The sequence below is a fragment of the Pantoea sp. X-Soil-YNGN-775 genome, from assembly GCF_059730575.1.
Genome location: NZ_AP035945.1, coordinates 1258926 through 1316596, shown reverse-complemented (window position 1 = coordinate 1316596; position 57671 = coordinate 1258926). Strand labels below are relative to the sequence as shown.

The following is a 57671-nucleotide window of genomic DNA, read 5'->3' as shown; positions in this document are numbered from 1 at the left end:
AGGCCGCACTTTGGCCGCCAGCGGCGGATGCGCAGCGGTTAACGCGGCAAAATCGTATTCGCCCTGATGGCGATTGCGGGCGTGGAAAGGCGAGGAGCTGGCTGACTTTTTCATACGTTCTCTCAATTATTCAGGCGCGCGTACAATACGCTGTGAGCGACGGAAAATAAACCCGCACAATCCGCTTACCCGATTCGGCCGTCACAGACGATGCTGTCGGGCTAAGATGGAAAAATTCCCTACCGGAGAGGTTATGACGCATAAACGCTATTCCTATCAACCGCGTGCCGGCCACGGTCTGCCGCACGATCCCCTGAACGCCATCATCGGCCCGCGACCGATCGGCTGGATCAGTTCGATCAGCGCCAGCGGCCAGCGCAATCTGGCGCCCTACAGTTTTTTTAACTGTTTCAACTACCATCCGCCGATCATTGGTTTCGCCAGCAGCGGCTGGAAGGACAGCGTGCAGAACATTGCGGATACCAAAGAGTTTGTCTGGAACCTGGCGACCCGGCCACTGGCTGAAGCGATGAATGAGAGCTCGGCGTCGCTGTCAGCCGATCAGGATGAGTTTGCCTATGCCGGACTGACGCCGTTACCGGCATCGCAGGTTAAAGCCAGCCTGGTCGGCGAAAGCCCGGTTAACTTCGAATGCCGGCTGACCCAGCTGATCCAGTTACAGGATGCGCAGGGCAAGCCGATAGACAGCTGGCTGGTGCTGGGTGAGGCGGTGGCGATCCACATCAGTGAAAACCTGCTGGAAGCGGGCATTTATCAGACCGCCAAAGCCGAGCCGATTCTGCGCGCCGGCGGACCCAGCGCCTACTACGGCATCAGTGAAGCACAGCGCTTTGATTTAGTCCGTCCGGACGCGCGGCGCGGCTGATGATCACAGCGCATCGACCGGATGCGCTTTGATTTCACTCACTGCCCGGGCGATGTCAGGTGCCAGCCAGCGGTCCTGCTGCCAGCTTGCCACACTTTGCCGCAGTCGCCGCCAGGCGCGTAAGGTGCCGCTGGCTAATCGCGCCTCGCCGTGAAATTCCAGCGCCTGCGCGGCCAGCAGATATTCGATAGCGATGATGTGATCAACATTGCTCACCAGCTTCAGCAGTTTCAATGCCGAGCCGGTGCCAAGGCTCAGATGATCTTCCTGCAATCCGGAGGTGACGTAGTTGTCCAGCACCGCCGGTTGTGCCAGCTGCCGGTTTTCAGCACAGAGTGATGCGGCGACATACTGCGCAATCATCATGCCCGAATTCACGCCCGGCTGTGCCACCAGAAACGGCGGCAGGCCACTCACCAGCGGATTCACCAGCCGATCGAGCCGCCGTTCGGCAATACTGCCCAGCTCCGCCAGCGCAATCGCCAGTACGTCACAGGCCATTGCCACCGATTCACCGTGCGGATTGGCCTGCGAAATGACCCGCCACGCCTGCGGAGTGCCGAGCACCAGCGGATTGTCGGTGCAGGCATTCAGTTCAGTCGCCACCTGACGCTGCGCGTGATCGAACTGATCGCGACAGGCACCGTGGACCTGCGGCATCGCGCGCAGGCTGAGCGCGTCCTGGGTACGAATGCCCTGACTCTCATTTAACACCGCACTATCGATTAACAACCGGCGTAAACGTTCGCCGCTGCGCTGAATACCGCGACTGGCTTTCAGCGCCAGCACCTCAGGATCAAACGCCGCCAGCTGACCGCGTAACGCCTCGAAACTCATCGCCCCGGTGATATCCGCCCAGTCCAGCAGACGTTCTGCGTCGTCGAGCGCCAGACAGGCCAGACCGGTCATGCACGGCGTGCCGTTGACCAGGCTCAGCCCCTCTTTTGCGCCCGGCCGGAAAGGAGTCAGTCCATTGCGTTCCAGCGCCCGCTGCGCCGGCATCAGGTGCCCTTCCCACTCCACCTCCCCGATGCCAATCAGCGCCAGGCTGATGTGCGCCATATGGGTCAGATAGCCCACCGAACCCTGCGACGGCACCTGAGGCGTAATCTGTAAATTGAGCAGCGCCAGCAGCCGCTCCACCAGCGCCACCGACACGCCCGATTTGCCGTGACTGTAGTTGGCGATCGCGGCGCACAGAATGGCGCGGACTTCCGGTTTACCGAGCGCTGGCCCGACACCACAGGCGTGACTGAGTAAGGTGTTGCGCGACAGCTGGCTCAGTTCATCGTCCGACAACGTGATGTTGCACAGCGCCCCGAGGCCGGTATTGATGCCGTAGGCCACCTGACCTGCCGCCACGATATTGCCGACGATTTCCCGGCCCTGCGCAATCCGTTGCCAGGCACTGTCGCTCAGCGCTAACGTGGCACCCTGCCGCGCCACCTTAACCACATCCCGCCACTGTAACGGCGTATCGCCCCAGACAAGGGTCTGACTCATAGCACCGGCTCCACCTGATGATGACTGGAAATAAACTGTTTAAATCGCGCCGAGCCTTGTTCGCCGAACATTTCCTGCGGCGTGCCCTGACAATCGATAGTGCCCTGATGCATAAACACCACCCGGTTAGAAACGTTGCGTGCAAATCCCATCTCATGGGTTACTACCAGCATGGTGCGTCCCTCCTCCGCCAGGCTGCGCATCACTTTCAGGACTTCCCCGACCAGCTCCGGATCGAGCGCCGAGGTCGGCTCATCAAACAGCATCACCTCCGGATCCATGGCCAGCGCGCGGGCAATGGCGACCCGCTGCTGCTGCCCGCCGGAGAGCTGCGCCGGATAGAAATCCTTGCGGTTCAGCAAGCCGACGCGGTCCAGTAGCTTTTCGGCTTCAGCGATGCAGGCTTTTTTGTCACGCTTCAGCACGTAATGCGGCCCTTCAATCACATTTTGCAGCACCGTAAGATGCGACCAGAGATTAAAGCTCTGAAACACCATGCCGAGCCGTGAGCGCAGTCGCTCAATCTGGCGCGGATTCGCCGCCAGCTGATGACCGCGGGCATGACGTTTCATCTCAATGGTTTCGCCGCCGACGCTGACCACACCGGCATCGGGCGTCTCTAACAGGTTAATGCAGCGCAGCAGGGTACTTTTTCCCGAGCCGCTGGCACCCAGAATCGAGATCACGTCCCCCTGATGTGCCTGCAGCGAGATGCCTTTCAGCACCTCCATTGCGCCAAAGGATTTATGGATATCGCTGGCCGACAGCGTGATGGGTGGCAGGGTTGACATTTTATTCTCCTCCGGGGATCGGCTTAGCGACCGGTAACGGCTTTTTTGCCGGTTTATGCACCGGCGTCAGACGCCGTTCCAGCAGGGCATACAGTTGAACAATAATGAAATTGAGGATCAGGTAGATCGCAGCGGCGCAGAGAAACACCTCCATGGTGCGGTAGGTGCGCTGAATGATCTGCTGCGCCACGCCGGTGACGTCCCACACCGTGACCAGGCTGGCCAGCGCGGTCGATTTGACCAGCAGAATCGCCTCGGTCGAGTAGGCTGGCAGTGCGTAACGCAGCATCACCGGCGCGATAATCCGCCGCAGCAGCAGGCCGCGCGACATGCCACAGGCCATGCCCGCTTCCACCTGACCTGGCGGCACCGCCAGCAGTGCGCCACGCAGAATCTCGGCGGTGTAGGCGGCGGTACAGAGCGACAGCGCCAGCACCGCGCAGCTAAAAGGTTCCCGCAGGAATGGCCAGACGAAACTGTGGCGGATCACGCCAAACTGCCCGAGTCCGTAATAGATCAGAAACAGCTGAATCATCAGCGGCGAGCCGCGAAACACCAGGATGTAGCCGCGAGCAAACGCGCTCAGCAGCCGCCAGCGGCTCATCCGTAACGCCAGAATACCGACCGCCAGCACCCCGCCACACAGGAAGGCGCTGATAAACAGCCCTAGCGTCACCGGCAAGGCGGCGCTCAGCCGGAGAAAGGTGTCACTGAGAAAGGCAAAATCGATCATTATCGGGCTCCTTAATGCTGGGCAGCGGTGCGGCTTTGCCAGGCGCGGCCAAGGCGGGATTCGGCCCGCAGGAAGGCGCGGTTCGACAGCAGCGTCAGCGCCAGATAACAGGCGCCGCCGACCAGATAAAAGGTGAAGTAATCGCGGGTCGAACCGGCGGCGATCTGACTGGCGCGCATCAGCTCCACAATGCCGGTCACCGACACCAGCGCCGAATCTTTCAGGCTCATCTGCCAGACGTTTGACAGCCCCGGCAGCGCATAGCGCGCCACCTGCGGCAGCAGAATGCGCTGACGAATACGCCAGCGCGGCATGCCGATGGCAACCGCAGCTTCAATCTCCCCTTTCGCCAGCGCCAGACGGGCGGCACGGTAGACTTCTGCCTGATAAGATCCGGAGATCAGCCCGATAGCCAACGCGCCGATCAGAAACGGTGGCGCTTCGATAAACCCGTCAGCGCCGAACAGCTGCCCGACCTGGGTGATCAATCCCGAACCGCCGAAATAGAACAGATAGATCACCAGCAGTTCCGGGATGCCGCGAAAGATCACCGAATAGCCTTCTCCCATCCAGCGCACGGCCCGGTGCGGCGACAGCTTCGCCGCCGCCACGCCGGAACCGACCACCGCGCCGACCAGCAGTGCGGCAAAGGAGAGCAGCACCGTGGTCAGCGTAGCGCTCAGGATTAAGCGCCCCCAGCCGTCGGCACCAAAACTCAGCAGGCTTATCATGATTTACCTCACTCAGGGTGTAACGTCAGTTTTGAACCACTTCTCGCTCAGTTTTTTTACCGTGCCGTCGGCCAGTGCCGCCTTGATCGCCTGGTCGAGTCTGGCTTTCAGATCGTTATCCGCCATCCGCACGCCCATCGCTTCCCCCTCGCCCCAGATCGGACCGCCCAGCTGCGGGCCACTAAAGCTGAGGTTGTTGTTGTCGGGACGCGCCAGCATCGACTGCGCAAACGTCACGTCGTCGAACACCGCGTCGATACGGCCCGCCTGTAAATCGAGAATCGCATCGGCGGAGCTGGTGTACTCACGGACGTCCGCGACCTCTTTGAAATATTTATCGATGAACGGCGTGTATACCGTGCCGGAGGCGATACCGATGCTTTTCCCCTTCAGCGCTGCTTTCAACGAGGCAATGGCGGTTTCAATCTGTTGCGGGTCATCATGCAGCTTGACGATCTGCGTATCAGCAGGCAGCAAACTGCCCTTAACGCTGATAAAGGTGGCGGGTGTTGAGGCGTAAGGCACGGTGAAGTTCACCACTTTCTTGCGATCGGGGGTGATGACAATCGCGTCCATGATCACATCATATTTTCCGGCGTTGAGGCCGGCGATCATCCCGTCCCAGTTCTGCACCACCAGCCTGCACTGGATCGCCATACGCTGGCACAGGTCAGCCATCAGTTCCGGTTCAAAACCGCCCAGCTTGCCGCCTGGCAGCGTGAGGTTCCAGGGTTCGTAACTGCCTTCGGTAGCAATAGTGATCGATTTCCACTCTTTCGCCTGGGCAGTAACGCCACAGAGCAACAGGCTGGAAGCAAGGGTCGCGAGTGTTAAATGACGCAGGATCGGACGGTGTGTCATGCGGTTCTCCTGAAAAGTAGCGGCCTGGTGATTGCGCTGGCAAGATTTAACATAAATTTCACCAGATGATATGTCATGTATATACAAGTTAGCGTGGCGCAGTTCATTACCGTCTTTATTATTTTGTGAGCCAGACAGGAATTATTCCGCGCGATTGTCAGCCGTTGCACTTGTACATACAACTTAGCAAAGCTTATGCCAGCTCTGAATTCGCGGTGTGACGGTGTCCACGGCGGACGACACGTCAGTCTGTGCCCGCCGTGGCACCGGATTAGTGCGCGACTGCACCCACTCAGTGCAGTCGGCTATCAGGCGCTGGCCTGAGCCAGCATGCGCTGAATCAGCGCTTTGAGAAGTTTTTGCAGCTGAGTTGCCCGTGCCTGCTGCCAGGCGTAAGGCGGCGTTTCATCCATATAGTTAAGCTGTGCAAGTTCCAGCTGTACCGCCTCAATCTGCTGCTGCGGCTGGCCGTAGGCGCGGGTGATATAACCGCCTTTGAAGCGGCCATTGATGACCCAGCTGTAGTCACTCTGTGCGGCGCACACCGACTGAATCGCCCCGGTCAGCGCGGGACTGCAGCTGGCACCGTCGTTGGTCCCGATATTAAGATCGGGCAGTCGTCCCTCAAACAAACGTGGGATATGGCTGGCAATCGAGTGCGCATCAAACAGCAGCGCGTAACCGTGCTGCGCTTTAAGGCGCGCCAGTTCCTGCTGGATCTGCTGATGATAGGGATGCCAGATCTGGTCGATATAGCCCTGACGCTGGCTCGCATCCGGCGTTTTGCCTGGCGCAAAGGTGGGCGTCCCGTCAAACAGCGTCTCCGGGAACAGGCCGGTGGTGGCGGTGGTGTAGAGCGGCTGGTTATCCGGCGGCCGGTTGAGATCGATCACGTAACGGGAATAGTGACCGATCAGCACGCTGGCCCCGAGATCCCGCACGAAATCGTACAGCAGCGGAATGTGCCAGTCGGTGTCCGGCAGGCCGCGTGCGGCCTCACTCAGCCCGGCTTCAACCTCCGGCGTCAGCTGGGTACCGGCATGCGGGATGCTGACCAGCAGCGGCAGCCTGCCCGGGGTAAAATGAAAAGCCTTCATTGACGTTCTCCACGATAGATGACGGTACAGGGCAGCTCACCACCCAGCCAGTAAACCAGTTCCGCCGGACGAGCCAGCGGCCAGTGGACGAAGTTCGCCACTTTTCCCACTTCAAGCGAGCCGTGACTGCTGGCTAATCCCAGCGCCTGGGCACCGTATAACGTGACCCCGGCCAGCGCCTCTTCCGGCGTCATGCCAAACAGCGTACAGCCCATGTTCAGCATCAGACGCAACGACAGTGCCGGCGAAGTGCCCGGATTCGCGTCACTGGCCAGCGCCATCGGCACGCCGTAGCGTCGAAACAGCGCCACCGGCGGACGCTGGGTTTCACGCAGCAGATAGAACGCGCCAGGCAGCAATACTGCGACCGTGCCGTGCTGCGCCATCGCCTGCGCATCGGCTTCGGTAGCATATTCCAGATGATCGGCCGACAGGGCACCGAAGCTCGCCGCCAGCGTGGCGCCGCCCAGCGAAGAGAGCTGCTCGGCATGCAGTTTCACCGGCAGGTCCAGCGCTTTTGCCCGTTCAAACACCCGCGTCACCTGCTGCGGTGAAAACGCCAGATGCTCGCAAAACGCATCAACCGCATCTGCCAGCCCCTGCGTTTTGACCTGTGGTAACAGGCGATCGCAGATGATATCGATCCAGCCCTCGGGATCGTGCCTGAACTCCGGCGGAAACGCATGGGCAGCCAGACAGGTCGCCAGCACATCGGCGGCGACGCTGTCACCGAGCCGGCGAATCGCGTGCAGCATGCGCAGTTCACTCTCTTCATCAAGCCCGTAGCCGGACTTGATCTCCACGGTGGTGACCCCTTCCGCCAGCAGGCGATCGAGCCGCCAGCGCGCCGACGCCACCAGCTGATCTTCGGTGGCGCTTCGGGTAGCGCGCACGGTAGAGAGGATGCCGCCGCCCTGAGCCGCAATTTCCGCATAGCTGACGCCATTCAGGCGCTGTTCGAACTCCTGGCTGCGATCGCCGCCAAACACCAGATGCGTATGACAATCCACCAGTCCCGGCGTAATAATGCCGCCGGGCAGGCGGTGATGCTGTTCAGCCTGGAACGCGGGCATCTCTGCCTGCGGCCCGACCCAAACCAGCCTGCCCGCCCTGACGACCAGCGCGCCCTGCGGGATCAGATGGTACTTACCGCCGCGCATGGTCACCAGATCGGCACCGGTCCAGACACTCTCTACCTGCATATCCTCTGCCATCGCTGCCTCTTGCCTCCGCCGTTTACACTGTGCGTTAAAGTATGTATATGTATATACAACCACATCCGTTGAGGATCAACCATGGCGACTTTTTTTGCCCCGCGCGCAATGCTGGCTGAAGGCTGGCGACAACAGGTTCGTATCTCGGTCAATCCGGCCGGTTTTATCGAGGCGATTACGCCCGACAGCGATGCCGGAGAAGCGATCCGGCTGGATGGCGAGGTGATCCCGGCGATCGCCAATCTGCATTCGCACGCTTTTCAGCGCGCCATGGCGGGCCTGGCCGAAGTCGCAGGCGATCCGCAGGACAGTTTCTGGACCTGGCGCGATTTGATGTACCGGATGGTGCAGCGCCTGACGCCGGAACAGGTGGGCGATATTGCCGCCCTGCTCTACATCGAGATGCTGAAAGGCGGCTACAGCCAGGTGGCGGAATTTCACTATCTGCATCACGATCCTGACGGCACGCCCTACCCTGACGATGCGATGCTGCAACAGCTGATCCGCGCGGCCGAAGTGGCGGGTATCGGTCAGACGCTGCTGCCGGTGCTTTACAGCTACAGCGGGTTTGGTGCTCAGCCGCCGACAACCGGACAGAAACGTTTTATTCAGCAAACCGATCGCTATCTGCAGCAGCAGTCCCGCCTGCATCAGCTGCAACGAAACCGGCCGCTACTGAATGCGGGTCTCTGTTTTCATTCGCTGCGGGCGGTGAGTGAAAGTCAGATGCAGCAGGTGCTGGCGGCCAGTGACCCGACTCTGCCGGTGCATATTCACGTCGCGGAACAGCAAAAAGAGGTCAATGACTCGCTGGCGTGGAGCGGAGAGCGGCCGGTGTCGTGGCTGCTGAATCGCTTTGCGGTCGATAGCCGCTGGTGCCTGATTCACGCCACCCATCTCGATCAGAGTGAGCTGTCGCGTCTCGCCGCCAGTGGCGCGGTGGCCGGGTTATGCCCAACCACCGAGGCCAATCTGGGCGACGGCATTTTTCCGGCGGTGGAGTATATCGCGCTGGGCGGACGCTGGGGCATTGGCTCCGACAGCCACGTTTCGCTGAGTATTAACGAAGAATTACGCTGGCTGGAGTATGCCCAGCGGCTGCGCGACCAGCGCCGCAATCGCATCACCCTGCCGGGCCAGCCTTCAGTCGGCGATCTGCTGTGGCAGCAGGCGGCGGCAGGCGGCGCTCAGGCGTGCGGCATTCAGCAGGGTTCGCTGGCGGTGGGACAGCGGGCCGACTGGCTGGTGCTGCGCGACGAGGCGTGGCTCGGCAGTGTCGATCAGCGTTCGCTGCTGAATCGCTGGCTGTTCGCCGGTCAGCGCGATCAGATCCGTGACGTCTACGTCGCCGGCAATGCGGTGATCAAAGAGGGCTATCACCCGGCGCAGGCTGCCTGTGCGGCCCGGTTCAGCCAGGCGATGGCGGCACTGCGATGATTACCCGGTTTGCTTATGCTGACTTAGCGGTCAGTCGCTGGCGTAACGGCGGCGGAGAAACCCGCGAGCTGATCGGTTATCCGCCCGGCGCGGCATCGTTTGAATGGCGCGCCAGCATTGCGACGCTGGCGCAGGATGGGCCGTTCTCCGCCTTTCCGGGGGTTGATCGCATCATCACCCTGCTGCACGGTGACGCGGTCATACTGACCGGCCCCGGCGTGCAACACCGCTTAACGCCGTTGCAGCCCTGGGCGTTTGCCGGTGAACTGGCGTTAGATGCCCGACTGGAGGGCGGGATCAGTGAGGATTTTAATATCATGACCCGACGCGGGAAGTGGCAGGCAACGGTTGAGGTGGTGACCGATGCGGTCAGCAGCCCGCATGGCGTCGCCTGGGTGCTGGCGGGGCAATGGCAACTGGCGGACGGCGAGCGGCTGGCAGCGCAGCACGGGATCGGCTGGGCAGACCAGCTTACCGGGCTGCGCCCAATCGGAGCGGATGCCCGGCTGCTGCTGACCCGGCTTAGCCGTGTCCCTTAAACCGGCCCAGCAGTTTATAGCGTGATCCGGGATAGAGCAGGCGCGCATAGGTAACGATTTTGTTGTCGCTCCAGGTCTGACGGCGGATCAGCAGACAAGGCTCATGTTCCTCCAGCGCCAGATGTTTACGCTGGCGCGCGTCGGGCAGCACCGCTTCAACAATGTGCTCGCCCGCGGTCAGCGGCGCGACCCGCATCAGATAGGTATAAGGCGTCTGGCTGTGGTAATCCTGGGTCAGGTAATCGGGCGCGACCAGTGGATTAACCAGCCGATCCTCCAGCTGCACCGGCAGCTCATTTTCATAATGCACAATCAGCGAATGGTAGAGCGTCTGCCCGGTGGAGAGTCCCAGCACCGCCGCCTGCTCAGGATCGGCTTTATTCTGGCCGATGGCGAGAATTTTGCAGCTATGCTGATGCCCGCGCTGGGCGATCTCATCGGCGATGTTATGCACCTCCAGCATCGCGGTGTAGCCTTTCATCTCGGCGACAAAAGTGCCGACGCCCTGCATCCGCACCAGAAACCCTTCGCTGGTCAGCTCACGCAGCGCCCGGTTAATCGTCATCCGGCTGACGCCCAGCTCATTCACCAGTTCACTTTCTGAGGGCACTCGCTGGTTGGCCTTCCATCGTCCTTCCCGAATCTGGCTGACAATTGCCTGCTTCACACGCTGATAAATCGGCGCGGGTTCATCGCTCATGGCCGCAGCCAGTTGTGCCAGTGCCGTATGCTCGACCATTTGCTGTTCCTTATCCTGATAATGCCTCAAGTTTACTGTCTCGCTGCGTGAATGTATATACATCCGTCACCGCCGGTTGCGCCTCATCAGTGCAGGCGACGCATCGGGCTGGTGCAGGCGCTGCGTCACAGTTTGCCGGTAACCCATGGCTGGCGGGCAATGCATTTTTGTGATCGGTCTGGCACGGCCCTTGCTACTTGTATAGACAAGAATAGACACTTATGCTTCACTCGCCTTATCCCGCTGGATCAGGGCAATGAACATCCCTTAGCCACGCCAGCACACTTGTATAGACAGGAGTAGAGTATGTCAGGATCGTCGCAGCGATTACAGCTGGTGCCAGGCGAGGTGGATCTCGCCACATTACGCGCTATCTATCAGGGTAACGTTACCCTTAGCCTCGATCAGCAGGCGCGCCAGGCCATTGCAGTCGCGCAGCAAACCGTCGAGGCGATTGTCGCCTCCGGCAAGGTGGTGTACGGCATTAACACCGGTTTCGGCAAACTGGCGCAGACGCAAATCCCGGCCGGCCGGCTGGCCGATCTGCAGCGTAATCTGGTGCTGTCGCACAGCGTCGGCCTCGGTGAACTGCTGCCGGACAACGTGACTCGTCTGGTGGTCGCCACCAAAATTATCAGCCTGGCGCGCGGCCACTCCGGCGTGCGTATCGAACTGGTCGAGGCGCTGCTGGCGCTGTTTAACGCCGGCGTTATGCCCTGCATCCCGGAAAAAGGCTCGGTGGGCGCTTCCGGCGATCTGGCACCGCTGGCCCACATGTCGCTGATGCTGCTGGGCGAAGGTCAGGTGCGGCTCAACGGCGCGCTGATCCCGGCGACGGAAGGCCTGGCAGCGGTCGGGCTGTCGCCGTTTGTGCTCGGCCCGAAAGAGGGACTGGCGCTGCTTAACGGCACCCAGGTCTCGACCGCGCTGGCGCTGCGCGGCCTGTTTGAAGCTGAAAACCTGTTTGCCGCCGGACTGATGGCCGGTGCGCTGTCGCTGGAGGCGATTAAAGGCTCGCTGAAGCCCTACGACGCCCGCATTCATCAGGCGCGCGGTCAGCAGGGGCAGATTGCCGTGGCCGCCGCGGTCAGCGCCCTGATTGAAGGCAGTGAAATCCTCACCTCCCATGCCCACTGCGGCCGGGTGCAGGACCCCTACTCGATTCGCTGCGTACCGCAGGTGATGGGCGCCTGTCTCGATAACCTGTGCCACGCGGCGCGGATATTGCAGATTGAAGCCAACGCCGCCTCCGACAACCCGCTGGTGTTCAGCGACAGCGGCGATGTGATCTCCGGCGGTAACTTCCATGCTGAGCCGGTGGCCTTTGCCGCAGATATCCTGGCGCTGGCGATTGCTGAAGTCGGGGCGATATCTGAACGTCGCCTGGCACTGCTGCTGGATACCGGCTTATCCGGTCTGCCACCGTTCCTGGTGCGTGACGGCGGGGTGAACTCCGGCTTTATGATCGCCCAGGTCACCGCGGCGGCGCTGGCCTCCGAGAACAAATCACTGGCACATCCCGGCAGCGTAGACAGCCTGCCGACCTCTGCCAATCAGGAAGATCACGTGTCGATGGCGACCTACGCTGCCCGCCGCCTCGGCAGCATGTGTTTCAACAGCGCAGCGGTCGTCGGCATCGAAGCGATGGCAGCGGCGCAGGGCATTGAATTTAACCGGCCGCTGAAAAGCTCGCCAACACTCGAGCAGGCGATTGACCTGATCCGCCAGCGGGTGGCCTTCCTTGAAGAGGATCGCCTGCTGGCACCCGATATCGACGCGATGCGTCAGTGGGCAAGTCGCGCTGACTGGCCTCAGGCTCTGACCGCGCTGCTGCCCAGCCTGCGCGCCCTCACTTCTGCTGAATAAGGAATCTGTAATGAGCGAAACCCTGTCTCAGGCCGTGGCACGCGAGATCCGTGCTCCGCATGGCACCACCCTGCACTGCGCCAACTGGCTGATTGAAGCCGCTTACCGGATGATCCAGAACAACCTCGATCCTGACGTTGCCGAGCGGCCGGAAGATCTGGTGGTTTACGGCGGCATCGGCAAAGCGGCGCGTAACTGGGAATGCTTCGAGCAGATCCTGCGCTCGCTCAAGGCGTTACAGCCTGATGAGACGCTGCTAATCCAGAGCGGCAAGCCGGTCGGGGTGTTCCGTACCCACGCCGACGCGCCCCGCGTGCTGCTGGCAAACTCCAATCTGGTGCCGCACTGGGCCACCTGGGATCACTTCCATGAGCTGGATAAGGCCGGCCTGATGATGTACGGCCAGATGACCGCCGGTTCGTGGATCTACATTGGCGCGCAGGGCATCGTGCAGGGCACCTATGAAACCTTCGTCGAAGCGGGACGCCAGCACTATAACAACGATCTGAGCGGACGCTGGATCCTGACTGCCGGTCTCGGCGGCATGGGCGGCGCGCAACCGCTGGCTGGCGTGCTGGCAGGTGCCTGCGTGCTGGCTATTGAGTGTCAGGAGTCGCGCATCGATTTTCGTCTGCGTACCCGCTACGTCGATTATAAAGCCACCTCGCTGGATGAGGCTCTGGCGCTGATTAACGAGGCAACCACGGCGAAAAAAGCCATTTCGGTCGGACTGCTGGGCAATGCCGCCGAGATCCTGCCGGAGCTGGTCAAACGTGCCAGAGCGGGCGGACCAAAACCGGACATCGTCACCGATCAGACCTCGGCCCACGATCCGATCAACGGCTATCTGCCGATTGGCTGGGATCTGGCGCGCTGGCAGCTGGAAAAGGTGTCACAGCCCAAAGCGGTAGAGAAAGCGGCGCGCGCCTCGATGGCAGTTCACGTGCAGGCGATGCTCGACTTCTGTCATATGGGCATTCCGACCGTCGACTATGGCAACAACATCCGTCAGGTGGCGCTGGATGAAGGGGTCACCAACGCATTCGACTTCCCGGGCTTTGTCCCGGCCTACATCCGTCCCCTGTTCTGTGAAGGCAAAGGACCGTTCCGCTGGGTGGCGCTGTCGGGCGATCCGGAAGATATCTACAAAACCGACGCCAAATTAAAGCAGCTGTTTCCGCAGCATAAAACCCTGCATCGCTGGCTCGACATGGCGCAGGAGCGCATCGCCTTCCAGGGACTGCCGGCCCGCATCTGCTGGCTCGGCCTCGGCGAACGTCATCTCGCGGGCCTGGCCTTCAACGAAATGGTGCGCAATGGCGAACTGAAAGCGCCGGTGGTGATTGGCCGCGATCATCTCGACTGCGGCTCCGTCGCCTCACCAAACCGTGAAACAGAAGCGATGAAAGATGGCTCGGATGCGGTGTCAGACTGGCCGTTGCTCAATGCGCTGCTCAACACCGCGGGCGGCGCGACCTGGGTCAGCCTGCATCACGGCGGCGGCGTAGGGATGGGCTTCTCACAGCACGCGGGGGTGGTGATTGTCTGCGACGGCAGCAAAGAGGCGGATGCGCGACTGGGCCGGGTTTTGTGGAACGATCCGGCGACCGGCGTAATGCGCCACGCCGATGCCGGTTATCAACAGGCGCAGGCCTGTGCAGAGCAGCACGGCCTGAATCTGCCGATGCTGCAGAAGTAACCTACCGTCGGGGTCAGCGCCAGGCTGGCCCCGCTTTTACCCGCTTCGCCCCGCCTCGTTGGCCACCGTTACTTATTAGTTATTCCATTTTGATTTAGCCTATAGCCAGATTTCGCCCTAACGGTAATAGACGCCGCGCGTCCCGACCACTAAAGTGAAATCTTCTCATTCTGTCAGGAGCACGTTTCTGCATGACCCTTTCCCCCGCCCTGCTTGAAGATGCCCTGCACTGGCGTCGCCAGCTCCATCGCCAGCCTGAATTAGGCTACCAGGAGCATCACACCAGTGATCTTATCGCCCGCGAACTTGAGCTGACCGGATTACAGGTGTTTCGTGGTCTGGCAGGTACCGCAGTGATTGGCACGCTGGAGAATGGTCCCGGCCCGGTTATCGGGCTGCGTGCCGACATGGATGCGCTGCCGATCACCGAAAAAGGTGAGGTCGAGTGGCGATCCGCGACGCCGGGCGTGATGCACGCCTGCGGTCACGATGGTCACAGTGCCATTCTGCTGGCCGCTGCCCGCCAGCTGGCGGCGACACGCCAGTTCAGCGGCACGGTGCACTTTATTTTTCAGCCCGCCGAGGAGAATCTGGGCGGTGCGCGCAAAATGGTTGAAGAGGGATTGTTCCAGCGATTCCCGATGGATGCGGTTTACGCCATGCATAACTGGCCGGGCCTGCCGCTCGGGTCGCTGGCGGTTAATCCCGGTGCGATGATGGCCTCGCTTGATTCGTTTGAAATCACCCTGCACGGCAAGAGTTGCCACGCGGCGATGCCGGAAAGCGGTGCCGATCCGATGGTGGTCGCGGCTGAGCTGATCCTGGCGCTACAGACCATTCCGTCACGCCGTCTGTCACCGCTTTCTTCTGCGGTGGTCAGCGTGACGCAGATCCACGGCGGTGAGGCGATCAACGTCATCCCGGAACAGATTGTGTTGCGCGGCACGGTACGCTGCCTGCAACCGGCAGTGCGCGACAAAGTGCGGGCGCTGATCGATGAGTTTGTGGCGACCCTGCCCCGACCGTTTGGGGTGAGCGGCGAAACCAGCTGGCTACCCGGCTATCCGGTGACGGCCAACCATGCCGCGCCGGCAGAGCAGGTTCGCGCGGTGGCGCTGGCGACGCTGGGAGAAGAGAATGTTCACTGGCAGGTCAATCCTTCGATGGCATCAGAAGATTTTGCCTGCATGATGGAAGCCTGTCCGGGAGCTTACTTCTGGCTCGGCGCCGACGGTGAAGAGCCTTCGGCGCCGCTGCACAATGCCCGCTATGATTTTAATGATGCGTTACTGCCGATCGGTATCCGCTTCTGGCAGAAGCTGGTTGAACAGGCACTGCCGATCGCCTGAATCAGTAACCGGCGGCGCGCAGCCGCTGGTCGGCGGTCGCCAGCGAGTCGCATTCACCGCTGGCACGCAGGCAGCAGGCCAGCTGCAGCCGCAGCGCCTGCGGTACCGGTCGCTGCTGGTTAATCACCTGCTCAATCCAGGCTGCGGTGACCGCCGCTGATTTATCTGCCGGCAGCTCAACCTGGACCTCGGGCTGACGCTCAACCCACACTTCCGCCTCCGATCCCGCGCCGTGGATCACGCTGATCGCCGGACAACGTTGCGGATTAGCATAGACCTCGCCCTCGGTGCCATTCAGCAGCAGCGCAGGCGCATCAATATCGCTGAAGAATTTCGCCACCCGCGGCACATATTCCGGATGCGACACGCTCGACAGCCGCAACGCCTCGCGTTCGCCAAACGGCGTCGCCAGTTTTGCCAGCGTATGCGCACTGTTCCGCACCCCCATCCGCCAGCGCAGCGACAGCTGTTTCGCCATCGGCGGGCAGAGGTGATCGACGGTAATAAACACCAGCTCACCCGCGTCCAGCCGGGCCTGAGCCTGCTCAGCGGTGGTCACCGGCTGCACGCCCAGCGCGTCAAATACCGCTTCACTGGTGATACGCGTCGCATCATCGCTGACGCCGTGCACCAGCACCGGGAAACCGAGCCGGTTCAGCAGCAGCGCCAGTAACGGCGTCAGGTTGCCCTGGCGGCGCGCGCCGTTATAGCTCGGGATTACCATCGGCATCGGCCGGTTGGCCGGGGCGTTCAGCTTCATCATCTGCGCCTGCATCGCCTGATAGAAGCCGCGCATTTCAGCTTCGCCTTCGCCCTTGATACGCAGCGCAATCAGGATGCCGCCCAGTTCCAGATCCGGCACCTGGCCAGCCAGCATCGCGCTGTAGAGGGCTTCGGCGGTGTCGAAATCGATGTCGCGGGCATGATTTTTTCCGCGGCCGATCTCTTTAATAATTTTATTCAGTTCCATCACTCGCTTCCGGTTAAGTGCGCGACGGCTTAGCGCCGCGTCGGACGTCGTTTACGCACGGTGCGTGTGGCCACCGGGGCGGCCGGTATGGCGTCCGGCTCAGGGGTATCGGGTTGCTCAATCGGGAAGATCGGCAACGCCGCCAGCAGTCGGCTACCGTACGCTTTGCTCAGCAGACGGCGATCGTATATCACGATTTCACCGTAACACTGATGGCTGCGAATCAGGCGTCCGACCTGTTGAATCAGGGTAAACGAGGCGCTGGGTAAACTCTGCACCTCAAACGGATAACGCTTCAGGCTCTTCAGCCATTCGCCTTCGGTCAAAATTACCGGACTGTCTACCGGCGGAAAAGCAATTTTATGAATATGCACCTGACTCAGCAGATCGCCTTTTAAATCCAGCCCTTCAGCGAACGATTGCAGGCCAATCAGAATGCTGGTTTCGCCTTTGCTCACCCGCTGACGATGCAGATCGACCAGTCGGCTGCGCGGCTGATCGCCCTGCACCAGCATCGACAGTCGTAAATCGGGCAGGCAGGCGACAAACTGCTGCATCGCCCGGTTACTGGCGAACAGCACCAGCACCCCTTTGTGCTGCTTCAGCTTCATCTGCTGCCGGAAGAAGCCCGCCATCTCGGCGATGTGCTCCGCTTCGTGGGTCATCAGGGGTTCATAGCGCATTTGCGGGATCACCAGCTTGCCCTGCTCAACATGGTTGAACGGGGAATCGAGCGCCACAAAGCGGTCACCGGCTTTCTCGTTGAGACCGGACATCTCCTGCAGGCGGTTAAAACTGTTAAGCGAGCGCAGCGTGGCGGAGGTGACCACCACATGCGGAATTTTACGCCACAGCATCTTTTCCAGCTGATCGCTGACGCGAATCCCGGCGCAGTGGAACAGCAGGTGCGCCTGACCTTCGCGCAGTTCGCGGGTGATCCATTTCGACACCGGCGCGCCGGAAGCTTTTTCCATCGCCGCCAGTCGCCACAGCTTACTGACCGATTCAAACCAGCCGAACTGGCGGTTCAGCTGCAGCAGATTGCGGTGCAAGCGCACCACATCAACTTTGCCGGTCTGCTCGCTCAGGGCATTGATCAGGCCTTCGCTCAGGCCACGCAGCGCGTCGCTGAGTTTGAACAGCCGGGCGCAAAGGTCCAGCAACTCCTGCGGTAACGCCCCGAGCACAAAGCGGTATTCGCCCGGCTGATTGTGCGGTGGCAACAGGGGATTGAGCGCCTGGCTGGTGATGGTCAGCAGCTCGCGCAGCTCCTCGCAGTGTGCTTTCAGCCGCTCCGGATTGGCCAGCGGCGGCGGGGATTTAGGCCGCATCTGGGTCATGATGCTGTCCACCAGCTTGATAAACAGATCCAGCTGCAGGCTGCTCCAGCCTGGGGTGATATCAGCGCTCATCTCCAGCGCATCGCGCGCCACTTCCGGCAGATGATGGCCTTCATCCAGCACCAGCATCAGATTTTTAGCCGGCGGCAACACCGACTCATTCTCCATCGCCGCCATCACCAGTGCATGGTTGGCCACCACCACATCGACCTGCTCTATTTCACGCCGCGCCACGAAAAACGGGCATTCACGATACCAGCGACAGTGGGCGCCGAGGCAGCTGGCTTTATCGGTTGAGAGCCGCTGCCACAGGCTGTCGCTGACGTTTTCCTCGCTGTGATCGCGCAGTCCGTCCCACTGATAGCGATCCAGCGCTTTCTGCAACCGGCCGCACTGCGTCTGCTCCTCTTTGGTACTGCTGATGGCGTCATCATCCAAATAGAGCAGCAGATCGCCCTGCTGATCGTCGTCAGCCGCCAGCGCCGCCAGGTTGCGAGGACAGACGTAACGCCCGCGACCAAAGGCGGCGGTAAAGGTGAGATCGGGGATGATTTTCTTCAGCAACGGCAGATCTTTGGTGAAGATTTGATCCTGCAACGCCACGTTCGCGGTGCTGATCACCAGACGTTTTTCCTGGGCGCGGCTGGTCGCGATGCCGGGGATCAGATAAGAGAGGGTTTTGCCGACCCCGGTTGGCGCTTCGACCGCCAGATGGCGCGCATCATCGCCCGCCAGGCATTTTGCCACTTCAGCAATCATCTGCCGCTGGGCGGCGCGCGGGATAAAATCGGGCACCTGCTGCTGCAGCGCTTTATACCACTGCGCTATCTGGCTTTTTACTGCTGCTGTCAGGGCCATTTTGTTTGTTACCACACCGTAAAAATTGCCTGTATTTTTACACAGTATGCTGGCGGCGTCAGCTTTCAGGACAATTTTTTCGTCTGCGGTTCCACAAGCGGTCACGGATGCCGTCCGGGACTGGCTAACCCAGCAGTTTAAACATATAGGTCGTGGCATCCAGCTCGCCGGTGGTGGATTCGGCGTAGAACGGAATTGCGCCGGCGACCTGCCAGTCGAGCGAGCGATAGAGATCGCTGGCGACATCCCCGCTGCGCGTGTCCAGCACCAGCAGCGTTTTACCCTGCAGTCGCGCCTGCTGTTCCGCCTGCCGCATCAGCTGGCGGGCAATGCCCTGCCGGCGCGCCCGCGGATGCACCAGCAGTTTGGTGACCTCCGCCCGATGGCGGCCGTTGGGCATTGAGCTGCTGTTGAGCATCACCGTCGCCACCACGCTGCCGTGCTGACGCGCCACCCACAATTCGGCATCGCCACTCGCCAGGCTGTAGATGCGATCCTGCCAGAAACGGCCAATCGCCTGATGGTCGGCGGCATCAATAAATCCGACGCTGGCCCCGTCTGCGACGCAGGCCTGCAACACCTGACACAGTTCGGGTAGCGCCTGCTGTGCCTCGCTGGCACTGAGCATCTGATAATTAATCATGGTTTTGCCACCACCAGTAAATAGTGCGCGCCGTCGGTCAGGTGCGCTTCAAAGGCCGATTTTCCCGTCAGATGAAAACGTAAACAGTCGCCGGGACGTAAGCTCCAGCGCTGAGCTGCCATGCTGACGGTCAGGCCACCTTCACGCAGCCAGATATGCTGTTCCATACCGTGAATCGGTGGTGCGTCGTAATCGATACGCGCGCCGGGGCGTAATTTGCCCTCCACCAGTTCGCATCTAAAATGAGTAACAGGCGGTGACACATTTCGGCGGTGAAAGCCACTGGCCTCATCACTCCATACCGGCTGCTGCTCATATGGGATCAGCAGCTTCGCATCTTCTTCTACTTCACTTAGCAGGCGCGACATGGTTAATCCGTACGCCACGCACAGACGATTAAGCAGTGCGGCGGTGGGGCTGGTCTCGCTGCGCTCAATGCGTGATAATGAGGCGCGGCTGATACCCGTTGCGATTGAAAGCTCATCCAGTGACCAGCCGCGTTGCAAGCGTAATTCCGCCAGCCGCGCAGCCAGGCGTTGTTCTGTATTCAGGTCCGGCATCGCATCCTCTCATAATTGGGAATTATTTCTCTTATGTGAGATATAGCTGAGAAAAGGCGCAGCGGTCAAGTTGTACACTCAAAAATGTATTGTACAACTTAGTTTGCTTCGTTATGGTAATTCCACTCAGATCAGTCTATAGAGGAATTTATGACCCTATACAGTATCGGTGACGTCGCCGAGCGCTGTGGCATAAACCCAGTGACCTTGCGCGCCTGGCAAAGACGTTATGGCTTACTGAAGCCGCAACGTACCGAAGGTGGGCATCGTCAGTTTGATGAAGAAGATGTTCAGCGCATTGAAGAGATCATGCGCTGGATCGAAAGCGGCGTGCCGGTAGGAAAAGTCAAAGCGCTGCTGGAAGGCGGTGATGTTGATGCGCACGACGGCTGGACCACCCTGCAGGATGAACTCATCAGCGTGTTACGCCACGTCAGACCCTCCAAGCTGCGTAACAAGATCGCGGCTATTGGTCGTGAACATCCGGTTGATGCGCTGATCGATCACGTCTTCATGCCGGTGCGCCAGAAGCTCAGTCTCGACCAGAATACCGCCCGCACCATGTGCAGCCTGCTGGATGGATTGTTGATTGATTATGTGGCGTTCTGCCTGACCGGCAGCCGCAAAAAAGCGGGTAAAGATGCGCTGATTATCGGCTGGGGCATTGAGGATCGTACCCGTATCTGGCTGGAAGGCTGGCGGCTGTCGCAACATGGCTGGCGCATCGATGTGCTGGCTGAGCCGCTCGACGTGCCGCGTCCGGAACTGTTTCCCGGCATGAATATGTTTGTATTTACCGGTAAAAAACTGACCCGTCGTCAGCAGGATCAACTGTCGCACTGGCAGGAACAGGGTTACGCCGTGCGGTTGCACGAAACACCCTGATGACAAAAACGCACGCTGGGCACTTTGCCTGCTGCCTTGCGCGCGCTATCATTCCCGCCTCACATTCACGCGCTCAGGTTTTCCCATGAACTGGAAAAAAACATTCTTCGCTACGCTATTTTTCATCATGGCGGCTGGCGGTACCAGCGGTCTGATGCTGGTCGGTTATTCACTCATCGTTCACTCACGCTAAGCCAGCGTTGCAGGCGCTCGAACAGGCGATCGCTGACTATCGCCAGCAGCGCCACCAGTAACGCCCCCTGAATCACATAGGCCGTATTAAACCCGCTTAAGCCGATGATCACCGGTGAACCGAGGCTTTTTGCCCCAACCGTTGAGGCGATAGCGGCGGTGCCGATGTTGATAATCACCGAGGTGCGGATCCCGGCGATAATCACCGGCGCGGCCAGCGCCAGCTCAATCTGCCACAGACGCTGCCATGCGCTCATCCCGACCCCTTCGGCAATCTCCCGGCTGCTGGCGGGTACGCTGTCGAGTCCGGCCAGCGTGCCCTGTAAGATCGGCAGCAAACCGTAGAGCAGCAGCGCTACCACCGCCGGCCAGGCACCAAATCCCATCACCGGCACCGCTATCGCTAATACCGCCACCGGCGGAATGGTTTGTCCGGCCGCCACCAGCGTTTCCATCAACGGCCGGAACGCCCGACCGGCGCGTCGGGTTACTATCACACCGCTGCCGACGCCGATAACCATCGCCAGCAGGCTGGCGGTGATCACCAGAAACAGGTGCGCCAGCGTCAGTTGCCAGAAGGTCTCCTGCTGATAAAGCGGCCGCGCCAGCTCGGGAAACCAGCGGTGGAACAGCGGCCCGCTATAGGGCATCAGCGTCAGCAGCGCAGCATACAGCAGCACCAGCCAGAGCAGCGGATCGGTCAGCCAGCGCATGCGGGGTCCTCACGCAGCGTCAGCAGATCGTGAAAATAGAGCACGCCCAGTGGCTGCTGCTGTTCATCAATCACCGGCAGTTTGTCAGTACGCCGGGTAATAAACTGCGACAGCGCTTCGCGGAGCGTCAGCCCGGCGGCGATCGGTTCGCCCGCCAGCCATTCACCGCGCCGCACGGCATTGCCGACCTGTCCAAGCGACAGCAGCCGCACGCCCATTTCGCTGCGGCCAAAGAAGTCACGTACAAACTCATTTTTCGGCTGGGTCAGCAGCTCAACCGGTTTACCCTGCTGGACAATCTCACCGTTATCCATCAGCACGATGCGGTCGGCCAGCGTCAGCGCCTCATCGATGTCATGGGTCACCAGCACAATGGTGCGTCCCGACAGCCGGTGAATACGCAGCATCTCCTGTTGCAGTGCGCCGCGGGTCACCGGGTCGAGCGCGCCAAACGGTTCATCCATCAGCAACACCTCCGGATCGGCCGCCAGCGCACGCGCCACGCCAACCCGCTGCTGCTGTCCGCCGGAAAGCTGATGCGGATAACGGTTCAGCAGCTGCGCATCGAGGTTGAGCAGCGTCAGCAATGCCTCTATCCGCTGCGTAACCTGCGGTTTTGACCAGCCGAGCAGCGCCGGCACCGTGGCGATATTTTTTTCTACCGTCCAGTGAGGAAACAGGCCAATCGACTGAATGGCATAGCCCATCCGCCGCCGCAGCGCGCGGGCATCAAGCTGACGAATCGACTCGCCGGCGAAACGGATCTCGCCGCTGTCGAACTCGACCAGCCGGTTAATCATCTTCAGGGTGGTCGATTTACCGGAACCGGAGGTGCCCAGCAGCACGCAGAACTCCCCTTCCGCCACCGTCAATGAGAGATCGCTGACCGCCGCTTTGCCGTTAAAGGCGCGCGAGACGCGGTTAAATTCAATCATCTTTTTTCTCCAGCAGTGAGATCAGCAGGCGGAACAGCGCATCTACGGTGACCGCCAGCGCGATCACCGGGATCACCCCGAGCAGCACCAGATCCAGCGCGCTGCTCAGCAGGCCCTGGAAAATAATCGCGCCAAAGCCGCCGGCACCAATCAGCGCCGCGACCACCGCCATGCCCAGAGTTTGCACCACCACCACCCGCAGTCCCGCCAGCCACACCGGCAAGGCCAGCGGTATATCAACCGCGAAAAACTGTTGCCGGCCGCTCATCCCGACGCCGCGTGCGCTTTCGCGCACCTCCTGCGGCACCTGTTGCAAACCGACCACCACGCTGCGCACCAGCGGCAGTAAAGCGTAAAGCACCAGCACAATCAGCGCCGGAGCCATACCGATGCCACTGACACCCCAGACACCCAGCCACGGAAAACGCTGGGCCAGGCCAGCCAGCGGCGCAATCAGCAGGCCAAACAGCGCCACCGAAGGCACCGTCTGAATCACATTCAGTACGCCAAATACCCCGCTCTGCCAGCGCGGCTGCCGGAACAGCAGAATGCCCAGCGGCAGCGCGATGATCAGCGCCGGCAGCACGGTGCCCGCCAGCAACGTCAGATGGCGCACCAGCGCGGCGTCAAATACCGCCTGGCGATTGGCATACTCTTTTAGCAGGGAGAGATCGTTAAGCTGGCCGCTGAACAGCAGCAACAGCGGCAGCAGCCACACCTGCAGGTTAAGCAGCAGCTGTGCCAGCCGGTGGCGGGTCAGTTGCCGCACCGTGTCGGTGATCAGCAGCAGCAGCAGCGCCCCGCTGCACCACAGGCCGCTGGCAAAGCTGGTGCGAGCCAGCCGACTGCCGTGTTGACTCAGCAGTGTCGCCTGATTGCCGCTCAGCCAGATCATCGCCGCCAGCATCAGTTCGGCCGACAACAGCGCCAGGCTGAGGCTGACGCGCGACGGCGGACACCACAGCAGCAGCCACAGCACCGCCAGCGGCGGCAGCACTACTGCCGACTGGCTGATCTGCCAGCCCATCAGCGGCGCGCCTGCCACCAGCCGGTTCGGCGCGAAGGTCAGAAACGGCAGCGCCACCAGCGTCAGGCTCAGCAGTGCCAGCAGCAGTAGCGCGACCGGCTGCTGACCGGGACGTCGTATCGCTTCCCGCGATATCTGCATCGGTTACAGCAGCTTCTGCTGTTGCAGCCACTCTTTCGCCACGCTGCTGGCGTCCTGGCCGTCGACCGCAATTCTGGCGTTCAGCTGCTGCAGCGTTTTCTCGTCCAGCGCGCTGAATACCGGCTTCAGCCAGTCGCCAATCTGCGGATAGGCTTTCAGTACCGATTCACGGATCACCGGCGTCGGCGCGTAGATCGGCTGCACGCCTTTTGGATCGGTCAGCGTCTGTAATCCCAGCGCCGCCACCGGACCGTCGGTGCCGTAGGCCATCGCCGCGTTAACGCCAGAAGTTTGCTGCGCCGCCGCGCTGATGGTAACGGCAGTATCACCGCCGGCCAGCGACAGCAGCTGATCCTGCTTAAGGTCGAAACCGTAGGCTTTTTCAAAGGCCGGCAGCGCGTCACTGCGTTCGATAAATTCTGCCGAGGCCGCCAACTTGAAGGTGCCGCCCTTTTTCAGCCAGGCACTGAGGTCGGCCAGCGAGGTCAGCTGGTTTTTCTCTGCCAGATCCTTACGCACCGCAATAGTCCAGGTGTTGTTGGCTGGCGCAGGCGTCAGCCACACCAGATGATTTTTTTCGGCATCCAGTTTTTTAACTTTCTCGTAGCCTTCACGGGCATTTTTCCAGGCACTGTCTTTTTCATCATTGAAGAAAAAGGCACCGTTGCCGGTATATTCCGGATAGATATCCAGTTCCCCGGCGGTGATAGCGCCGCGCACCACCTGAGTGGTACCCAACTGAATTTTATTGACGGTTTTAACGCCATGCTTCTCCAGCACCTGCAAAATCACGTTGCCCAGCAGTGAACCTTCAGTATCAATTTTCGAACCGACCCGCACCGGATCGGCAGCGTGTGCGATGCCCAGACTGAGCAGCAAAGCACTGATTCCTATCAAACCCCGAACGTTGATCATGACCTGTTCCTTATCGCGTGTTATCGCCTGTTGTTATTGAGTGTTGTTATCGATTTTTTCACCCTGGTGATTCAGGATTGCGCATCGCGGTACCCGACGCTGTCACGAGGATTCGGTGCAGCGGCAGCGCCGCAATGAATGCCGTCGCCTGACGCAGAGCGGTTTGGTTAGCTGCCTTAAAAGCGTAGCCTGGCTGTGCCGCCCCGTAGATGACTTTATCGCAAATTAATAACAATTTGAGACTAAAAACTTATTATTCATAACTGAAATGAATTTACGTCTGGGCGTCTAAACGGCTATCCTCGATGACCTGTTTTTATAATAAAAGACTCACAACATCATGACCGACCTGATCTCTTCAGCCCATGTGGCCACAACAGGGAGTACGCCGAGCGGCGAAACGCAGTGGATACGCAGCGCGGCGGATGTCTCCCGCCTGGTAAACAGCGGCGACAGCGCCCGCAATAACGCGCGCATTGTGGTTGCCATCGCGCTCGGTGGCGTATTTCTCGACGCCTACGATCTCGGCGCACTGGCGTTTGGTATCAAAGACGTGGCGCGCGAATTTAATCTGACCCCGACCGGCACCGGCATGATCGCCTCGTCCATCACCTTCGGGGCAATCATCGGCGCGCTGATCGGCGGCTACCTGACCGATAAAATTGGCCGTTATCGGGTATTTATGGCCGATATGTTTTTTTTCGTGGTGGCGGCGATCGCCTGTGCCTTTGCGCCAAACGAATATGTGTTAGGCGGCGCGCGTTTCGTGATGGGGCTCGGCGTCGGCATCGATCTGCCGGTGGCGATGGCCTTTCTGGCGGAGTTTTCAAAGCTGCGCGGTAAAGGCAATAAAGCGGCCAGCGTGGCGATGTGGTGCCCGACCTGGTACGCAGCGATCAGCATCTCCTATCTGCTGGTGCTGCTGCTCTACGCGGTGCTGCCGGAAAGCCATACCGACTGGCTCTGGCGATTGATCCTCGGCTTTGGCGCAGTACCGGCCATTATCATTATCGCCATTCGCAGTCGTTACATGAGCGAGTCGCCGGTGTGGGCCGCCAATCAGGGCGATCTGCAGGCGGCCGCTTCAATCTTACGCAGCGCATGGAATATTAACGCTCAGGTGGCACCGGATGCGGCGCTGACGCCCGTCCGACCGGCGCGACCAGCCAGCTGGCGTAACTACGGCGCGCTGTTGCAGGGTGTCTATCGACGCCGCACCGTGCTGGCGACCATTACCTCTATCGCCTCCTCGTTTGCCTATAACGCCGTGGCGTTTGGCCTGCCGGTCATCATCTCCAGCTTCTTTGCCCAGTCGATGCTGACCACCATTCTGGTGTCGCTGGCGCTGAATCTGCTGTTTGCGTTTGTCGGCGGCATTCTGGCGGTACGGCTGGTGCCGCGTCTCGGGGCGTGGAGGATGTCAGTGGCTGGTTATGCCTGTCAGTGCGTGGCGCTGCTCGGGCTGGCGCTGATCGGTCGCCCGGAAGGCGGTCAGGAAGCGGCGCTGGCGATTGGTATGCTGGCGCTGTTCCTGTTTGGTCAGGGCTTCGGTCCCGGCTCGCATACCATGACTTTTGCCTCACTCAGCTATCCGACCTCGCTGCGTGGCGTGGGGGTTGGCTTTAACCAGACGCTGATGCGTGGCAGTTCGACCCTGTCGCTGTTCCTGTTTCCGGTGCTGGTCGCGGCGCTGGGGACCGGAGTGTTTTGGGTCATTTTTCTCGCCCCGCTGGCGGGTCTGCTGGCGTTGCTGGCGATCCGCTGGGAACCGTCAGGTTATGATGTGGATGCCGAGGATTTTGAGCTGCCGCAATAAACAGCGGGCTGGGCGTGGTAGCGCGCTGACTACGGGAGTAAACGTCCGCCGCAAAGATGCAAAAGATGCCATCCCTGGTATGCTCAGCGCGGGCCATCCTTGACCCGCGCTTCTTTGCTATGTACGTTTGCCTCACATCGCTTTGAGTTGTGCGGCCTCACGAAAGCACCCATCAATAATTCCCTTTTAATTTCAGATAGTTAATAAATTTACTTCTGCTCTAATCAATGTATAAAGCGATAGTTCTGATAACATCCATGCCTCCATATGGCACTTCTCCATACGCCATGACTTACAGACATGTTATTTATTGAGGCTCCTGTATTCACGGAAAATGTAAAGGAACTACTCAGCGATGATGAATATCGCGAGTTTCAACAATTCATGGCTGGCAATCCAGACTGGGATGATGTTATTCAGAATACGGGAGGCGTGCGTAAAGTTCGCTGGGCGGCCAAAGGTAAGCGTGGTGGCGTTCGGGTGATTTACTATTACAAAGTCTCTGAATCACAAATCAGGCTGTTGCTGATTTATAAAAAAAGGCATCCAGGATGATTTCTCCGAGGATGAAAAACAGCTGTTAAGGGCATTGAACGAGGGCTGGTAATGGACAAAAACTGTTTGAGCTTTTGAAAGAAAGCATGACGCAGATGAATGAGATTGTCGAAGGCTCCCGCAAGGGAGTATTAGAAATTCTGTGTCATTCCAGTAATATATCATCAAAAAGGATGGACGCATGTCCCAACCCTTTGATTTCGATAAAGCCCTGAAAACATGTCAGATAGTCAGGCTTTAATGGGAAAGATGGCATTTTATCACTGTTAATCAATCAGTTGGACTAAGCTGCTTTGGCTGCTGAACCTGACTCACATCTTGCTAAAGAGGTTGAAGCTAACCGCAAAATGGTTCAGATAAAAAGACCATTAAGACCCCTACCGGCAGTTTCGAACTGGCTACACCTCGTGATCGTGACGGCACTTTTGAACCCCAGCTCGTGAAGAAGTATCAGACCACGCTTTCCGATGAGATAGAGCGCAAAATTAACTGCATGTTCGCTCTGGACATGAGTTACAAAGATATCTGCCGGGAAATCGAAGACCTGTATGCTTTCAGTGTCTCCAGCGCCACAATCAGCGAAAGTTATTCCTGAAAAACAATGGCAGCGACGCCCGCTGGAGGCGGTTTATCCCTTCGTCTGGCTGGTGCGATCTACTATACAATCCGTGAAGACGGACGTTATCAAAGCAAAGCGGTTCTCGCGCTGAATCTGGAAGGCAAGAAAAAGATCCAGGGATTGTATCTGACTGGAAATAAAGGGGCTGATTTCTGGTTGTCGGTACTGACCGATCTGCAAAACCGTGGCGTGGACAATGTTCTGATCGCCTGTGTGAATGGCCTGACCGGTTTTCCAGAAGCCATAAACAACATTTACCCGGATACCGAAGTCCAGTTCTTTGTTATCCATCAGATCCGTAACTCGATAAAATACGGCGCCTCAAAGCATCATAAGACGTTTATGGCCGACCTGAAGCCGGTTTATCGGGCGGTGGCAGAAACGGCGCTGGATGAACTGGAGAAGAAATGGGATCAGCATACCCGGTGGTGCTCCAGTCATGACGAAGAAAACGGGATAATCTGTCACATTAATTCCGGTATCCGGCGACAATCCGTAAAGTAATTTACACCACAAATATCATTGAATCAGTCCACAGACAGTTCAGGAAACTGACGAAAACCAAAGGTGCATTCCGGAATGAAAACAATCTGTTGAAGCTGATTTATCCGGGGTTAATGAATGCGCAGAAAAATGGACAATGCCAACCCAGAGCTGGAATTTGACATTGTCCCGGTTGGCGATTTATTTTGAAGGCCACCTCGATAAAGTGATTACATTGTAATGATCTTTTAATGTGACACAGAATTATGAATGATCTCATTTTCACTTTAGCCGACACATATATCTTTAATTAAAACTGCAGCATGCGACATAATTTATTGGAATAATCAACAAGCCGATTGAATTCATACACTCTACTCCCTCTTGCCTCTTTATTGATAGTGATATACCGATTAAGACGCTCAAGCAGCTACGAGAATTGATTGCGAAACCGATTATTGATAAATGTTTCGGTAATGTCGAAATCGTTAACATCTTCAAAAGTAATTGTGTCGGCTTCCAGCATATCCGGCATCTTCCTGGGGTTGTTATTGCTAACCTTGCTGATGTTTCAGTTCAGGAGACCTTTCTGTTTAGGGGCAGTGTCTGGGTGTCGGCCGTAGCTGCAGTAGGCAACTCATTTCGTTAACCAAAAATACCACTGTTTTTTTTGCGCGGAATCGGTAAGCGTAAGGAAGACATAGTATGCTAAGCCCTAACCAGAACTCAGAACTCAGAACTCAGAACTCAGAACTGAGGTGGTATGTTGTATGTAGAAAGTGTTAATTATTTTTATGTTTTCTGTCTTATGAGCACTTTCCGTTCATTTCAATCTTAAGGTTAATAATCATTTCAGAAATGATTGTCATTCTCTATACTGACAGGGTGTTTTGAACGTTTAACGGGTGAACTCTCTGGCATCGCATATGACAAGGATGAAATTATGAACAAGGCTGCTAAAGTGGGATTAGGGGTAGTTGCGCTGATAATTATCGTAATTAGTGCTTTTTATGTTCATGTTCGTATGGCTCAGATGATTGATGAGAAGGCCTGTCCAACAGTGCTACCTTCTCAGGCATCTCAGGCTGTTATTAATGATGTTATCCGTCCGTCAAATCAGCTTTTCGCAAAACATCATTTGACTGCCAATGATGTATCTGTCGATATCAAAGGAATTCAGATCGGCCCGTCATCCATACTTGTACCGTTTCATATTTCAAAAGAACCTCAAAAGCAGTATTTCGGTATGCCACGGTGCGCCGTTTTATCAAACGTGGAATATGCATCTGATTAGAATGAGGGGCCAGGGGCCCCTTATAATTATTTTCTATCACTTATGTAAATCTGGTGTTCGCCTTTGAAGTTAATGTCAAAGACCTGCCCATTTAGGGAACGCAGAACGTCTGTTAAAAGCTCACCTATTATACCGCGGCTCGCATCAGGGTTGGCATCATAGATATCTTTAGTCCCAGTAACAGCCCCCTGGAAGCTCCATTGGCCTGCCGAATCTACTTTTAGAGTGCCATTGAGTCGCAGGGAAACACGACCCAAATAACTCCATTCCCACCAACTACTCTGACGAAAATCGTACCCGATCGGAGAGTCAATTTGGAATGAACCTATTTGTTCTGAATTCAGGATGGTATTTACCGGCACCAGATTATCACGGTTAAAATTGAAACTAAGCTTGCCCAAATCAGCAGACATTGCTGAACCATTACCAAAAATATAGTGATATAGCGCTGCAATTGGAGCCATAGCTCCGTTTGTCAGTTCTGTTTGCTGGGAAGCGTTGAAAACTTTATTTCCCTGATATTCTGACCAGTAGGATAAGTGTGGATTTTTTGCTCGCAACTCCTCGACGTAAGCACCATTTCTTAATATTGTTTCAATTGATTGCGTATTGCCTTTAATTCGGGGATTAAGACATTGATCAAGTAATGTAGCAGTCAGTGTACCGTCTTCAGCGCCCGTTGCGCGTGCAATAAGAAATCGTTGAGCCGCGTCAGGGAAGCCATGATCATTATTATAAATTCCATAATTATATGAGCCTCGATATACGGGCGTTGCAGTAACGATCATATCAGACATGATTAACTCCTTTAATCAGTAGGTGATGGGCCATCAAGCAGCGGTTAAATATTGCGCAAAGCGAAGAAACATTCAACTAAATTATGAAAATAATTATCATTATCAATTTAATGTTAAGGGCAACAACCTGTAAATAAAGACAATTGCACATGCTATGCGCTAATTATTGCAGGGGCTTCCAGACCTTTTTGATAAGGAAACGGCTAACAGCAGGGCGGCATGCTAAAGGTGTTAGTTTAGGTTTAGCGGTTACTAGCAAGTTCATTAGATCCAACCAGCTGTTCACGACAATCTGGTGGTGTCATAAAAGCCAGATTCACATGATGGCTGTAAGCATGGTCTAATCGGCCCAAACCTGATTACCCGCCGGTATTCTCCGCGGGAGCGGGGATAAACCGAAAATTGGGCTGACCCATTTACCTGTTGTTATGTGTTCCCTGCGAGAGCGGGGATAAAGTTGAGTTAAATGTACAGATAGACCATGTGCATCTTTTGGTAAAGATATCGCCCAAGCTTCCAGTGTCGAACGTGATGGGTCATCTCAAGGGAAGAACAGCGATCAGGCTGTTCAATAAATTCTCTTACAGAAGTAAACATAAGCTTTGGGGAAACCATTTTTGGCCAAACCACCTTTGCGCAAAGGGGCACTCTGTAGACATCGTAGGTGTAAACACAGAAATGATCCGAAAGTACGTTAAATATCAAGATAAGCATGAACATGACGACAAACAGCTATCGTTGCATGAAGTGAGAAGAGAGGGCTCTAACAATGCGAGCTAAGTACGCCCTTATGGGACGTAACCAAAGCCGCCTTCTATGAAGGCGGCTTTTTACTTAGGGTTGAAATTAAATTTCCCGCCTTTGCGGGAGTGGGTGAAAATTGATCGACAATCAGACGCCTGAGGAGATCACCCAATTGAGGATGGCCGCTGGGCTCACTAAACACGAGGCGGGGGCGCGGTTTGGCTATTCGTATGCCGACTGGCGCAAAAAAGAAATGCGCGGGAATAGTCACCGTGTGCTGACCCCGGGCGAATTTGAGCTGTTGCAATGAGAGAATTAATAATTCTGAACATCAATATTTACTGATTGTTTGACCAGACTATCACCTACAGGCAGATTTCCGTCCAAAACGCCTATCCCGCGATGAGCAGGATAGGTTACTCACTTCAAAACGTTTTTTTATGCCGGAAACGCGTCGAGATGGGCCGGAATGCGCGGAAAAGTATGCAAAAACCACGGCGTGAACTGCTGCGGCTGCTGGCGCATCTGTCGTTCAATGGTCGCCAGCGAACGGTAATCGAACGCGTCAGCCTCCTGCGGATTGAGCTGTGGCAGGCGATCACAAACCGCAAAGAAGACGTGACCATATTCGTGTTCGGTCAGGCCATTACTCAGCGGCAGGTTGTAACTTAGCTCAAACATCGGCGTCAGGCTGACCTCCATTCCCATCTCTTCGCGCAGACGCCGTTCAGCGGCATCCTGGGTTGATTCATGGGGATAAGGATGACCGCAGCAGGTGTTACTCCACAAACCACCACAGTGATATTTATCGCTGGCGCGCCGCTGTAACAGCAGCTCCTGCCGGGAATTGAAGACGTAGACCGTCACCGCGCGGTGCAGTAATCCTTTTTCATGCACTTCCAGCTTTTCCATTTTGCCGGTGGGACGATCGAGGTGGTCAACGAGGATAACTTCAATAGCAGACATGGCGTTTCCTTGAGATTATTCCCAACTATTCTGGCACAAGATTGCCAGTTTGGGCGGTCACAACGCGGAATTTTTAACAGCAGCCAGTCTGGGATAGGCGGATGAGGCGGGAAGAAAATCAGGCCAGCAAGGCTGGCCTGAGGAGGGATTACAATCTGAAGCTCTGCACCACCCGTTCCAGCTGAGTGCTTTGTACTTCCATCGCCTGTGCCGCAGCTGATACCTGCTCCACCAGCACGGCGTTCTGCTGAGTGGTGCCGTCAAGCTGGGTGATCGCGACGTTAACCTGCTCAATCCCCATGCTCTGTTCGCGGCTGGCCGACATGATTTCGCTCATCAGTGTGGTGACGCTGCTGACGCCCTGCATCAGCTCATCCATGGTTTGTCCCGCCTGTTCCACCAGCGCGCTACCGGCATCAATGTTCGACACCGACTCTTCGATCAATTTTTTGATCTCACGCGCTGAGTTAGCCGAGCGCTGTGCCAGGTTACGCACTTCCGACGCCACCACGGCAAACCCGCGGCCTTGCTCACCGGCCCGCGCCGCTTCCACCGCGGCGTTAAGCGCCAGGATATTGGTCTGGAAGGCGATGCTGTCGATCACGCTGATGATATCGACCACTTTACGCGAGGAGTGATGGATCTCGCCCATGGTGGTCACTACCTGACGTACCACTTCCGTCCCGCGCGCCGCCACCTGTGACGCATCGCCGGCCAGCTGGTTAGCGTGCGTGGCGTTGTCAGCATTCTGGCGCACCGTGCCGGTCAGCTGCTCCATCGAGGCCGCAGTTTCGACAATCGAACTGGCCTGATCTTCAGTACGTGACGAGAGGTTGGCGTTGCCGCTGGCAATCTCACGCGAGGCGGCGGTAATCGCCAGCGCGCTGTCGCCGACCTGCTGCATCAGCCCCTGCAGATAGCTGATAAACTGGTTGAAGCTTTGCGCCACCGCGTTAAATTCCGGGCTGTTGCTGGCCGGCAGACGTTGAGTCAGATCCGCACCGCCGGTCGACAGGGCTTCGATATTGCTGTTGAGCACGCTGAGGCGTTTCATCATGGCACGCACAAAACCGAGCAGCACCAGCAGCAGGATCACCGCCAGCGGGATCTGCACCAGGCCCAGACGGGTCAGCATATTGTGAGACTGCGCTTTCAGCAGGCTGGTCGGCAGGCTACTGGCGAGATACCACGGGCTGCCCGGGATCGCCTGCACTAACAGCGTCTGCTCACCGTCGTTGCTGTCAAAGGTGGTCTCCAGCGGCTGATTACCGATGCCACTCAGCAGCGATTTCAGCGGCGCGGCCATCGGCAACGGCAGGTCGGCCAGGTTTTCCAGTTTCGGTGCCGCGTTCACCAGCGCACCGTTACCGACCACTTTGCCGTCGGCTTCTACGATCAGCACGTTACCGTGAATCGCCTCGCCCATCTGTTTTGCCAGCTGGTTAAAGAAGCCGAGCGTGACGTCAATGGTCGCAACGCCCCAGACGGTCCCGTCGCGATAGATCGCCATGGCGCAGTTGGTGCGCGGCTGCGGACTGGCTGCATCCTGGTAAGCTTTGGCCCAGGCGCACTGCCCTTTCTCTGCTGCCATGCCATCTTTGTACCAGGACTGCTCCCAGTATTTGTCAGCCGCATCGGAGTTCCAGTAGGTGTTGACCTGCAGTTCGTTGCTGGCGTTGCGGGCAAAGAAGCTGCTGTTTTTCTCTTTTGCCGGATCGCGACGATTCGGCAGTGGCCAGATGCCGCCGCCAAACACGTTACTGTCCTGATACTGGTTCACCAGCGTCGGCAGTAAGGTGTCGATGGTGGCGCTATCCATCACAGACGCGGCCTCGGTGATAGCGCGCTGCTGCGCCTGAACCCGGTTCATCTGTTCAACGATGCCGGACGCCAGGGAATCAACCTGATAGCGAACCAGACGGCTTTCGCTGTCAACCAACTGTGGCGCAACAAACTGATTGATCACCCAGACGGTGATCAGCAGGAGTGCAATGAAGAAAGCGATGAGTGTTGCAGTGAAGCGGGATTGTGTTGTTTTTAACATCTTTGTTCCCCTGGACCTGGTGTGGCGCAATTGCCTTATCCGGGTTAACGGCGCGGCCCAGCGGAACTTGAGATGAGCAGGATCACAGATTTGAAAAATGGCTGATTAGCCTGAGAATTTAGTTTTACGCCTGGCGACGTGTCGCCGCCGGGCAGCCGGAAGCGACCAGCTCGGGCACTACTCCGGCGAATCCACCACCTGCTGACGCGGCCGGAAGATATGGTTATTGCCGTCTGCCGTCAGCCGCTCGCGCAGCTGTTGTCCGCCGTGCTCATCAGCCTGGGCAAACTGGCGCTCCGCCTCGGTAATCGGGGTAGTCCACAGCAGCGTGGGTCGATCGCCGTCGCGCTTTGGCAGTTTGAACTGCGCGCTCTCGCTGGCCAGTTCACCCGCCAGTAAAAAGCTGTCAAAGCCGACCGGTGCCACTTCTGACGCCAGGGTGTGCCCTTCCCCCAGCCAGGTGAGGCGCGCCCACGGCAGATGCACAAACTCCGCCAGCGCGCTGGCCATCTGCACCGCATTGCCTTCGGTCATCACTTCACCGTCAACCGCCATGCCCAGTTCGATACGGCGATACTGCGGCGCCAGCTCATCAAACAGATAATCGACCTGCGGCATCGGCCGGATGCTCATGCCGAGCGTCAGGAAGTACCAGACGCCCTGGTGCCAGTGCTGGGAAATCGCCATCGGTGGCCAGCTGCCCTGATCGATGGCGTAATATTTCACCGACTCGCCAAAGCGGGCCTGATAGCAGGCCATTAAATCCTGCTGCACCTTATCCCACTCACTGCCGTCGTGCCATTCACGCCAGAACTGACGCTGCTGCTCGGCGCGGGCGTAATAATCATTGGTGGAAGCCGATCCGAGCGGCGCCGTCAGTCGGTTTTTTTTGATGCAGCCGGCAGAGAAGCTGACCTGCTTATCCTGATAAAGACTCCAGCCTGGGATCACCGCCAGCAACTGGCCGTAATACCACAAGGCCGCGCCATCATCACTCGGCTCCCACAGCACCTGCAGGCCTGCCGGATCGAGTTCCGGCTCGGCTTCCAGATTACGGCAATATTCGGCGCTGAGCAGCGGCGCAATGCCCTGCTCCATCGCTTCACGATCTTCCTGTGCCGGTGCCGGCAGCAGATTACGTAACCAACAGCCGCGCACCGCGTACTGGCTGCGAAACAGATCGGTCGGCCAGATGTAAAAATAGGCGGTACGCGCATCCTGCTCGACAATCGCGGTCAGGGTGCGTTGCTGATTGTGGACTTCAGCAATCAGGGATTTGTACGTCATAGTGCCTCGACAAAGCCTGGAGGAATCCATTTTCCCCGAGAATAGAGCAGGATCGTGACTGCCGCCATCTGAGACAAGGGTAATAGTCTCAAAGTGCGTCATCGAGTCGAGTATGGCGGAGTCAGATTCGGGCGGGAGGGGGTCGGCCGCAGAGGCGGATGCGCTGCGTTTAGCCGACTGAAAATGAAAGCGCACCGGCGCGGATCGGGCGGTCATCAGACCGGATGGCGGCCCATCCTGACCATCGCCCGATACCAGGCACCGCGCTGAATCGACCAGCGTAAACCGACGGCAATCGCCGCAATCTGCTGATCGATCACCGCCTGCTGCCAGCGGCCGATTTCACGGCCCGACATCGCCTGCGCCCAGTCCGGCATCAGGCCAAAGCCTGACTTCAGCATCACTTTCATTACCGGTCTGGCCTGCCAGCTTGGGGCGGGCGCGTTCATTAGCAGGCGCGTCACTTCCGCCGTGCGCTGATCAAAACGCAGTTCCGAACGCATCTGTTGCAGGTAATCCGCAACATCGACGACGCTTTTCGGTACCTTTTCCGCTCCCAGCGCTTCGGCGATCAGCGCGGCTTCCTGATAATAGCGATCCTGATCGGCGCGACTGAGGCGCGGATTTTTATAGCGCAGATGGGCAGCCAGAAAACGGCTGGTTTCCGCCACGTGTACCCAGGTCAGCAGATGAGGATCGCTGGCGGCATACGGTTTACCGGCGCTGTCGACGCCGCTGACTTTAAGGTGAATACGCTTCACCCGCTCAATCAGCGTATGTGCATCCTGGGTGTTACCAAAGGTGGTGACCGCGATGAACTGGCTGGTGCGCCGCAGGCGACCCATCATATCCTGACGAAAGTTAGAGTGATCCCAGACGCCAGCCAGCGCAGCCGGGTGCAGCATCTGTAACAGCAGCGCACTGATACCGCCGCACATCATTGAGGTAAAATCACCGTGTACCTGCCAGATGATGCTGTCCGGGCCAAACAGGCCGGGATCGCCGGGCGGCTGAGAAATGTCGAATTCATTCAGCGACAGGCCGTTAAGACGAAACACCTGTTGCTGGATGCGGTCACGCAGATTAATCATGATGGCTCTGATAACGGAAAGAATGCGGCGCGCCGTAACGTCTGGCGCGCCGCATCTCCCTCGGGAAGCAAAGAGGGACGGTTATAAATAGTCGAACTGTGCGTGCTGGGTACGAACCGAATCCAGCCCGATCATCACATTGAATTTACCCGGTTCTGCCACCTGCTGCATCTGCTGGTTCCAGAACTTCAGCGCATCGACATCAATCTTAAAGGTCACGGTCTGCGACTCGCCCGCTTTCAGCATGATGCGCTTAAAGCCGCGCAGTTCCTGAACCGGCCGACTGATCGAGGCAACTGGATCGTTCAGATACAGCTGCACCACCGTTGCACCGTCGCGCTTGCCGCTGTTGGTCACCGTGACGCTGGCGTCAATGCTGCCGTTACGCGGCATGGTCGGTGAGGACATTTTTACCGGCGACACGGTGAAAGTGGTATAGCTCAGGCCATAGCCAAACGGATAGAGTGGGCCGTTAGCCGCATCGTAATAGTGCGAGGTGTATTTGTTCGGCTTCTCCGGGTTATACGGACGGCCGGTCGGCAGATGGTTGTAATAGATCGGAATCTGACCGACTGAACGCGGGAAGGAGACCGGCAGCTTGCCCGACGGATTGTAATCTCCGAACAGCACGTCAGCGATGGCATTGCCGCCTTCGGTGCCGCTGAACCAGGTTTCCAGCATCGCATCGGCCATCCGGTCTTCATTCACCAGCGCCAGCGGACGGCCATTCATCAGCACAATCACCAGCGGTTTGCCGGTAGCCTTCAGCGCGGCTAACAGCTTCTGCTGGCTGGCCGGGATCACCAGGTCGCTGCGGCTGGAGGCTTCATGCGCCATGCCCTGCGCTTCACCGACCGCCGCAACCACCACATCTGCCTGCTTCGCTTTGGCCACCGCATCATCAATCAGCTGCTGCGGCGAACGCGGATCGACCGACACCGCCTGCTCATACAGGTTGAGGAAGTCCTGAATGCCTTTGCTATCGGTGATGTTGGCGCCTTTTTCATACAGCAGCGTCGCTTTGCCGGCCGTGGCATTGCGCATTCCCTGCAGCAGCGAAATGGACTGCTTCGCTACGCCGGCCGCCGACCAGCTGCCCATGATGTCGCGCTGACTGTCCGCCAGCGGGCCAATCAGGGCAATGGTGCCCGACTTCTTCAGCGGCAAGGTCTCCAGCCGGTTTTTCAGCAGCACCATACTTTTGCGTGCGACATCGCGCGCTTCGGCCCGATGCAGGCGACTTTCGGCGTTGGTATCCTGCGGATCGCTCTCTTTCGGCCCCAGATGGCTGTACGGATCGTTAAACAGCCCCATGTCATATTTGACGTTGAGCACGTGACGCGCCGCATCGTCGATCTCGGCCATGCTGACCGCGCCGCTCTTCACCAGATCGGGCAGATATTTGCTGTAATATTCGTCGCTCATGCTCATATCGACGCCCGACTTCAGCGCAATACGCACCGCATCCTGCGGATCGCTGGCCACGCCATGCTTAATCAGTTCTTTAATGGCACCGTGATCGCTGATGGTGATGCCTTTGAATTTCCACTTATCGCGCAGCAGATCTTTCAGCAGCCAGCTATCCGCGGTGGCCGGTACTCCATTGATTGAATTCAGCGCCACCATCACGCCGCCGCTGCCCGCATCCAGCGAGGCTTTATAGGGCGGCAGATAATCCTGGAACATCCGCTGCGGACTCATGTCGACGGTGTTGTAATCGCGTCCGCCTTCCACTGCGCCATACAGCGCGAAGTGTTTAACGCTGGTCATGATGTTATAGCGATCGGCCGCGCTTTTGCCCTGCATCGCCTGTACCATGCTGCGGCCCATTTCGCCGGTCAGGTAGGTATCTTCGCCGAAGCCTTCTGAGCCACGGCCCCAGCGCGGTTCACGGCTGACGTCCACCATCGGCGCCCAGGTCATGTTGAGTCCGTCGTCGGCGGCCTCATAGGCGGAAACCCGTCCCACCTCTTTTACTGCATCAAGATCCCAGCTGGCGGCCAGGCCGAGCGGGATCGGAAAAATAGTGCGCTGCCCGTGAACCACATCGTAGGCGAAGAACAGCGGAATTTTCAGCCGGCTGAGCTGCATCGCCTGATCCTGCATCGCGCGGATATCCTGACGGGTAACGGTATTGAAAATCGCGCCAACCTGACTTTTCTTGATCATCTCACGGATGACTTCTTTTGGATTATCAGGCCCGACGCTGATTAAACGCAGCTGGCCGATCTTCTCATCCAGCGTCATTTTGGTCAGCAGATCGTTGACGAACGCATCCCGCGCCTGTTCGGTCATCGGGTGGTTACCTGGCATTGTCTCAGCCAATGCCGGTTGCATCGCGAGGGAGACAGCGAGACTAACAGAGTAAATCCATTTCATCAGGGTGGGTTCTCTTAAGTAACTGCGCAATATCGAATAAACAGGCGGCAGTGTGCCACAAGAAGAGAATAGCAGGTAGCCTGCCGGTGTCACACTGCGTTGCAGTGAGTTGACGTGCTACAGTAATGACGCACTGATAAGACAAGGGAATTGCCCATGAAACAGACCTCTGCCCTGCTCTCTGACTTACGCCGCCTGGTCGGCCCCGCCCATCTGCTCACCGAACCTGAACAGACCGCCCGTTACCGTAAAGGCTTTCGCTCCGGCGAAGGCGACGCGCTGGCGGTGGTGTTCCCTGCCACCCTGCTGGAGCTGTGGCGGGTGCTGCAAACGCTGGTGAACGCCGATGCCATTATTCTGATGCAGGCGGCCAATACCGGCCTGACAGAAGGCTCCACCCCGCACGGCGACGATTACGATCGCCCGCTGGTGATCATCAGCACCCTGCGGCTGGATAAGCTGCAGTTAATTGATGACGGTAAGCAGGTGCTGGCGTTCCCGGGCAGCACGCTCTATCAGCTGGAAAAAGTGCTGAAGCCGCTAGGACGCGAACCGCATTCGGTGATTGGATCGTCGTGCATTGGGGCGTCGGTGCTGGGCGGGATTTGTAATAACTCTGGCGGATCGTTGATCAAACGCGGCCCGGCCTACAGCGAAATGGCGCTGTACGCGCAGATTGATGCGCAGGGAAAACTGCGGCTGGTTAACCACCTTGGCATCGATTTAGGCCAGTCACCGGAAGAGATCCTCGGCCGGCTGGATGACGATCGCTGGCAGCAAACTGATGTCCATCATGACGGTCGCCACGCCTCCGATCACGATTACGCCAGCCGGGTGCGTGAAGTCGATGCCGATACGCCAGCCCGCTATAACGCGGATGCACGCCGCCTGTTTGAGGCATCGGGCTGTGCCGGTAAACTGGCGGTGTTCGCCGTGCGTCTCGACACCTTTGCCACCGAGCCTCAGCAGCAGGTGTTTTATATCGGCACCAACGATCCGAGCGTGCTGAGCGATATCCGTCGCCACATGCTGGCGCACTTCAGTAACCTGCCGGTGGCGGGCGAATATATGCACCGCGACATCTATGACATCGCTGAAGTCTATGGCAAAGACACCTTCCTGATGATCGACAAGCTGGGCACCGACAAGATGCCGCTGTTTTTCACCCTGAAAGGCCGCGTTGACGCCTGGCTGAGCAAACTGTCGTTTATTAAACCGCACTTCAGCGACCGGCTGCTGCAGCGCCTGAGCCGGCTGTTCCCGGCCCACCTGCCGAAACGCATGAAGCAGTATCGCGACAAGTATGAACACTATCTGATGCTGAAGATGTCAGGCGAGGGCGTAGCAGAAGCCCGCAACTATTTACGCGACTACTTCCGCGAAGGCGGCGGCGAATTCTTTGAATGTGAAGGCAAAGAAGGGGCTCACGCTTTTCTGCATCGCTTTGCCGCGGCGGGCGCGGCGGTGCGTTATCACGCGGTGCACGCAGATGAGGTGGAAGATATTCTGGCGCTGGATATCGCCTTGCGCCGCAACGATCCGGACTGGTTTGAAACCCTGCCCGAGGCGATAAAAGCCTCACTCAGCCATAGCCTCTACTACGGCCACTTCTTCTGTCATGTGTTCCATCAGGACTACATCGTCAGGAAAGGGGTCGATGCGCATGCCCTGAAGGCGCAGATGCTGGAGATTTTACAGGCGCGCGGTGCGGAATATCCGGCTGAGCACAACGTCGGACACCTCTATCAGGCCAAACCCCAACTGGCGGCGTTTTACCGGCAACTCGATCCCACCAACAGCTTCAATCCGGGCATCGGCAAAACCAGTAAACTGAAAGGCTGGGCGGTCAGACAGCCTTAAGCTTTCCCCGTTAGCGCGTCTGCTGCCAAAGCCTGCCGATCTGAGCAGGCTTTTTTTACGGGTTTATCCGGTTTTATTGCATATTTTCATCGTCGCCATATTTTTTCATCCGGATTGTTTACGTCAGCCAATATTTATCATCCATAAAATCAACATTCATTATTATATTGTGATGGCTTTATTTTCGTATTATTTCTTTCTGCGTAACCTTTCACAAAATATCGTTCGACTCATTGATAATTCGCGCTGCGAAAAATAGATTGGCCCCGGTGTTCGTTTATGACACCCCGCACCCTGTCACTCTTTGCAGCAAGGAATCGCAATGCGAAAATTTAATTACGCGTTAGCTTTAATGGAATTAGTTATTTTAATAACTGCCTGTTACGCGTTATTCTTCCAGCCGGTGAAGGCGGCTGGCTTTACCGACGATTCTTCGCTGGGCGGTAATCTTTTTTACTGGCAGCGTCAGCGTGATCGAAAAGAGATCGACCCGAACAGTGAGCACAACGGTGAATATCGGGCTAACCTGCACCACACTACGCTTAACGCTAATCTCGATTTCCAGTCAGGGTACGCCGCCAACTGGCTGGGGCTCGATCTCGCCGTGTTAGGTGCAGCCGAACTGGCCCACAGCGGCCCGGCCGCGCCGAATGAAATTGGCTTTAGCCGGGCACGTAATCGCTGGGATGAAGCGTGGCAGGGCGACACCAGCGGTGCCTCGCTGTATAAAGCGGCGCTGAAAGCCCGATATCAGGACTACTGGTTACGGGCGGGTTATATTCAGCCAGCCGGACAGACATTAGTTGCGCCACACTGGAGTTTTTTACCCGGCACCTATCGCGGCGCGGAAGCCGGTGCAATGTATGATTTTGGCCAGGCGGGCGAATTATCGTTTTCATATCTGTGGAGCGATAAATATAAAGCACCCTGGTATCGTGATTTATATCATTTCCGACAGGCCGATGGCGTATCAGATATTCGTTACCTGCACGCATTCGGCATTAAATATGATTTCAAAAACAGTCTGGTGCTGGAAGGCGCTGTTGGTCAGTCAGCTGGCTATATCAATCAATATTTTGCTAAAGCGTCATGGGCCATTCCGCTTATTGGCAGCGATCTGCGAACCAGTTATCAATTTTACGGCGCGCAGGATAAACAGCACGGCGGAGCCAGCAATGTCAGTGATGTTTATGACGGCCTCGCCTGGTTACAGGCGATCACCTTCGGCTATACCGTCGGTCCGGTCGATTTGCGGCTCGAGGGCAGCTGGGTCAAAGCAGAAGGCAATCAGGGCTTCTTCTTACAGCGCATGACCCCAGGCTACGCCAGCTCCAATGGCCGCCTGGATATCTGGTGGGATGCCCGCTCTGACTGGAACGCCAACGGTGAAAAAGCAATCTTTGCCGGTGCCCTGCTCGATTTAACGCCGTGGCAGCTGGCGGGATGGAAAGTGGGCGGTTCCTGGGTCTGGGGCTGGGATGCAAAGCCTTCCAGCCAACCCGCCTTCGATCAGCGCCAGCGGCTGACTGAATCAGCCTGGAACCTCGATCTGATCTACCAGATTCAGCAGGGTCGCGCCAAAGATACGCTGTTTAAGCTGCACTACACCCGCTACGACAATCACAGCAATCTGCCCAGCTACAGCGGCGGCTACGGCAACATTTTTCAGGATGAGAAGGATATCAAGCTGATGGTAATCGCGCCTTTCACCCTATTCTGACCTTGCGGCTCTGACCCGGCTATCGCTTCTGCCGACATAAGGATATAGAAAATGGTAAACCCTCGTTTTTTCGCGCTCAGCCTGCTGAGCGTTGCTCTGGCCAGTCACGCCAGCCTGTCCGACCAGCAGATTGTTAATCAAATCAGCCAGTTCGGCGTCACTTATCAGGTGACCGATAATCTGGCTGCCCTGCACGGCACAAACTGCGCCGCACTGGGTGCCGACTGGTCTTCCTGTAACCGCGCCACCATTACCCTGACCAATCATGGCCCGGCGCTGACCAGCAAAAACTGGGCAATCACCATGAGCAACGTGCACCAGACGCTGCGGGTAGATAACGACCAGTTTAAGATGACGCACGTTGTTGGCGATCTGACACGCCTGGAGCCAACCGACAACTTCACCGGTATTGGCGCGGGTGAATCGGTGACGATCCCAATCGTTAACGAGTACTGGCAGCTGTTTATCACCGATGTGATGCCGCGCTGGTATGTGACTGCCGGGGCGGCGACGCCAAAAATTATTGCCAGCACCGACAGTGAGGATCTGAGTCAGTTTGTGCTGCCCTTCGGCGATAACTGGCGACGCAGCGCCGACGACCAGAACATCCTGATGCAGCCGGTCAGCCGTTTTGATAAAAACAGCGATATCGCCACCCTGCCGGCCTCGGCGTTACGCGGTCAGATCAGCCCGACGCCGCTTGAGGTCAAACTTCACCCGCACGATGCCACGCTCAGCCACGGCGTGAAGCTGTCGCTTAACGGACTCAACACTGCCACTCGCCAGGTGGTCAGCCAGCACTTCGAACGACTGGGGGTTAAACAGAGTGCAGTGGGCTACGCGATCGCCAGCGAAATCCGGCCCGACCATTTCAGTGGCAAACTGGCGAAGGCCGGTGCCTACCAGCTGAATATCAACAGCCGCAGCGCCCGGGTGGTGGGCTACGATGCCGCCGGCGCTTTTTATGGTCTGATGTCGATTCTGTCGCTGGTGCCTGCCGACGGCACAGCGCAGATCGCCACGCTGGAAGCGCGGGATGCGCCGCGTTTTGCCTATCGCGCCGCCTTTCTGGATGTGGCGCGTAATTTCCACAGTAAGCAGGCGGTGCTGCGGTTGCTCGATCAGATGGCGGCGTGGAAGATGAACGTTTTCCACTTTCATCTCAGCGACGATGAGGGCTGGCGCATCGAAATCCCCGGCTTAGCGGAATTAACCGGGGTGGGCAGCCAGCGCTGCCATGATGTCAGCGAGCAGCGCTGCCTGCTGCCGCAGCTCGGCTCCGGGCCGTTTAGCGACAACAACGGCAGCGGTTACTTCAGCCGCGCCGACTACATTGAGATTGTGGAGTATGCCGCGGCCCGCCATATCACCGTAATGCCGGAGATCGATATGCCGGCCCACGCCCGCGCGGCAGTAATTGCCATGGAGGCGCGCTATCAGCGGCTGATGCGCGCCGGGCAACCCGAACAGGCCAGCGCATATCGCCTGCGCGATCCGACCGACGATTCCAATACCACCTCGGTACAGTTCTACGATCGTACCAGCTACCTCAACCCGTGCATTGATAGCTCTCTGCGCTTTGTCGACAAAGTGATCGGGGAGATGCAGGCGATGCACCGTCAGGCGGGACAGCCGTTAACCCGCTGGCACTTCGGCGGTGATGAGGCGAAAAATATCCGTTTTGGTGCCGGCTATTCCGATCGCCAGCACCCTAAGCCCGGCACTGGCCTGCGTGACTGGCAACAGGAAGATCAGCCGTGGGCGAAATCGCAGGTCTGTCAGGCGCTGGTGAAAAGTGGCAAAGTCACCGACCTGACCCACCTGCCAAGCTATTTTGCGCTGGCGGTAAGCAAGACGGTTAACCGGCACGGTATTGGCAATATGCAGGCCTGGCAGGATGGTTTAAAAGACGCGCAGAACGCCCGCGCCTTCGCCACGCCGCGGGTGGCGGTCAATTTCTGGGATACCCTCTACTGGGGCGGTTTTGACAGCGCCGGCGACTGGGCGCAAAAAGGTTACGATGTGGTGATCGCCAGCCCGGATTACCTCTATCTGGATTTCCCGTACGAAGTGAATCCATTTGAGCGCGGCTATTACTGGGGCACTCGCTTCAGCGATGAACGTAAGATATTTGCCTTCGCACCGGACAACCTGCCGCAGAATGCCGAAACCTCGACCGATCGCGATGGTAAATATTTCACGGCTAAATCGGATAAGCCGTGGCGCGGTGCCTATGGCATCTCGGCTCAGCTGTGGAGTGAAACCGTGCGCACCGACCCACAGATGGAATATATGATTTATCCCCGCCTGTTCGCCGTGGCGGAACGCAGCTGGCATCGCGCCAGTTGGGAGCTGGACTATCAGGCCGGACGCGAATTTATCGGCGGTCAGACCCGTCTGGTGGATCGCCATGCGCTACAGCAGGACTGGCAACGTTTCGCCAATCTGCTGGGACAGCGTGAGCTGGCGAAGCTGGATAAATCCGGTATCGGCTACCGCCTGCCGCAGCCTGGTGCGAAAATTATCAACGGGGTGCTGACGATGAACGTGGCGCTACCGGGCGTGACGCTGGAGTACAGCCTGGATAAGGGCAGCCACTGGCTGCGATATGATACCACCCGACCGCCGGCGGTAAGTGGTGCGGTGCAGATCCGTTCAGTGAGTGCTGATGGCGAGCGTCACAGCCGGGTTGAAACGCTGTAAGGCACAGCGGCAGTTGAAGCGGTCAGCCTGCTGCCGGATCGGTAGGGACCCGGCGCAGTGCGCCACGATGAAAGGCCGCCCGGCGTGAGATAAAAAAGGCCGACATGCGTCGGCCTGATATTTATGACAGCAGCTGCTCGTCGGAGGAGGCTATTGCCGCCTGCGGGCGACGCTCGATAATCATGGTTTGCGGCGTCGAGAGCATAATGCCCTCTTTACGCAGGCGGGTCAGAATATCAAACAGCAGGTCACTCTTCGCGCTGGAGATCTGCCGCTGCCCGGCTACGTTGCCGGTCACGCTCAGCACAATCCCCTGCTGGGTCAGATCTTTAAACGACACCGACGGCTCTGGCGTATCCAGAATCCGTTCGTTTTCGTTGTAGACCTCCAGCAGGATATCGCGAACTTTAGAAGGATCGATATCCAGCGGGAAGGTGAGCAAAATCGTCACCACACCCTGCGCATTCCCCATGGTGGCGTTACGCACGTTCTGCGAGATGAACTGCGAATTCGGCACGATAACGGTAGATTTATCGCTTAACTGGATCTCGGTGGCACGCACGTTAATCCGGCGGATATCCCCTTCAATGCCGCTGATGGACACCAGATCGCCCACTTTGACCGGACGCTCGGTTAACAGGATCAGCCCCGAGATAAAGTTCTTCACAATCTCCTGCAGGCCAAAACCGATACCGACCGACAGCGCACTGACAATCCACGCCAGTTTGTTCCATTGCAGCCCCATGATCGACAGGGTCAGCAGGATAATCAATACATAGCCGATGTTGCTGAACAGCGTCACCAGCGACACCCGCATGCCGACATCCATGGTGGTTTTTGGCAGGAAGTCATTGTCCAGCCAGCGGCAAATCGACCGCAAAACATAGATGCCGACCACCAGGCAGACCAGCGCGTTGACCATATGCGCCGGCACAATATTCAGCGACTCCAGCCCTTTACCGCCCCAGAACTCAATCGCTTTTTGCAGCAGCTCAATCGGGGTTGAAGAAGCAAAGGTGCCGTTCAGCAGCGCCAGTACCACAAACAGCACCAGCACGGTTTTGCCGAGGGCCGTCAGCAGCGTAGCGGTTTGTTGCAGATGGCGCTCGTTGATATTCAGCGAGCTTTGAATACGCCGTCCGGAAGAACTACTGGTCGAAAACAGGCTTTCACAGCCATCACTTAGCAGATGGCTGAGGAAATAGAACGAACCAAACAGCAGGCCGCACCAGATCACCTCATAACTGAGGAAGCGCGCCAGCGTCACGTAGCCGATCACCAGCGACAGCAGGATCGCCAGCGCCGTCAGGGTCAGGCCCATCTGAATCAGCCCGGCCAGCGTCGATCGCGCTTCCGGCGGCGTGCCCGCCTGCGTCATGCGGCGGCGAACCCGGTTGGTGCGGATGCTGATCGCCAGCGCGGTGCTGCCAATCAGTAACGCCGTCAGGCCGTTGGCGAAGATAGTGGTGTTCAGGCTGGTGCCGACGCTGTAGTTAAACGCCTCCACCGTCTGGAAGATAAACACCAGTACGGCAGTGATCGGCGGAAAAGGCTTCAGCGCCATCGCCACTTCATCAGAAATGGCCGGCAGACGCCAGCTTGGCCGGCGGGTAGAGAGAAACGCCCGCCCCAGGCCGGCAATTAACCCGCAGAACACGCTGAGCTGCACCAGGCTGTCGACAAAATCCTGAACGTTATCAGATACTTCATCACGGCGGGTTAACGCCAGCGCGATAAAGTTGAAGGTCAGCACTACCGCCACCAGCGTGGTAATGGCAATCGCCGCCGCGAGGAAGCTGCGACGCAGTCGCCCTTCCGGCAATTTGTGAATGCTGACCCAGGCGAGAAACTCTTCACTGTAGCGACGACCGAGCGTCATCACCAGCAGCGCCGCCAGTACCCAGGCCACGCTGCCAAAGCGCCAGCCCGGCTCCCACGACAGTGCCGCGGTATCCTGCAACTCCTGCAGGAAGTCGCCGATTTTTTCACCGTCCAGATCCTGACTGTTGAGCACCGGTGCCCAGAAGCGCGGTCCGAGGATGCTGCCCGAGTTGAGTGCCAGCTGGCTCTTCAGCTGATCGCGCCGCAGGTTAACGATTTGCGATGAGAGCATCAGCGCACCGTTTTTGATGCCCTCGGCCTGTTTAATCTGATCGTCAAGTTTGCTCTTCTGATTCTCCAGCGCATTACGCTTACGCGTCACCTCCGACGTTTCTTTCATGCCGCTGTCCGGCTTCGGTGCCGGTCCCAGCACCGCCAGCTGAGCATCAAGCTGCTGGCGATCGGGCAGCAGGGCCTGGCCCAGCGTGTCGGCGTTGCCTGACAGCTCCAGCGCCATTTCATTCAGCTGCGTCAGCTTGCTTTCGCCGGTATCGCCCGAAATCTGACTTTTAATTTTATCGAGGATCTTCTGCATTTTAGGCAGTTCGACCGCGGCATTGAGCTTCGGTGGAGCATCTTGTTCTTGCGCGGCACTCGCCGCATCATCCGCTGCCTGCGACCACGCCGGGGCAAACGCCACCAGAGCCAGCATTAACAGCGCAAAAAGGGATCGTAGCTTAAACATATCAGTGAGATTCCAGCAGCATATACAGGCGATCTACCCTCGCCATTCACGCGTAGTGTAGGGTTTTGCAAGCGATGAAACTATAGGAATAGCGGGCAATTATTGTTCCCTATTCAGGCTGTTCCGGCCGCAACGGAAACCACTGGCTTGCGCCGCACCCGGCAGGCAGATCACGGCGGTTGCCGCCGTGTCGCCCTCTCCAGCCGCAGAGACTTTACCGCTGCGCCTGGAGCGTCACAGCGGTGAAAATTTACTCAGCGTCGGCACTGCTGGCACCGTTGCTGGCGACCAGACCTGATTTCTGTTTTTTGTAAGCCAGCGCGGCAGCAGGAACCGGCGCAGCCTTGCCGGTTTCAATCCAGTCGCGCAGGCGGTTGGCATCGGCGAAGTGGGTATATTTGCCAAAGGCGTCCAGTACCACCAGCGCCACCGGGCGATTGTTAATCATGGTGCGCATCACCAGGCAGTGCCCCGCCTCGTCGGTGTAACCGGTTTTGGTCAGCTGAATGCGCCAGTCATTTTTGTAAACCAGATGGTTGGTGTTACGAAATGGCAGCGCGTAGCTCGGATGGGTAAATACCGCGGTTTCTTCTTTGGTGGTGCTGAGTGCGCCAAGCAGCGGATATTCGCGCGTCGCCTTCAGCAATTTAATCAGATCTTCAGCGTTGGAGACGTTTTGCGTCGATAAGCCCGTCGGTTCAACGTAACGGGTATGTTTCATCCCCAGCGCGCGCGCTTTGGCGTTCATCGCCCGGATAAAGGCGTTATAGCCGCCAGGATAGGCATGCGCCAGGCTGGCAGCGGCACGGTTTTCAGACGACATCAGCGCCAGCAGCAGCATATTGCGGCGGCTGATCTGGCTGTTGAGTTTGACGCGTGAAAATACCCCGCGCATTTCCGGCGTCTGGCTGACATCGACCGTCAGCATTTCGTTCAGTGGCAGGTGCGCGTCCAGTACCACCATCGCAGTCATCAATTTAGTGATCGAAGCAATCGGCCTGACGCGATCCGGATGGCTGGAAAACAGCACTTTATTAGTAGTGAGATCGACAATCATCGCGCTGCCAGAGGCAATCTGCGGTTGCGCAATCGGCGCCATTTGCGACAGCGAGGTAGCCGCCTGCGCGGGGAGTGCCATCCCCTGCCCGGAAACGAGCAGCGCCAGCGAGAACAGAGTGAAACGAATTTTTGCAGGCATCACAGAAAAAAGACCCGGTTGAAATTGTGCGCTGTGTCAGACACAGGCCGCCGGCGTCAAGGCAGTCAGAGCGCGGGCTGGCAGCAGCATCATACGCTGAAGGTTAAGAAATTTCCTGGTGAGATTGTTTCCGGGCATTAAAAAGCGGGCTGCCACCACACCGGTGGCAGCCACAGATCAGAACAGGCGTGGTCCGTAACCCCACAGAATCACGGTCATCGCCAGTAACACTTCAAATACCAGCACGCCAATTGCCAGCGTTGAGCCGGAAAAACGCAGGCTCTCTTCACGGTCAATATTGAGAAACAGCGGAATGCCGATATAGAGCAGATAGCCGGTATACACCAGCGCTAACGCGCCCACCAGCACGCAGAGCCAGACCAGCGGATAGAGCGCCACCAGCCCGCTGAGAAACAGCGGCGTCGCAACGTAACCGGCAAATACGGTACAGCGCTGCACGCCGGGCCGTTGCGGATAATTACGTGCCATCCAGTGGATTACCCGGCCCATCACCGCGACGCCACCGAGAATAATCAAATAGAACAGAATACCCAGCCCGATCCCGGTCGCCAGATTGAGTTGCACAAACTGCCCCTCGCCCAGGTTCCAGCCCAGCTGGGTGGTGCCAATAAAGGCGCAGATAACCGGAATGGCCGCCATCAGCAGGACATGGTGGGTGTAATGGTGCGAGACGCTCTCATTCTCTTGCTTGATATGGCGCATTTCCTGATTCGGATGCGCCAGAAGTCCCCAGACATGATTCATACAGTCACTCCTCTGATGCGAAGGGCTGCCCGGAACGGCAAGAGGGTCTCTGAGGGCAGCGACACTTCAAGTATAAACGGCAGTACAACTTTCGTGGCGACCGGGCAAAAAAACAGCAAAAATAAGCGCGGTGGCGGTCGGCGGGCGGAAGCGAAGCGAAATCGCGTATAGACTTAAGTAAATAGCGATAAACAGGGAGTGCCATTTTGCATTTGGATATCAACGGATTAATTACCCAGTACGGCTATCTGGCGCTGCTGATTGGGTGTATCGCCGAAGGGGAAACCTTTACCCTGCTCGGCGGTGTCGCCGCACATGAAGGACTGCTGCACTATGCTGGCGTGGTGGTGGCCGCAATGGCCGGCGGCATCATCGGCGATCAGCTGCTCTACTGGGTTGGTCGCCGCTACGGTGCACGCATCCTGCGGCGGCTTAAAAAACATCAGGATAAGGTGGTCAAGGCTAACCGGCTGATCAAACGCCGACCGAGCCTGTTTGTGATTGGGGTGCGCTTTATGTATGGCTTCCGCCTGATTGGCCCGATCATCATTGGTGCCAGCCGCCTCAATCCGATGAAATTCTTCATTCTCAACGTGATTGGGGCGGCTATCTGGGCGCTGATTTTCGTCACCCTCGGCTACTTTGCTGGCGGCATCATCGCCCCGTGGCTGCACAAACTGGATCAGCACCTTAAACATCTGCTGTGGCTGGCCGGTGCCATTGTGTTTGCCTTTGCGCTGCGCTGGGTGATCCGCCGCTGGCATAACCGTCGGGCCGATCAGTAACCTTTAAACTGCGGATTCGCCAGCATGAACCCACCATCAATGATAAACGACTGGCCGGTGGTGTAGGTCGCCCACTCGGAGCAGAGCCACGCCACCATGCTGGCAATTTCGTGGGTGTCACCGGGCCGGCCAGCCGGAATTTCCGGCATCTTCACCTGGTGCGCATCCTCATCGGTCATCTTGTTCATCGGCGTGGCGATCGCGCCGGGTGCCACCGCATTGACCAGAATGTTGTGTGGCAGCAGGCTCAGCGCCATTGATTTGGTCAGGCCGCCGGCCGCATGTTTTGCCGCCGTATAGGCTACCGAACCAGGCAGCGGCGTGTGTTCGTGCACCGAAGTGATATTGATAATCCGTCCGCCTTCGCCCTGCTCAACCATTTTGCGGGCGGCAATCTGGCCACAGACAAACACGCCATCGACATCCACCGCGAAGGTTTTACGCCAGTCTTCATAGGTGACATCGAGGAAATCCGCTTTGAAATTGGCACCAGCATTGTTTACCAGCACATCAATCCGGCCAAACTTATCGATCAGCTGTTGCAGCGACTGACCGCCCTGCTCCGGGTCAGCCAAATCCAGCTGAATAATTTCGGCGCGACGGCCAATCTCCCGCACCCGCTGTGCGGTGCGCTGTGCGCCCTCTTCGTCTGAACGCCAGGTAATACCAATATCGAAGCCCTGCTCTGCCAGCATTTCGGCGCAGCGGCTGCCAATGCCTGAGTCTGATGCGGTGATAATGGCGACTTTGCTCTGGGATGTGGTCATAACGGCCTCCTTTAGGAAAGTGTCATCATCAGTATAACCATCCTGAAAAATTCGCCTGCCGTCAGCGCCCATTCGGTTAATCGGAGGCTGCCCCGACCGCTACGCTGAATTAACCCTCTGTGCCAGGCCGCTGCTGACGCTGCCGCCTCGACTATAGTTAGCAGTGACATTAACAGGGAGATCAGGATGAGTAAGGTAAAACGCAACATTGAGGACCACGGCGTGATTGGCGATTTGCGCACCTGCGCGCTGGTCGCCAATGACGGCACCATCGATTATCTCTGCTGGCCTGAACTCGACAGCCCGTCGGTCTTTTCCGCGCTGCTCGACAGTGATGACGCCGGGCTTTTCTCTCTGGCCCCGGACTGGCAGGACGTACGCCGCCAGCAGCTCTACCTGCCCGACACCAACATTTTACAGACCCGCTGGCTGGGCGATGAAGGCGTGGCCGAAATCACCGATTACATGCCGATTTGCGATGATGATGCCAAACTGCCGCGGCTGATCCGGCGGGTAAAAATGGTGCGTGGCAAGGCGCGATTTAACATGCTTTGCTCACCCCGACACGACTACGCCCGGGCGCAGACCCGCGCCGAAGTGCAGCGCGGCTGCATCGATTTTCATGCCGAAGGCCAGCCTTCGCTGCGCCTGGCCGCCACCGTGGTGATGACGCTGGAAGAGAACTGCGCCACCGCCAGTTTCACCCTGCAGGCCGGCGAGCATGCCGAATTTGAATTTGGCAGCGTCAACGATGCGCACATCGAAGCGCTCTCTACTGAACACTGCTTCGAAGAGACGCTGAATTACTGGCGTCGCTGGAGCGCCCGCAGCACCTATCAGGGCCGCTGGCGCGAGATGGTGCAGCGTTCCGCCCTGGCGCTCAAGCTGCTGACCTCGCATCGCCACGGTTCGATTGCCGCCGCCGCCACCTTTGGCCTGCCGGAAGAACTGGGTGGCGAACGCAACTGGGATTATCGCGCCTCGTGGATCCGCGACGCTTCGTTCAGCATGTACGCCCTGATGCGTCTGGGTTACGTCGATGAAGCCAAACATTTTACCCAGTGGGTTGGACGCTGCGTCGAAAACAGCCATCACGATGAGATGCGCCTGCAGGTGATGTACCGGCTGGACAGCGGCACCGAACTGCACGAAATGGAGTTGCTCAATCTGTCGGGCTACGGCGATTCACGCCCGGTGCGGATCGGCAATGATGCCTGGCAGCAGACTCAGCTGGATATTTATGGCGAGCTGATGGATGCGGTCTATCTCGCCAATAAATATGGCGAAGCCATTTCACAACGCGGCTGGCTGCACGTTACCAAAATGATCGATCGGCTGTGCGACAACTGGAATCAGCCTGATGCCGGCATCTGGGAGATGCGCGGTCAGCCGGAGCATTTTCTTCACTCACGGCTGATGTGCTGGGTGGCGATGGACCGCGCGCTGCGTCTCGGCATGAAGCGATCGTTACCGATGCCGTATGAGCGCTGGGATCGGGTGCGCCGCGAGATCCGCGAAGATATCTGGGCCAACTTCTGGAACAGCGAGCGCGGCCATTTCTCCTCGACCCGCCACGGCGAACATCTTGATGCCTCGATGCTGCTGATGCCGCTGGTGCGTTTTGTCGGCGCGACCGATCCTGACTGGATTGCCACGCTGGATGCCATCAAAACTAACCTGGTCAGCGACGGCATGGTACGGCGCTACAACATTGATGAAACCCCGGCTGACGGCCTGCAGGGATCGGAAGGCTCGTTTGGCGCCTGCTCCTTCTGGTATGTCGAATGCCTGGCGCGCGCTGGCCGGATTCAGGAAGCTCATTTCGAATTTGAAAAGCTACTGAGCTACGCCAGTCCGCTCGGGCTTTACGCCGAGGAGTTCGACAGCCGCGGTCATGCGCTGGGCAACACGCCGCAGGCGCTGACCCATCTGGCGTTAATCAGTGCCGCCTTTTTTCTGAATCGTAAACTCAGTGGTGAGGTGACATTGTGGCAGCCGTGAGACCGGCTTTTTACCGTGGTCAGCAGCGGAAAAATGCCGATATAACACGGTAAGTTACGTAAAGTATTATCGGCAGGTTAAAATCCTGATTCACATCGTCAGATTAATGAACATATAATGCGCAGCAGGTCACATTGGCCAGCATGGGTTCGACACATTGACAAGCCTGAAACATGGCGATAAAGACTTGTAAAATATGAAAATGAGCATTCGCGCGTTCGCTTCAATCGCATTGGCTTTGGCGGCGTTTAGCCAGTCAGCCTTTGCTGTGGTTTACCCGTTACCGCCGGCCAACAGCCGATTGATCGGGGAAAATATCGAGATTACTGTTCCTGAGGACAGCACGTTGCCGCTGGAAGCGTTTGCGGCGCAGTACCAGATGGGCCTCAGCAACATGCTGGAAGCCAATCCGGGGGTTGACGTTTATCTGCCAAAGGCTGGCAGTAAAATGATCATCCCACAGCAGCTGATCCTGCCTGACGCACCGCGCGAAGGCATTGTGATTAACAGCGCTGAGATGCGTCTTTACTACTACCCGAAAGGCAGCAAAACCGTGGTGGTATTGCCGATTGGTATCGGTGAACTGGGTAAAGATACCCCGATCAACTGGACCACAGCGGTAGAGCGTAAGAAAGATGGCCCGACCTGGACGCCAACCAAAGCGATGCACGCAGAATATGCGGCGCGCGGCGAGAATCTGCCTGCGGTGTTCCCGGCCGGTCCGGACAACCCGATGGGGCTGTATGCGCTCTATATCGGCCGTCTGTATGCGATTCACGGTACCAACGCCAACTTCGGTATTGGTCTGCGCGTCAGCCACGGTTGTGTGCGTCTGCGTGCTGAGGACATCAAATGGCTGTACCAGAATGTGCCGGTCGGGACACGCGTACAGTTCGTTGATCAGCCGGTAAAAGCCACCGTTGAGCCAGACGGATCGCGTTATGTCGAAGTACATAACCCGCTGTCGACCACCGAAGAGCAGTTCAACTCACGTGAACTGGTGCCGATTACGCTGACCCAGGCCGTCAGCAAAGTGCTGGTGGACGCCAGTGTCAATCAGGACCAGGTGAACGGTGCCATTCAGGGCCGTACCGGTATGCCGGTAAAAGTGAACGGTGTGGAGAACAACATCCAGACCGCGCCGGTTGACGTGCCAGAGAACCCGCAGGCTGCACCGCAGGAGCAGCCGATGACGCCGGTGACCTCACAAGGGGCTAACACCGACGCCGCGCAACCACCGCAGCCCGCCGCTGCCGCTGCGCCAGCCACGGCCAATAACCCGTCGTAATCGCCGTTACGCTCACCGAAGCCAGCGCCAGTCGCTGGCTTTTTTATTGCCTGCGTTGCCGGTTTTTTCCGTTGCCTTCCTTCCCCGCCTCCCGATTGCCCACCGCCGGCTGAGCCTGTCGCCGCGTCCGATCGCCCGCCAGTCCGTCATGTTACTGTCATACAAAGCGCGTATCACACTGCGTTGTACCGGTGCAAATCAGCAGCCGGCATCAGCAACTCGAGGTACACCATGAGCGAAAACAGTCTCTCTTCTTCCTCATCGACCCGGCGCCCTGATTTCAACGGCAAAAGCAGCCGCTTTAGCAAGCCGCTGTTTTTCATTCTGCTGGTGGCCGGACTGGCCTTTGCTGGCCTTAATCTGGTCAATGATGTTGAACAAACCAATATGCCGGTGACCAGCTATCTGCCGTTCTTTTTGCTGGGACTGGCGCTGCTGATCGCGCTGGGCTTTGAGTTCGTCAACGGCTTTCATGACACCGCCAACGCCGTCGCCACGGTGATCTATACCCATTCACTGACCCCAGGCAGCGCGGTGATCTGGTCCGGCATCTGTAATTTTCTGGGCGTGCTGCTCTCCAGCGGCGTGGTCGCTTTTGGCATCATTTCTCTGCTGCCGGTCGAGCTGATTCTGCAAGCCAGCAGCGGTAACGGCTTTGCCATGGTTTATGCTCTGCTGTTCTCGGCGATTATCTGGAACCTCGGCACCTGGTATTTCGGTCTGCCCTCCTCCTCTTCGCATACCCTGATTGGCTCGATTATCGGCGTCGGCGTGGCGAATGCGATGCTGCACGGTCGCAGCGGCCTGAGTGGGGTCGACTGGGATCAGGCGCTGAAGGTCGGCTATGCGCTGCTGCTGTCGCCGGTGGTCGGGTTTGTTTGCGCCGGGCTGCTGCTGTGGACAATGAAGCTGTTTATCCGCAATCGCCAGCTCTATAGCGCGCCACAAAACGACCAGCCACCGCCGGTCTGGATCCGCGGCCTGCTGATCCTGACCTGTACCGGGGTCTCGTTTGCGCACGGTTCAAACGACGGTCAGAAAGGGATGGGGCTGATTATGTTGATCCTGGTCGGCACCATGCCGATCGCTTACGCCCTCAACCGATCGCTGCCCGCCGATCAGATCCCGCGCGTTGCGGCATTAACCGAAGTCACCGAACATCAGCTGCTACAACTGCAGCCAGCCGCGCCTCAGCCACCGGCCGCCCGTGACGTACTGATCGGCTTTGTCGGCAGCAGCCAGTTCAACCCCAACGTGTTACCGGCGCTGGCGATGACGCTCAGCGAGATTGGCGACCAGATTCGCCGCTACGGATCGATGGAAAATATCCCGGCACAGGCGGTAGCCAACACCCGTAACCAGATGTACCTCGCGTCTGAGTCGATCAAGCACCTGCAAAGTGCCGAAGTGAAGCTGCCGGAGGAGACCGAACGTAACCTGAAAGCGGTCAAAACCGAGCTGGACAGCGCCACCCGCTTTATTCCGATGTGGGTAAAAGTGGTGGTGGCGATTGCGCTGGGGCTGGGTACCATGGTCGGCTGGCGACGGATTGTGGTGACGGTGGGCGAACGGATTGGTAAAACCCACCTCAGCTATGCTCAGGGGGCCAGCGCCGAGCTGGTGGCGATGGCGACCATTGGCGCCGCAGACGCCTTCGGCCTGCCGGTTTCTACCACCCACGTGCTGTCATCGGGCGTGGCCGGCACCATGGCGGCCAACCGTTCCGGTTTACAGCTATCAACGCTGCGTAATCTGGCTATCGCCTGGGTGCTGACGCTGCCGGTGTCGATTCTGCTCTCCGCCCTGCTCTACTGGCTGTTTATTCATCTGTAATAGCCTGACACCGGCTGGCGCCTAACCTGCCCGCCGGTTTTGCCAGTAAAGCCGCAGCGTAATCAACAGCGCGCCCAGCACCATCAGCGCCGCCGCCAGATAAACCGACTGCATTCCCCAGTGGCCAATGAACAATCCGGCGACCGGACCGGTCAGCCCGAGGCCTAAATCAAGAAAGGCGGAATAGGTGCCCAGTGCCGATCCCTGATCCTGACGCTCGACCCGTTTGACCGCCTCAACGCCGAGCGCCGGGAACACCAGCGAGAAGCCGCAGCCGGTGAGAAAGGCACCCGCCCCGACCAGCCACGCGCTGTCGGCCTGCCAGATGATGAGCAGCCCCAGACACTCCAGAAGAAAAGAGAACAGCGAAACCTGCAGCCCGCCAAACTGAGTGATAAAGCGGCCAAAACCGAGGCGCACCAGCACAAAGCCGAGACTAAACACCGACAGCGCGTAGGCCGCACCCTGCCAGTCACGGCTGGCAAAATAGAGGGTAATAAAGGTGGCGATGACGCCGAAACCGATGGTGCCACAGCCGAGCGCCAGGCCATACAGCCAGACGCGGGAGAAGACGCGGTGAAACGGAATTCGTTCGCCAACGCTGACGGTGACCGCCGGTTTGCGGCTGGCCATCAGGTAGCCGCCCAGCCCCATCAGCGCAATCAGTCCGGCAAAGCCGCTCATGCCAAATCCGCTGTTGAGCATCACCCCAAGCGGCGCGCCAATCGCCATGGCCAGATAGGTGGCGACGCCGTTCCACGAGATGACGCGAGCGGTCTGCAACGGGCCAACGATGTTCATCCCCCACAGGGTTGAGCCGGTGCTGCTGAAGCTTTCACCGACGCCGAGAAACAGCCGACCCAGCGCCAGCAGCGCCAGACTCAGCCACGGCCATTCGCTCAGCAGCGCAGCAATAATGGTCAGTACGCCGCTCATGCCGCAGCAGAGTAATCCCAGCATCACCACCCGTTTTGGACCGAGGCGATCGGCCAGCCGGCCCGACTGCGGACGACTGAGTAAGGTGGCAAAATATTGAATGCTGATGATCAGCCCGGCGACAAACGAACTGAACCCGAGGTGATTTTTGACAAAGCCAGGCAGTACCGCCAGCGGTAGTCCAACGGAGAGATAGCAGAAGAAGGTGAAAACAATGACGGAGAGGATACGTTTATTGAGCTGGCTGTTGCTCAATACGGCGACATCAGACATAGCAGGCTTGTAAGGTAGAGGAAATTTTCCCCACTATACCGTCAGGCTGCTAACCGGTCGCCTGATTTTTTATCACAAACCATGAACAACGGCGTGACAATCGATGGCGCGGGCAATCGCGTCTGACGATTTTAACGCGCGGATTTCACTGAATAAACCGTCGGCTTCGCCGTAGGCTTTGCGCAGGTAACCGAGCCACTGTTTAATGCGCGCCACGTGATACAAGCCGGTATCACCCTGCTTTTCCAGGCGGGTATATTTTTGCAGTAATTTCACT

At 57.9% G+C, this 57671-nt stretch carries 47 protein-coding genes and 4 pseudogenes (2 of these 51 cut by a window edge); 22 read left to right on the top strand and 29 right to left on the bottom strand.

Features of this window, described 5'->3' with window-relative positions; all coding sequences use genetic code 11:
- Positions 1-114, bottom strand: partial view of a 23S rRNA (adenine(1618)-N(6))-methyltransferase RlmF gene (rlmF, locus tag AC6I8I_RS06155; protein ID WP_312052848.1) — the start only. 810 nt of this gene lie to the left of the window's left edge; only the first 114 of its 924 coding nucleotides appear in the window; it begins with the start codon at positions 112-114; its stop codon lies off the left edge, out of view.
- A gap of 139 nt (positions 115-253) precedes the next feature.
- Between rlmF and AC6I8I_RS06150 the strand changes: the two genes are divergently transcribed.
- Positions 254-886: a flavin reductase family protein gene (locus AC6I8I_RS06150; protein WP_312052850.1), complete on the top strand. Its 633-nt coding sequence runs from the start codon at positions 254-256 to the stop codon at positions 884-886.
- A 3-nt stretch (positions 887-889) separates the two neighbouring features.
- On the opposite strand, the gene AC6I8I_RS06145 is transcribed toward AC6I8I_RS06150, so the two are convergent.
- The 7 genes from AC6I8I_RS06145 to hutI all read right to left on the bottom strand — a co-directional run bounded on the left by AC6I8I_RS06145 (position 890) and on the right by hutI (position 7816).
- Positions 890-2389: an HAL/PAL/TAL family ammonia-lyase gene (locus AC6I8I_RS06145; RefSeq protein ID WP_497828438.1), complete on the bottom strand. Its 1500-nt coding sequence runs from the start codon at positions 2387-2389 to the stop codon at positions 890-892.
- Positions 2386-3180, bottom strand: coding sequence for an ABC transporter ATP-binding protein (locus AC6I8I_RS06140; RefSeq protein ID WP_069728077.1), 795 nt, complete (start codon positions 3178-3180; stop codon positions 2386-2388). The genes AC6I8I_RS06145 and AC6I8I_RS06140 overlap by 4 nt, the downstream gene beginning before the upstream one ends.
- 1 nt (position 3181) lies before the next feature.
- Positions 3182-3913: an ABC transporter permease gene (locus AC6I8I_RS06135; RefSeq protein WP_031377039.1), complete on the bottom strand. Its 732-nt coding sequence runs from the start codon at positions 3911-3913 to the stop codon at positions 3182-3184.
- An 11-nt stretch (positions 3914-3924) separates the two neighbouring features.
- Positions 3925-4644, bottom strand: a complete 720-nt coding sequence (locus AC6I8I_RS06130; protein ID WP_031377040.1) for an ABC transporter permease — start codon at positions 4642-4644, stop codon at positions 3925-3927.
- A gap of 12 nt (positions 4645-4656) precedes the next feature.
- Complete coding sequence (locus AC6I8I_RS06125) at positions 4657-5505, bottom strand: transporter substrate-binding domain-containing protein (RefSeq protein WP_497828437.1); 849 nt, start codon at positions 5503-5505, stop codon at positions 4657-4659.
- A gap of 308 nt (positions 5506-5813) precedes the next feature.
- Positions 5814-6602, bottom strand: a complete 789-nt coding sequence (hutG, locus tag AC6I8I_RS06120; RefSeq protein WP_497819796.1) for an N-formylglutamate deformylase — start codon at positions 6600-6602, stop codon at positions 5814-5816.
- A complete protein-coding gene (hutI, locus tag AC6I8I_RS06115) occupies positions 6599-7816 on the bottom strand; it encodes an imidazolonepropionase (RefSeq protein ID WP_497828436.1) in 1218 nt (405 codons plus the stop codon). Before hutI ends, hutG begins: the two co-directional genes overlap by 4 nt.
- Positions 7817-7897: 81 nt before the next feature.
- On the opposite strand from hutI, the gene AC6I8I_RS06110 reads away from it, so the two are divergent.
- Both AC6I8I_RS06110 and AC6I8I_RS06105 read left to right on the top strand, forming a co-directional pair.
- Positions 7898-9253, top strand: a complete 1356-nt coding sequence (locus AC6I8I_RS06110) for a formimidoylglutamate deiminase (RefSeq protein WP_497828435.1) — start codon at positions 7898-7900, stop codon at positions 9251-9253.
- Complete coding sequence (locus AC6I8I_RS06105) at positions 9250-9792, top strand: HutD/Ves family protein (RefSeq protein WP_497828434.1); 543 nt, start codon at positions 9250-9252, stop codon at positions 9790-9792. Before AC6I8I_RS06110 ends, AC6I8I_RS06105 begins: the two co-directional genes overlap by 4 nt.
- Here AC6I8I_RS06105 and hutC read toward each other — a convergent pair.
- Positions 9776-10531: a histidine utilization transcriptional repressor HutC gene (gene hutC, locus AC6I8I_RS06100; RefSeq protein WP_031378058.1), complete on the bottom strand. Its 756-nt coding sequence runs from the start codon at positions 10529-10531 to the stop codon at positions 9776-9778. The two genes, AC6I8I_RS06105 and hutC, sit on opposite strands and share 17 nt — an antisense overlap.
- Positions 10532-10837: 306 nt before the next feature.
- Between hutC and hutH the strand changes: the two genes are divergently transcribed.
- The 3 genes from hutH to AC6I8I_RS06085 all read left to right on the top strand — a co-directional run bounded on the left by hutH (position 10838) and on the right by AC6I8I_RS06085 (position 15445).
- Complete coding sequence (gene hutH, locus AC6I8I_RS06095; RefSeq protein WP_312052866.1) at positions 10838-12397, top strand: histidine ammonia-lyase; 1560 nt, start codon at positions 10838-10840, stop codon at positions 12395-12397.
- Positions 12398-12407: 10 nt separating this feature from the next.
- Entirely contained in the window at positions 12408-14096 is a 1689-nt protein-coding gene (hutU, locus tag AC6I8I_RS06090) for a urocanate hydratase (RefSeq protein WP_497828433.1), read from the top strand.
- Positions 14097-14287: 191 nt separating this feature from the next.
- Positions 14288-15445 carry a M20 aminoacylase family protein gene (locus AC6I8I_RS06085; protein WP_497828432.1) on the top strand — a complete coding sequence of 386 codons (1158 nt, stop codon included), beginning with the start codon at positions 14288-14290 and terminating at the stop codon, positions 15443-15445.
- Position 15446: 1 nt separating this feature from the next.
- Here AC6I8I_RS06085 and ybiB read toward each other — a convergent pair whose 3' ends face one another.
- The 4 genes from ybiB to AC6I8I_RS06065 all read right to left on the bottom strand — a co-directional run bounded on the left by ybiB (position 15447) and on the right by AC6I8I_RS06065 (position 19816).
- Positions 15447-16415 (bottom strand): DNA-binding protein YbiB, encoded by a 969-nt coding sequence (gene ybiB / locus AC6I8I_RS06080; RefSeq protein ID WP_046288433.1) that lies wholly within the window; start codon positions 16413-16415, stop codon positions 15447-15449.
- A 29-nt stretch (positions 16416-16444) separates the two neighbouring features.
- Positions 16445-18613, bottom strand: coding sequence for an ATP-dependent DNA helicase DinG (dinG, locus tag AC6I8I_RS06075; RefSeq protein WP_089561186.1), 2169 nt, complete (start codon positions 18611-18613; stop codon positions 16445-16447).
- Between the two features lie 124 nt (positions 18614-18737).
- Positions 18738-19256, bottom strand: a complete 519-nt coding sequence (locus AC6I8I_RS06070) for a GNAT family N-acetyltransferase (protein ID WP_497819789.1) — start codon at positions 19254-19256, stop codon at positions 18738-18740.
- Positions 19253-19816, bottom strand: a complete 564-nt coding sequence (locus AC6I8I_RS06065; RefSeq protein WP_312052878.1) for a helix-turn-helix domain-containing protein — start codon at positions 19814-19816, stop codon at positions 19253-19255. The genes AC6I8I_RS06070 and AC6I8I_RS06065 overlap by 4 nt, the downstream gene beginning before the upstream one ends.
- Positions 19817-19966: 150 nt before the next feature.
- On the opposite strand from AC6I8I_RS06065, the gene AC6I8I_RS06060 reads away from it, so the two are divergent.
- A complete protein-coding gene (locus tag AC6I8I_RS06060) occupies positions 19967-20701 on the top strand; it encodes a MerR family transcriptional regulator (protein ID WP_312052880.1) in 735 nt (244 codons plus the stop codon).
- Positions 20702-20786: 85 nt separating this feature from the next.
- The gene (locus AC6I8I_RS06055; RefSeq protein ID WP_227021873.1) at positions 20787-20894 is read left to right on the top strand and encodes a YohO family small membrane protein; all 108 of its coding nucleotides are present in this window, start codon (positions 20787-20789) and stop codon (positions 20892-20894) included.
- On the opposite strand, the gene AC6I8I_RS06050 is transcribed toward AC6I8I_RS06055, so the two are convergent.
- Genes AC6I8I_RS06050 through osmF form a run of 4 tightly spaced genes read right to left on the bottom strand, consistent with a single transcriptional unit; the run spans position 20875 to position 24624 of the window.
- On the bottom strand, positions 20875-21606 hold the full coding sequence (locus AC6I8I_RS06050; protein ID WP_312052885.1) for an ABC transporter permease: 732 nt from the start codon (positions 21604-21606) through the stop codon (positions 20875-20877). The two genes, AC6I8I_RS06055 and AC6I8I_RS06050, sit on opposite strands and share 20 nt — an antisense overlap.
- Entirely contained in the window at positions 21594-22541 is a 948-nt protein-coding gene (locus AC6I8I_RS06045; protein WP_312052887.1) for an ABC transporter ATP-binding protein, read from the bottom strand. Before AC6I8I_RS06045 ends, AC6I8I_RS06050 begins: the two co-directional genes overlap by 13 nt.
- Complete coding sequence (locus tag AC6I8I_RS06040; RefSeq protein ID WP_497828431.1) at positions 22534-23709, bottom strand: ABC transporter permease; 1176 nt, start codon at positions 23707-23709, stop codon at positions 22534-22536. Before AC6I8I_RS06040 ends, AC6I8I_RS06045 begins: the two co-directional genes overlap by 8 nt.
- 3 nt (positions 23710-23712) lie before the next feature.
- Positions 23713-24624, bottom strand: coding sequence for a glycine betaine ABC transporter substrate-binding protein OsmF (gene osmF / locus AC6I8I_RS06035; RefSeq protein WP_312052891.1), 912 nt, complete (start codon positions 24622-24624; stop codon positions 23713-23715).
- Positions 24625-24964: 340 nt separating this feature from the next.
- Here osmF and AC6I8I_RS06030 point away from each other — a divergent pair, with 340 nt between their 5' ends.
- The 5 genes and pseudogenes from AC6I8I_RS06030 (at position 24965) to AC6I8I_RS06010 (ending at position 29391) form a co-directional block, all read left to right on the top strand.
- On the top strand, positions 24965-26440 hold the full coding sequence (locus tag AC6I8I_RS06030; RefSeq protein WP_497828430.1) for an MFS transporter: 1476 nt from the start codon (positions 24965-24967) through the stop codon (positions 26438-26440).
- A 300-nt stretch (positions 26441-26740) separates the two neighbouring features.
- Positions 26741-27047 (top strand): annotated as a pseudogene (locus AC6I8I_RS06025) (type II toxin-antitoxin system RelE/ParE family toxin).
- A 315-nt stretch (positions 27048-27362) separates the two neighbouring features.
- Positions 27363-28118 (top strand): annotated as a pseudogene (locus AC6I8I_RS06020) (transposase).
- A pseudogene (locus tag AC6I8I_RS06015) lies at positions 28088-28217 on the top strand (transposase); the annotation flags it as partial. The pseudogenes AC6I8I_RS06020 and AC6I8I_RS06015, both read left to right, overlap by 31 nt.
- An 823-nt stretch (positions 28218-29040) precedes the next feature.
- Positions 29041-29391: a hypothetical protein gene (locus tag AC6I8I_RS06010; RefSeq protein ID WP_497828429.1), complete on the top strand. Its 351-nt coding sequence runs from the start codon at positions 29041-29043 to the stop codon at positions 29389-29391.
- Positions 29392-29417: 26 nt separating this feature from the next.
- On the opposite strand, the gene AC6I8I_RS06005 is transcribed toward AC6I8I_RS06010, so the two are convergent.
- Complete coding sequence (locus AC6I8I_RS06005; RefSeq protein ID WP_497828428.1) at positions 29418-30188, bottom strand: lipid II-degrading bacteriocin; 771 nt, start codon at positions 30186-30188, stop codon at positions 29418-29420.
- A gap of 414 nt (positions 30189-30602) precedes the next feature.
- Here AC6I8I_RS06005 and tnpA point away from each other — a divergent pair.
- Positions 30603-30968 (top strand): annotated as a pseudogene (tnpA, locus tag AC6I8I_RS06000) (IS200/IS605 family transposase); the annotation flags it as partial.
- Between the two features lie 100 nt (positions 30969-31068).
- A complete protein-coding gene (locus AC6I8I_RS05995; protein WP_497828427.1) occupies positions 31069-31242 on the top strand; it encodes a hypothetical protein in 174 nt (57 codons plus the stop codon).
- 128 nt (positions 31243-31370) lie between these two features.
- On the opposite strand, the gene idi is transcribed toward AC6I8I_RS05995, so the two are convergent.
- The 5 genes from idi to bglX form a co-directional block, all read right to left on the bottom strand.
- Positions 31371-31898 (bottom strand): isopentenyl-diphosphate Delta-isomerase, encoded by a 528-nt coding sequence (gene idi, locus AC6I8I_RS05990; RefSeq protein WP_497828426.1) that lies wholly within the window; start codon positions 31896-31898, stop codon positions 31371-31373.
- 148 nt (positions 31899-32046) lie between these two features.
- Positions 32047-33942, bottom strand: coding sequence for a methyl-accepting chemotaxis protein (locus AC6I8I_RS05985; RefSeq protein ID WP_497828425.1), 1896 nt, complete (start codon positions 33940-33942; stop codon positions 32047-32049).
- A gap of 177 nt (positions 33943-34119) precedes the next feature.
- Positions 34120-35229, bottom strand: a complete 1110-nt coding sequence (locus AC6I8I_RS05980) for a suppressor of fused domain protein (protein ID WP_046288438.1) — start codon at positions 35227-35229, stop codon at positions 34120-34122.
- Positions 35230-35444: 215 nt separating this feature from the next.
- The gene (locus AC6I8I_RS05975) at positions 35445-36320 is read right to left on the bottom strand and encodes an oxygenase MpaB family protein (RefSeq protein ID WP_312756361.1); all 876 of its coding nucleotides are present in this window, start codon (positions 36318-36320) and stop codon (positions 35445-35447) included.
- A gap of 81 nt (positions 36321-36401) precedes the next feature.
- Complete coding sequence (gene bglX, locus AC6I8I_RS05970; RefSeq protein WP_497819785.1) at positions 36402-38699, bottom strand: beta-glucosidase BglX; 2298 nt, start codon at positions 38697-38699, stop codon at positions 36402-36404.
- A gap of 156 nt (positions 38700-38855) precedes the next feature.
- On the opposite strand from bglX, the gene dld reads away from it, so the two are divergent.
- The 3 genes from dld (at position 38856) to AC6I8I_RS05955 (ending at position 44982) form a co-directional block, all read left to right on the top strand.
- Positions 38856-40559: a D-lactate dehydrogenase gene (gene dld, locus AC6I8I_RS05965; RefSeq protein WP_312052902.1), complete on the top strand. Its 1704-nt coding sequence runs from the start codon at positions 38856-38858 to the stop codon at positions 40557-40559.
- A 352-nt stretch (positions 40560-40911) separates the two neighbouring features.
- Entirely contained in the window at positions 40912-42279 is a 1368-nt protein-coding gene (gene chiP, locus AC6I8I_RS05960; RefSeq protein WP_497828424.1) for a chitoporin ChiP, read from the top strand.
- Positions 42280-42330: 51 nt separating this feature from the next.
- Entirely contained in the window at positions 42331-44982 is a 2652-nt protein-coding gene (locus AC6I8I_RS05955; RefSeq protein ID WP_497828423.1) for a beta-N-acetylhexosaminidase, read from the top strand.
- 121 nt (positions 44983-45103) lie between these two features.
- On the opposite strand, the gene AC6I8I_RS05950 is transcribed toward AC6I8I_RS05955, so the two are convergent.
- The 3 genes from AC6I8I_RS05950 to AC6I8I_RS05940 all read right to left on the bottom strand — a co-directional run bounded on the left by AC6I8I_RS05950 (position 45104) and on the right by AC6I8I_RS05940 (position 49511).
- On the bottom strand, positions 45104-47548 hold the full coding sequence (locus AC6I8I_RS05950) for a DUF3772 domain-containing protein (RefSeq protein ID WP_312052906.1): 2445 nt from the start codon (positions 47546-47548) through the stop codon (positions 45104-45106).
- A gap of 250 nt (positions 47549-47798) precedes the next feature.
- Entirely contained in the window at positions 47799-48746 is a 948-nt protein-coding gene (gene pbpG / locus AC6I8I_RS05945) for a D-alanyl-D-alanine endopeptidase (RefSeq protein WP_312053002.1), read from the bottom strand.
- A gap of 177 nt (positions 48747-48923) precedes the next feature.
- Positions 48924-49511 carry a Yip1 family protein gene (locus tag AC6I8I_RS05940; protein WP_312052908.1) on the bottom strand — a complete coding sequence of 196 codons (588 nt, stop codon included), beginning with the start codon at positions 49509-49511 and terminating at the stop codon, positions 48924-48926.
- Positions 49512-49717: 206 nt separating this feature from the next.
- Between AC6I8I_RS05940 and AC6I8I_RS05935 the strand changes: the two genes are divergently transcribed.
- Positions 49718-50296 (top strand): DedA family protein, encoded by a 579-nt coding sequence (locus tag AC6I8I_RS05935; protein WP_312052910.1) that lies wholly within the window; start codon positions 49718-49720, stop codon positions 50294-50296.
- Here AC6I8I_RS05935 and AC6I8I_RS05930 read toward each other — a convergent pair.
- On the bottom strand, positions 50290-51063 hold the full coding sequence (locus AC6I8I_RS05930; RefSeq protein ID WP_312052911.1) for an SDR family oxidoreductase: 774 nt from the start codon (positions 51061-51063) through the stop codon (positions 50290-50292). The genes AC6I8I_RS05935 and AC6I8I_RS05930 overlap by 7 nt on opposite strands.
- Before the next feature lie 186 nt (positions 51064-51249).
- On the opposite strand from AC6I8I_RS05930, the gene AC6I8I_RS05925 reads away from it, so the two are divergent.
- From AC6I8I_RS05925 to AC6I8I_RS05915, 3 genes are all read left to right on the top strand, one after another.
- Entirely contained in the window at positions 51250-53064 is a 1815-nt protein-coding gene (locus AC6I8I_RS05925) for a glycoside hydrolase family 15 protein (protein WP_312052913.1), read from the top strand.
- A gap of 196 nt (positions 53065-53260) precedes the next feature.
- Positions 53261-54352, top strand: coding sequence for a L,D-transpeptidase family protein (locus AC6I8I_RS05920; RefSeq protein ID WP_312052915.1), 1092 nt, complete (start codon positions 53261-53263; stop codon positions 54350-54352).
- A gap of 231 nt (positions 54353-54583) precedes the next feature.
- Positions 54584-56185, top strand: a complete 1602-nt coding sequence (locus AC6I8I_RS05915) for an inorganic phosphate transporter (RefSeq protein ID WP_312052917.1) — start codon at positions 54584-54586, stop codon at positions 56183-56185.
- A gap of 21 nt (positions 56186-56206) precedes the next feature.
- Here the strand turns inward: AC6I8I_RS05915 and AC6I8I_RS05910 are convergent, their stop codons facing one another.
- Together AC6I8I_RS05910 and dusC are read right to left on the bottom strand one after the other, a co-directional pair.
- Positions 56207-57394, bottom strand: coding sequence for an MFS transporter (locus AC6I8I_RS05910; protein WP_312052918.1), 1188 nt, complete (start codon positions 57392-57394; stop codon positions 56207-56209).
- Positions 57395-57466: 72 nt separating this feature from the next.
- Positions 57467-57671, bottom strand: partial view of a tRNA dihydrouridine(16) synthase DusC gene (gene dusC / locus AC6I8I_RS05905; RefSeq protein ID WP_312052920.1) — the end only. Its footprint extends 746 nt past the window's final position; 205 of the gene's 951 nt are visible here — the last part of the coding sequence; the start codon falls outside the window, past its right edge; the stop codon is at positions 57467-57469.

Coding starts and splice junctions, on each gene's coding strand:
- AC6I8I_RS06150 (WP_312052850.1), top strand. CDS start 254: ATGACGCATAAACGCTATTCCTATCAACCGCGTGCCGGCCACGGTCTG.
- AC6I8I_RS06145 (WP_497828438.1), bottom strand. CDS start 2,389: ATGAGTCAGACCCTTGTCTGGGGCGATACGCCGTTACAGTGGCGGGAT.
- AC6I8I_RS06140 (WP_069728077.1), bottom strand. CDS start 3,180: ATGTCAACCCTGCCACCCATCACGCTGTCGGCCAGCGATATCCATAAA.
- AC6I8I_RS06135 (WP_031377039.1), bottom strand. CDS start 3,913: ATGATCGATTTTGCCTTTCTCAGTGACACCTTTCTCCGGCTGAGCGCC.
- AC6I8I_RS06130 (WP_031377040.1), bottom strand. CDS start 4,644: ATGATAAGCCTGCTGAGTTTTGGTGCCGACGGCTGGGGGCGCTTAATC.
- AC6I8I_RS06125 (WP_497828437.1), bottom strand. CDS start 5,505: ATGACACACCGTCCGATCCTGCGTCATTTAACACTCGCGACCCTTGCT.
- hutG (WP_497819796.1), bottom strand. CDS start 6,602: ATGAAGGCTTTTCATTTTACCCCGGGCAGGCTGCCGCTGCTGGTCAGC.
- hutI (WP_497828436.1), bottom strand. CDS start 7,816: ATGGCAGAGGATATGCAGGTAGAGAGTGTCTGGACCGGTGCCGATCTG.
- AC6I8I_RS06110 (WP_497828435.1), top strand. CDS start 7,898: ATGGCGACTTTTTTTGCCCCGCGCGCAATGCTGGCTGAAGGCTGGCGA.
- AC6I8I_RS06105 (WP_497828434.1), top strand. CDS start 9,250: ATGATTACCCGGTTTGCTTATGCTGACTTAGCGGTCAGTCGCTGGCGT.
- hutC (WP_031378058.1), bottom strand. CDS start 10,531: ATGGTCGAGCATACGGCACTGGCACAACTGGCTGCGGCCATGAGCGAT.
- hutH (WP_312052866.1), top strand. CDS start 10,838: ATGTCAGGATCGTCGCAGCGATTACAGCTGGTGCCAGGCGAGGTGGAT.
- hutU (WP_497828433.1), top strand. CDS start 12,408: ATGAGCGAAACCCTGTCTCAGGCCGTGGCACGCGAGATCCGTGCTCCG.
- AC6I8I_RS06085 (WP_497828432.1), top strand. CDS start 14,288: ATGACCCTTTCCCCCGCCCTGCTTGAAGATGCCCTGCACTGGCGTCGC.
- ybiB (WP_046288433.1), bottom strand. CDS start 16,415: ATGGAACTGAATAAAATTATTAAAGAGATCGGCCGCGGAAAAAATCAT.
- dinG (WP_089561186.1), bottom strand. CDS start 18,613: ATGGCCCTGACAGCAGCAGTAAAAAGCCAGATAGCGCAGTGGTATAAA.
- AC6I8I_RS06070 (WP_497819789.1), bottom strand. CDS start 19,256: ATGATTAATTATCAGATGCTCAGTGCCAGCGAGGCACAGCAGGCGCTA.
- AC6I8I_RS06065 (WP_312052878.1), bottom strand. CDS start 19,816: ATGCCGGACCTGAATACAGAACAACGCCTGGCTGCGCGGCTGGCGGAA.
- AC6I8I_RS06060 (WP_312052880.1), top strand. CDS start 19,967: ATGACCCTATACAGTATCGGTGACGTCGCCGAGCGCTGTGGCATAAAC.
- AC6I8I_RS06055 (WP_227021873.1), top strand. CDS start 20,787: ATGAACTGGAAAAAAACATTCTTCGCTACGCTATTTTTCATCATGGCG.
- AC6I8I_RS06050 (WP_312052885.1), bottom strand. CDS start 21,606: ATGCGCTGGCTGACCGATCCGCTGCTCTGGCTGGTGCTGCTGTATGCT.
- AC6I8I_RS06045 (WP_312052887.1), bottom strand. CDS start 22,541: ATGATTGAATTTAACCGCGTCTCGCGCGCCTTTAACGGCAAAGCGGCG.
- AC6I8I_RS06040 (WP_497828431.1), bottom strand. CDS start 23,709: ATGCAGATATCGCGGGAAGCGATACGACGTCCCGGTCAGCAGCCGGTC.
- osmF (WP_312052891.1), bottom strand. CDS start 24,624: ATGATCAACGTTCGGGGTTTGATAGGAATCAGTGCTTTGCTGCTCAGT.
- AC6I8I_RS06030 (WP_497828430.1), top strand. CDS start 24,965: ATGACCGACCTGATCTCTTCAGCCCATGTGGCCACAACAGGGAGTACG.
- AC6I8I_RS06010 (WP_497828429.1), top strand. CDS start 29,041: ATGAACAAGGCTGCTAAAGTGGGATTAGGGGTAGTTGCGCTGATAATT.
- AC6I8I_RS06005 (WP_497828428.1), bottom strand. CDS start 30,188: ATGTCTGATATGATCGTTACTGCAACGCCCGTATATCGAGGCTCATAT.
- idi (WP_497828426.1), bottom strand. CDS start 31,898: ATGTCTGCTATTGAAGTTATCCTCGTTGACCACCTCGATCGTCCCACC.
- AC6I8I_RS05985 (WP_497828425.1), bottom strand. CDS start 33,942: ATGTTAAAAACAACACAATCCCGCTTCACTGCAACACTCATCGCTTTC.
- AC6I8I_RS05980 (WP_046288438.1), bottom strand. CDS start 35,229: ATGACGTACAAATCCCTGATTGCTGAAGTCCACAATCAGCAACGCACC.
- AC6I8I_RS05975 (WP_312756361.1), bottom strand. CDS start 36,320: ATGATTAATCTGCGTGACCGCATCCAGCAACAGGTGTTTCGTCTTAAC.
- bglX (WP_497819785.1), bottom strand. CDS start 38,699: ATGAAATGGATTTACTCTGTTAGTCTCGCTGTCTCCCTCGCGATGCAA.
- dld (WP_312052902.1), top strand. CDS start 38,856: ATGAAACAGACCTCTGCCCTGCTCTCTGACTTACGCCGCCTGGTCGGC.
- chiP (WP_497828424.1), top strand. CDS start 40,912: ATGGAATTAGTTATTTTAATAACTGCCTGTTACGCGTTATTCTTCCAG.
- AC6I8I_RS05955 (WP_497828423.1), top strand. CDS start 42,331: ATGGTAAACCCTCGTTTTTTCGCGCTCAGCCTGCTGAGCGTTGCTCTG.
- AC6I8I_RS05950 (WP_312052906.1), bottom strand. CDS start 47,548: ATGTTTAAGCTACGATCCCTTTTTGCGCTGTTAATGCTGGCTCTGGTG.
- pbpG (WP_312053002.1), bottom strand. CDS start 48,746: ATGCCTGCAAAAATTCGTTTCACTCTGTTCTCGCTGGCGCTGCTCGTT.
- AC6I8I_RS05940 (WP_312052908.1), bottom strand. CDS start 49,511: ATGAATCATGTCTGGGGACTTCTGGCGCATCCGAATCAGGAAATGCGC.
- AC6I8I_RS05930 (WP_312052911.1), bottom strand. CDS start 51,063: ATGACCACATCCCAGAGCAAAGTCGCCATTATCACCGCATCAGACTCA.
- AC6I8I_RS05925 (WP_312052913.1), top strand. CDS start 51,250: ATGAGTAAGGTAAAACGCAACATTGAGGACCACGGCGTGATTGGCGAT.
- AC6I8I_RS05920 (WP_312052915.1), top strand. CDS start 53,261: ATGAAAATGAGCATTCGCGCGTTCGCTTCAATCGCATTGGCTTTGGCG.
- AC6I8I_RS05915 (WP_312052917.1), top strand. CDS start 54,584: ATGAGCGAAAACAGTCTCTCTTCTTCCTCATCGACCCGGCGCCCTGAT.
- AC6I8I_RS05910 (WP_312052918.1), bottom strand. CDS start 57,394: ATGTCTGATGTCGCCGTATTGAGCAACAGCCAGCTCAATAAACGTATC.